Source organism: Gilliamella sp. B3482, from assembly GCF_026536805.1.
GTDB lineage: Bacteria > Pseudomonadota > Gammaproteobacteria > Enterobacterales > Orbaceae > Gilliamella > Gilliamella apicola_E.
Map to the genome: position 1 here is coordinate 1 of NZ_JAFNNL010000008.1, position 57,671 is coordinate 57,671.

Sequence of the window (57,671 nt, forward strand, 5' to 3'; positions counted from 1 at the left end):
CTTCACGTTTTGTACCACGTAGTAATACACCTACGTTCTCACCAGCACGACCTTCGTCTAGTAATTTACGGAACATTTCAACGCCAGTACAAGTTGTTTTTGTTGTTGGTTTGATACCAACGATTTCAACTTCTTCACCAACTTTGATCACACCACGTTCTACACGACCTGTTACCACTGTACCACGACCTGAAATTGAGAACACGTCTTCAATTGGAAGTAGGAATGGTTTATCGATATCACGCTCTGGTTCCGGAATATAGCTATCTAAAGCTTCAGCTAATTCAACAATTTTTTCTTCCCATGCTGCATCGCCTTCTAACGCTTTTAACGCTGAACCACGAATTACTGGAGTGTCATCACCTGGGAAATCGTATTGAGATAGAAGTTCACGTACTTCCATTTCAACTAATTCTAATAATTCTTCATCATCAACCATATCGCATTTATTTAAGAATACGATGATGTAAGGAACACCTACTTGACGTCCTAAAAGGATGTGCTCACGAGTTTGTGGCATAGGACCATCAGTTGCTGCTACTACTAAAATAGCACCGTCCATTTGAGCCGCACCAGTGATCATGTTTTTAACATAGTCAGCATGGCCAGGACAGTCTACGTGTGCGTAGTGACGAGTTGGTGTATCGTATTCAACGTGTGAAGTGTTGATGGTGATACCACGTGCTTTTTCTTCTGGTGCATTATCGATTTGATCGAATGCGCGAGCTTGACCGCCGTATTTTTTAGAAAGTACAGAAGTAATAGCTGCTGTTAAAGTTGTTTTACCATGGTCAACGTGGCCGATTGTACCAACGTTAACGTGGGGTTTTGTACGTTCAAATTTTTCTTTAGACATTTATAGTCCCTCAATGTAATACAAATCGGTGGTGAATCACCACATTAACCAAGTATCATATTTAGTTTTAACATAATACTAATTTAAAATTAGCTTTGCATAATAACAGATAAAGCCATCTAGTGACAAGCTTTAAAGCTATCAAATATAATTTTTTTAGAAGTTTAGGAAAGTAACAAGAATGGTGCTGATAGGCAGATTTGAACTGCCGACCTCACCCTTACCAAGGGTGCGCTCTACCAACTGAGCTATATCAGCAATTGGAGCGGGCAGCGGGAATCGAACCCGCATCATCAGCTTGGAAGGCTGAGGTAATAGCCATTATACGATGCCCGCATGTTCAAACTCGGCTACCTAAATGCTTCAATTAGCAATTGCTAATGTTAGATAATGGTGGTGGGGGAAGGATTCGAACCTTCGAAGTGTGACACGGCAGATTTACAGTCTGCTCCCTTTGGCCGCTCGGGAACCCCACCCCGAATCATTATAAACTATTTACTTAGGAAAATGGTGCCGGCTGCCGGAATCGAACTGGCGACCTACTGATTACAAGTCAGTTGCTCTACCTACTGAGCTAAGCCGGCCTAAGTGCTGCGCATTATGGACTAGAACATTTAACCTTGCAAGCAAAAAAAACATTTTTTTTATTGTTTGCTTAAAAAAAAATCAAAAATATAAAAAAAACCTGAAATATAGACTATTTCAGGTTTTTATTTAATCAAAAATAATGTGTTAAATTATTTCTTTTTTGTTGCTTTTTTAGTCGTTGCTTTTTTCTTAGTTGAAGCAACACCTTTAGCTGCTGTATGTACTGCTACGTCTTCACTGATATCACCTTTATCTTGATATGCACGACCGTAATAAGTATCAAGTAGAATTTGTTTCAATTCTGCAATTAAAGGATAACGAGGGTTAGCACCTGTACATTGATCATCAAATGCATCAACTGCAAGTTGGTCAACTTGAGCTAAGAAAGCTTTTTCATCAATACCAAACTCTTTAATAGAGAATGGAATTTCAAGATCTTTTCTTAATTGATCTAACCAACCAATTAATTTTTCAACTTTCTTCTCATCTTTATCTGATGCAGCAGTTAAGCCTAAGTGGTCAGCAATTTCAGCATAACGTCTAACGGCTTGAGGATAACCATATTGGCTAAACGTACCTTGTTTAGTTGGTTTATCTGTTGCATTGAAGCGAACAACATTACTAATCAGCATTGCATTTGCCACACCATGAGGGATATGGAATGCAGCACCAATTTTATGAGCCATAGAGTGACAAACACCTAAAAATGCTTGAGCAAATGCAACACCAGCTAACGTTGCAGCACTATGCACTTTTTCACGAGCAACTGGGTTTTTAGCCCCTTCTTTATAGCTTGTAGGTAGATATGCTTTCAATATGCTCAATGCTTGTAATGCTTGTCCATCAGAGAACTCGCTTGCCATAATTGACACATAAGCTTCTAAGGCATGAGTTACCGCATCATAACCACCTGCAGCACAAAGTGATTTAGGCATATTCATTACTAAGTTAGCATCAACAATTGCCATATTTGGTGTAATTGCATAATCAGCTAATGGATATTTTTGGCCAGTTGCATCATCTGTTACTACCGCAAACGGTGTAACTTCAGAACCAGTACCAGAAGTAGTTGTCACACAAATTAATTTGGCTTTTTTACCCATATTAGGGAAATGACAAGTACGTTTACGGATATCCATAAAGCGCAATGCTAATTCATCAAATTTTGTTTCTGGATGTTCATAAAGTACCCACATAATTTTTGCGGCATCCATTGGAGAACCACCACCTAAAGCAATAACAGTATCCGGTTGGAATGCTATCATTGAGTCAGTACCTTTACGAACAACACTTAATGTTGGGTCTGCTTCAACATCAAAGAAAGTTTCACAAATTACACCACGTTCTTCAAGTTGATCGGTAATTTGTTTTGAGTAACCATTGTTAAATAAGAATTTATCGGTTACTAAAAATACGCGTTTGGCACCTTGTTCAATTACTTCATTTAAAGCAACTGGAAGTGAGCCACGTTTAAAATAGATAGAACTTGGTAATTTGTGCCATAACATGTTTTCTGCTCTCTTAGCGATTGTTTTCTTGTTGATTAAGTGTTTCGGACCGACATTTTCTGAGACCGAGTTACCACCCCAAGAACCACATCCTAGTGTTAAAGATGGAGCTAAATCAAAGTTATATAAATCACCAATACCACCATGAGCAGCTGGTTGATTAATTAAAATACGACATGTTTTCATTTTACTACCAAAGTAAGCAATACGATCACGATTGCTATCTTGGTCAGTATAAAGCACAGAGGTATGACCCATACCGCCCATTTCAACTAATTTTTCAGCTTTATCTACTGCTTCATTGAAATCTTTTGCTTTAAACATAGCTAAAGTTGGAGAAAGTTTTTCATGAGCAAATGGTTCCGATAAGTCAACTTTACTCACTTCACCAACAAGCACTTTTGCACCTGCAGGCGCTTTAAATCCAGCTAATTCAGCAATTTTAGTTGCTGGTTGACCAACGATATTAGCATTTAAGGCTCCTTTATCATTTAAGATAATACCTTGTACTGCTTTGGTTTCCTTAGCATTTAAAATATAAGCGCCATATTGTTTTAATAAATTACGAACTTCGTCATAGACAGAATCAACAACAACAATAGCTTGTTCTGAAGCACAAATCATACCGTTATCAAATGTTTTAGACATCAACACTGATGCAACGGCACGTTTTAAGTCAGCTGTTTCATCAATTATTACAGGAGTATTACCTGCTCCAACACCTAATGCTGGTTTACCAGAACTGTAAGCTGCTTTAACCATACCTGGACCACCAGTAGCTAAGATAGCAGACACATTATCATGATGCATCAATGCATTAGATAATTCGATAGATGGTTCATCAATCCAACCAATAATATCTTTTGGAGCACCAGCTTTAATTGCAGCATTTAGCACAATTCGAGCTGCTTCAATGGTAGATTTTTTAGCGCGAGGATGAGGTGAAAATACGATAGCATTACGAGTTTTTAAACTAATTAGTGATTTAAAAATCGCTGTTGATGTTGGGTTTGTAGTTGGAACGATACCACAAATAATCCCTAATGGTTCAGCTACAGTGATAGTGCCATATGGCTCATTTTCAGCAACAACACCACAAGTCTTATCATTGCGATATTTATTAAGAATATACTCAGCAGCAAATAGGTTTTTGATAACTTTATCTTCAACAATTCCCATTCCTGATTCAGCAACAGCTTGCTGTGCAAGAGGAATTCGAGCTGCGGCTGCAGCTGTTGCTGCTGCTACGAAGATTTTATCAACTTGCTCTTGAGTATAAGTAGAATAAGTTTCTTGAGCTTTTTTCACTCGAGTCATTAACTCATTTAACTCATTCATATTGGTTACTGCCATAGATTTCTCCTTGAAAATTAAAAAATAAACTTGGATCGTTTGGCGTCTTCCTTGAACATATTTATAATAGCAAAACGAAATTGTGGAATATCGTAAATCAGTTTTTTACTTAATACAATAAGATATTTAACAAAAAATGAATGTTCTTTAAAAGAACAAAATTTATTATTACTTTAAGCGAATTAAATTTGAAGATTTTAAAAAAATATAATTAATTAGCTAAAGGAAGCAAAATTGTTTCTTTAGCTAAATTAAATTAAAAATCAAATATTAATTAACTTATCTAATACATAACTCACAGCCACAAAACCAAAAGTCGCTGTCACGGTAGTAATAGCGCCAAATCCGGACTGACAATCCATTTTCTTACTACCTTCAGCTTGGCTTTTAGTGGAACAAACCTGACCATTTTGAGATGGATAAGTCAACTGCTCAGTCGAAAAGACGCACGCAATGGCATACTTACCTTTGCTATCTTTATTGAGTTTATAATCATTTTTTAAGCGCTCACGCAATTTAGCCGCTAACGGGTCTTGAACGGTTTTGGCTAAATCAGCAATTTTAATTTTGGTCGGATCTTTTTGCCCGCCTGCACCACCAATGGTGATAACTTTTAATTTATTTCGCTTGCAGTGCACTAAAAGCGCAGCTTTATCACGCACGCTGTCAATGGCATCAATAATAAAGTTGAAGCGAGGGTTTTGTTTCGACCCTAAATAATTTGCAACATTATCCGGACTGATAAAATCATCAATGACATTAACGATGCATTGTGGATTGATCTGTAAAATTCGTTCAGCCATAACAGCAGTTTTAGCTTTACCAATATTGGTATTTAACGCATGAATTTGCCGATTAGTATTGGTGATACACACATCATCCATATCAATTAAGGTAATTTGCCCAATACCACTACGGGCAAGGGATTCGGCCACCCATGACCCAACACCACCAATACCAATGACACAAATATGAGCTTGTGAAAATTGCGTTAATGCCGCTTCACCATAAAGTCTTGCAATACCGCTAAAACGTTGAAAGTAGGATTCTGATTTCATAATTGATTATCGAAGGTGCTTATCGTTAAACACCCAACACTCCAAAAACTTGTTTACCAATAATAAAGATAATTTGCTTTGCTAACTAATTTATACATAAATAATGTCGATATATTCGTTTTCAAGGACTCAAGTTGCAATATATGCTTTGCAAGGCACTTTAAATTTACATCCCGATGATGCGCAACCAGTGGGATATTATTTGTCATTAATTGTATTCGTTTCAATTATTTGTTTTTCCTAAAATATCGCTGGTTAATTATGCTTAAAAAAGAGGAAAAGCAAATGCGCAAACCTAAAAAATTACTCAACGATCCTAACAATGTCAGGCAAGAAGTGATGCAAGGCTTAGTATATGGATATAATGGCAAACTCACTGCAATTCCAAACTACTTTGCAGTTTATGGCAATCACATCACAGATGATCAAGTTGTGGTTATTTCCGGGGGCGGTAGCGGTCACGAGCCAACTTTTGCCGGCTTTATCGGTGAAGGTAGCATTGACGGCTGTGCACTTGGCGAAGTGTTTACCTCGCCCTCACCTGATCAAATAATTGAAGTGACCAAAGCCACACATCAAGGTCATGGCGCACTATTTTTATATGGTAACTATTCCGGGGACGGGATGAATTTTGATATTGCCGCCGAAATTTTAGCCGAAGAAAATATTACCACCAAAACCATTCGCGCAACCGATGATATTGCTTCAGCTCCGCTTTCTAAAATCTCAGATCGTCGGGGCGTTGCCGGTATTATGTTTCTTTATAAAATAGCCGGCGCAGCAGCGCAATTGGAAAAATATGATCTTGACCAGCTTTATCAAGTCGTAGCAAAAGCCAATAATAACGTACGCACTATCGGTGTAGCGCTCAATGGTTGCGCTTTGCCTCAGTCGAATAACTTTAACTTTGAACTGGCAGATAACGAAATTGAAATTGGTATCGGTATTCATGGTGAAGCCGGTTTACGCCGTCAAACAATGACCACCACCGACGATGTGGTTAAAGAGATGATAGATAGATTGTGTGACGATCTGCCTTTTGTGCGTGATGATCGGGTGTGTGTAATGATTAATAACCTAGGTACGATGAGTAATACCGAACTTTTAATTATTGCCAGAAAAGTCGGTATTGAACTCGATTCACGAGGCATAATCAGCCATGATATTGCCATTGGCCATTTTTGCACTTCATTGGAAATGTCCGGCTTTTCGATCACCTTAATGAAATTAGATCAGCAGTTACAACACCTTTATGACCTACCTTGCCAAACCTTAGGATGGAGAAAATAGAATGAACTTGTCACAACTACGTAAAATGATGTTATTTGTCGCCGAAAAAATGGTGGAAAGTGAGCCAACATTAACCGCTTTAGATCAAATTGTTGGCGACGGCGATCATGGTATTGGTATGAAGCGAGGATTTGCGACATTAATAGTACTGTTACAAGACAATCAGTTTAAGCCAAATGATATTGGTGATTTTTTCAATCAAGTTGGTACAAAATTAATGACCAGTATGGGCGGGGCTTCCGGTGCAATATTTGGCACTTTATTTAGAGCTGGTGGTAAAAGTATTATTGGTGAGGCAGAATTTAATACCAGCACATTAGCAACACTACTTAATCAAGGTTGGCAAGCTGTCTATCAACGAGGCAATGCTAAACCGGGTGATAAGACCATGGTTGATGCTTTAGCAGCTGCGGCAACCAGCGCAAATGAATTATGCCAATTACCCTTGAAAGATGCGTTACCTAAAATTGCCCAATCAGCAATGGAAGGCGCAGAGCAAACCAAACAGATGATAGCGGTATTTGGTCGAGCTAAAAACTTAGGTGAACGTGCTATTGGTCATATGGATCCGGGCGCTGTTTCAATGGCTTATATTTTAAAATATATGAATGAATATATTCAGATGTCTTAAAAAAATAAATCCGCTAACAGTGTTGGCGGATTTATTAACTTGTTTGTTTCTGTCATTTAAGCGTGACTTTTCCTCTCTTTCATTATCCACCTACCCTATTGTTTAAATTTTATTTGGGAAGGATATGCCCAACTTTGTAACTCTTGCGGCGGGAATCCACCCGGATCTTTACCACCATTAATCAACAATGCGTGATAATAAATCTCTGCCATTTCTTCAATGTAGGCCGCTTTTAATACCGCTTCATAAGGATCTTTATCCACCGCAATGGCGCCATGTTTTTCCATTAAAATGGCATCGGCTCGCTTAATTGGCTCAATGACACTAGTTGACAGTTCCGGCGTACCAGGGCGACCATATGGCGCAACCGGAATCACGCCGTCTTTTAAATTCAAAATAGCACACTCATAAACAACTGCCGGAATGGGCTTTGCTAATACCGCAAATGCCGTTGCAAAAATTGAGTGGGTGTGTGAAACGGCAAACACATCCGGACGAGCCTTATAAATTTCCAAATGCATCAAACATTCACTAGTCGGCCTTAATCCGGATTGCGCTTCAATCACATTAGCATCTAGATCCATAACCACAATATCACGTGCGGTTAATAGTTGTTTATCAATGGTTGTTGGGGTAACTAGCACATAGCCGGTCTGTTTGTCCCGAACACTTGAATTACCTGCTTTATGTTTACAAAGTCCCCATTCACTGGATTTCTTAGCCATATCGACAACATATAGTTTTTGAATCTCTAACATTTTAACACTCCTTTTTAGGCAAAATATTCATTGATAGCGGGCAAATAATTCCCAAATTTCTTGATTATTTTTGGCTTGGCGTAAATGGGTTGAACCGTCATGAAGTTCTAATAGCTCATTTAATTGCGCCAATGCTTTAAGATGTTTTTGTGGATTGTTGGTCGCTAGCACTACAATTAAATCGGCTTGCATATAGCCACCAATATCGATTTTGTCGGGTAACCTAAGTAGCGACATGGCAACTTGATTGACACCATCATCAATACCGGCATGCGCAATAATTAACCCTTCAACCAGCATAATGTAGGGCTGTTCAAATTGGATTTTGTTGATCATTCGTTCCAGATAATAACGTTCAATAAATTGCCCGTTTAATAGTGGTTTAGCCGCTAATTCCAGCGCCTGTTGCCATGAGATATCGGCTGTTTGGGCAAGGTAGATATGCTCTTTTTGCATTAAATCCGCCAGCGAAGGGATCTCTTGTTGGTTGATTCGTAGCGGATTGTCATTGAGTTCATCATTATACAGGTAGGCGGTAAGCTCTTTTTGTAGCGCCTTTCTGTCTTTTATATGGGTGAACTTTTCAACAATTAGCATCAGTTCTTCAACTTGGATAATGCTTGGGTCAATCCCTTGTAATGTGCCAATAACTTGGTTACGTAATGCATTTTTATGCAAATTATTCAACGAAGGGTTAACAATAAAGAGCAGTTTATCGGTGGATAAATGTGAGGTTGAAAAAACAATGTCATAATAGTGTTTATACTTTTCAAACTCTCGTTTAGACATGGCATCAGAAAAGTGAAGTTCCGGAAGCAACACCTGTAAAGTCAAATATAAGTAAGTAGAGACTGTGGCGCTATTTTCACAAACAACTATGGCAATTTTCTTTGTTTTAATTTGGTTAATTAGCCCTTCTCGTGTTAACCAGCCGCCTAATAAAACGGTAATAAACGCCACTTCCTCATCCGGCATATTACAATGCAGTATCTTTTCAAACGGCGCTATGGCTTTACGTACCATTTCATGTAAATGACCGAACTCTTGCAAAACAATATCGTAAACACTGTTGATGTTGGTGATATGGTAACGGATGCGATAATAGGCCGGTTTCCAGTGTTGATAAATACGTTCAATTAATTCACTTTTGTCCTGAAAGGTAATACAGCTGATCTGTTCAAAATTATCGATAACTTCAACTGCACTCTCTAATAACACGGCATCGAGATGAAAATATTTGTCTGATAATGTTTGGATATTGGAACTTTGTACCAATACCGTTAAAAAAATCTGCTCATTCAGATCGGTAATGCCAAAGCGTTCAATTAATTTTTTCATTAATTGAAAATCACGACTGTTTGCTACATCGGTATAGTTTTCCGGCAATAACTCTATTTTTTTGTTGGTTTCAATTCGGTGTAGCATAAAACCAATAAAATAGGTTAATTCTTGCAGTTGTTCATCGGTAAAAACAATTTTTAATTTTCGTTCAATTTCACTAAACACTTGTCCGACTTGTTCTAATCGGCCTTGAGTAATAATCTTATTGTGCCGAAAAATTTTATCGGCTATTGGCATATTAATGATGCGATGAATTAGCTTTAATAATAAATAGCGCTTATTAATTTCTGTGCCAACAATGCGATAACCATTTTCACGATCATAAGTTACCTGCATATGATATTGATCGAGCAGGGTTTGCACTTTTTTAATGTCATTAATCACCGTATTTTGGCTAACGGTCAGTGCTGAGGAGAGATGAATTAATGACAAGCGCTCAGTTCTGGTTAATAAAAAAAATAGCAGTAGATGCACTCTTTCATCTTCTGAATAGATATATCGACCAATAGAAAGCGAGACGGGTTCGTCTCTAAAGGTTTCAATCACGACTTTAGGAATGCTAAATTTTCCGGTTTTAAATCGTTTAATTAATTCAAGATTTGATGACTCAAGAAAATCATTAATCTTTTTTAAGGTATAACTAAGCTGTTTACGGGTTAACCCAAATTTATTTTGCAGCTCTACGCCACTGACACTTGGATTTTGAATTAATGCATTTAAAACAGCATGAATTCTTTTATCAACAACCATATAATTATTAGCCTCTTGCTCGTTATCTGATGATAACGAGCATTACCATCAGTTTGTACTAATTACCTGTTTACAAATAGTCCAGTTTTACTCATCTATTTTCAGATCAACACTATCTTGTTGTGCCTCTTTTTTCAGCTCACGTGCATAAAAGAAATAGCCAGTGCACCAATAAATAGCCAATATCAATGGAACAAAATAGCCTTGTAAACATTGCCAAATAAATGAAAATGCATAAGTAAAGACAGGTGCATCAATAGAGCTGTTAGAAATAAGTTGGTTGTTTGGAATATCAATCGCCTTAGTGGCTAAGCCTAAATCGGTAATAATTGGCGCAAATTGCGTTCCGACAAACAGAAAAAATGGCACACCGATGATAGCTAAAATCACCATTCTTAATGTATTGCCTTTGGTTAAAATATAAGCTGGCACAACCAGTGCGATATTAATAATGCCGGCAAATGGTAAGATTTTATTGCCGGGTAAAATTACTGCCCAAATTAAGGTGATAGGAATGGCGACAATTAAAGTAAACCAGATTTCACTTGCTCCCCCCATAAACGGCCAATCAAGACCCACAAACAGTTTACGACCAGCAAAGCGTTTATTCATATAATCGCTGATCGCCTCAGAAATCGGGGATAGCGCCTGCATAAATAATTTTGAGATCATCGGGAACAGCATTAAAGCGGTCGCCGCTTGCACTCCTAGCATTAAAATGGCCGCCACATCATAACCAGCAATAATCCCAAAAATGACACCTAATAAAAATCCGATTACGTGATTTTCAGCAAATACCCCTAGTTTAGAACGCAAGGTTGCTGCATCCATTGGCTTATTCAAAGCGGGGATTTTGCGTAATAGAAGATCAAAAGGATAATAAATGGCACTGAAAAATAGCATTCGGTGCGTACAAGTTACGCCCGGAATACCGGTTAACTTTTCGATTCGATGCTGATTAATATCACCGGAATTGAGCTCTAAAATAATTTGCAACGTTGCAACAACAAAAGCCAATATCAGCGCAATTATTCCGCCCACAAGTGGCGTTGCTACGGCAACAACAATAAAGGCAGTAAAAATTTTACCCCATACATTCCATAAATCAGCATTAAACGTATCGGTCTTTTTCAATACCAACATTAAGATATTGACGCCAACTTGCAGGGGAAACATTAAAAAAGCATATGGCCAAGCCCACGAAACATTTGCCATTGTTGTCCAACCACCGTCAACAATACTGAGTTCAATACCGGTTCGCTCCATCATGGTTTGTGCAGCAGCGCCTATTGCGCCAACCATAAAACCAATCAGCATACTCATTCCAACAAACGCAACACCTAAAGTAATAGCGGCCGATGCCCCGTCTCGAAATTTCATACGTACAATTAAGCCCGCAATGAGCATTATGATAGGCACAAATACCGGTGCACCTAAATTCAAAATATAATTTATAACTGTTCCAAGAAAGTCCATAATTACACTCCTATTTGCAGGCATCGATAATTTTTTGCAGTTCTGCATCCATATTTATTCCGGTTAAAAAAGCAATGCCATTAATAACCGGGATAGGATATGTTTTCTCAATTTTGGTAATGGCAATATATGCCGCACTGTTTTTAATGTGAGAATCAACCGACTTAAGATCGACAACTTCCACTTTAATATCATTAAGATTTCTCTCTTTTAATAAGCGTGTCACTTTACTTGCAACCGTTTGTGATGTGGCCACTCCACTCCCACATGCAACAATAACCTTTTTCATAATGCCTCCTTATAAATGGATATTTGACGTCAATAAGTTAAAAACTTCATGTTCTGTTTTTGCCTGATATAGCGCCTCTAAAAAACATGAATTTACCAAGCAGGACATCAATTTTTGTAATAAATCAATATGTCCATCTTTTTGGTTAAATCCCAATAGAAAGATAAAATTAGCATCTAAAACATGATCATTATTTGCCATTTCACACCAAGGGATTGTTCCTTTCACTCGAGTAAAGAAAATGAATGGTCTAATAACATGTTCGATATCGGTATGTGGCATTGCCACCACATAAGGTTTGGTCGGTAAAGCGGTCGGAAATAAAGACTCTCGGTGTTTAATCGCTTCTAAGAATGTTGGATTAACATAACCACCACGTTGTAGAATTGAAAAAGTAAAATCAAAAAATTGATTTGAATTTTGGAAGTCTCTATCTAACACAATCAGATCGTTACAAAACAGCTGGTTATTAGATTCATTTTCCATTTCATCCTCCATCATTATGTCGTTAGTCATTTTTAAATCGGGCTGATTTTGATGACTAACTCATACAGTAATTATTTGATGTCATTGATTTTAGGAAATTAAAACAGCGCAGACTATTGGATTTGATACCAAAAAATATCCATAAAATTGCACATCATAGGGATAAAAGTTATCGCTAAAAAATGCGGGAAATATCTGAGAATAGTTATACCAAGTTAGATAGTTAGGCAATTGTGATTCTGCTATTAGCAATTTAATAGACAGAATCACAATAAGTATTGAAGGTTATTTAATTTTTGAAAGAGTGAATTGGTGCCGGAATTCGTCCGCCACGATGAATGAAATCAAATGAACTGAATTTACTCACCGGCATCACAGGAGCATGACCGAGTAATCCACCAAACTCAATATTATCACCCACCTTTAATCCCACAGCCGGAATAATCCGCACGGCTGTGGTTTTGTGGTTAATGACACCGATTGCCGCTTCGTCAGCAATAATAGCCGAAATCGTTTCAGCGGAGGTATCACCCGGTATGGCTATCATATCAAGACCAACTGAACACACACAGGTCATGGCTTCGAGTTTTTCCAAATTAAGTGCCCCGCAATTAACCGCATCAATCATGCCTGCATCTTCAGAAACAGGTATAAAGGCGCCACTTAAACCACCGACATGACCACACGCCATTACGCCACCTTTTTTAACGGCATCATTTAACATCGCTAAAGCTGCCGTTGTGCCATGTGTGCCGACCACTTCCAGTCCCATTTCTTCTAAAATATGCGCAACCGAATCACCAATTGCCGGCGTCGGTGCGAGCGATAAATCTACGATACCAAATTTCACACCTAAGCGCTCTGATGCTTCTTTTCCAACTAATTGCCCCATACGGGTAATTTTAAATGCAGTTTTTTTAATCGTTTCGGCAACCACATCAAAAGGTTGACCTTTTACTTTCTCAAGCGTACGTTTAACAACGCCAGGTCCACTCACGCCGACATTAATCACACAATCGGCTTCACCAACACCATGAAATGCGCCGGCCATAAAAGGGTTGTCTTCAACTGCATTGGCAAATACAACTAATTTTGCACATGCCATGCTACTATTATCAGCGGTTAACTCTGCCGCTTGTTTGATAATTTGCCCCATTTGCTTAACCGCATCCATATTGATACCGGTTTGGGTTGAGCCAACATTGACCGATGCACACACACGCTCAGTTTGCGCCAGTGCTTGCGGAATGGATTTAATTAAAATCTCATCACCTTTATGGTAGCCTTTTTGTACCAAGGCAGAAAATCCACCAATAAAATTAACGCCAACCGCTTTAGCTGCGCTATCAAGGGTTTTAGCAAAGGCAACATAATCTTTGTCATCGCTGGCACCGGCAATTAATGACATCGGCGTCACTGAGATACGTTTATTGATAATAGGAATACCAAATTCGGAAGTAATTTGATCCCCAACTTTGACAAGATCTTTAGCCAATGTGGTTATTTTGTCATAAATTTTTTGACGCGCTTTCTCACCATTACTATCGATACAATCAAGGAGAGAAATTCCCATGGTTATTGTGCGGATATCAAGTTTTTCTTCCTCAATCATTTTAATTGTTTCGAGGATCTGTTTTGTTTCCATTAGTCCTATCCTTAAATAAGAAATGTAGAATTAGAATTGAAATTACAAACGATGCATAGCATCGAAAATCTCTTCTCGTTGAATATTGACTTTAACCTTGAGTCTATCACCTGTTTGCGTTAATGAAGTTTTCACTTCATCAAACGAGGCTTTTATTTTGGATAAATCAAGCAACATAATCATGGTAAAATATTCATCCATAATCGTTTGGCTCACATCTAAGATATTAATATCTAATTCAAACAGCTTTTGACTAATTCCGGCAATTATTCCGGTTTGATCTTTTCCTATAACAGTTAAAATCGTTTTCATCACATACTCCGCACAAAATTCACACAATTAAAAGATATTTATTGAGTTGATTATAATAACATCTTCAAAAATTATCGAAATAGGAGTAGATTGTTTTTTTCAACAAAAATAAAAATATTATTAGCATAAATTGAAAGGGCGAAGTTATGATAAATTTCCAAAAATCCAATAAATTGGATCATGTCTGTTACGACATCCGTGGACCTATCTTAGATCATGCAAAACGACTTGAAGAAGAAGGTCAAACTATCCTTAAACTCAATATTGGAAACCCCGCCCCTTTTGGTTTTGCCGCCCCTGATGAACTATTGGTTGATGTCATTCGTAATCTACCTTCTTCGCAAGGCTATTGCGATTCAAAAGGGCTTTACTCAGCTCGTAAAGCCATTATGCAACACTATCAAGCAAGAGGGATCACCAATCTTGATGTTGAAGATATCTATATCGGTAATGGCGTGTCTGAACTGATTGTGCAATCCATGCAAGCACTGCTCAATAGCGGGGATGAAATTTTAGTACCAATGCCCGATTATCCATTATGGACAGCGGCAGTTAGTTTATCCGGTGGCAATGCCGTTCATTATGTATGTGACGAAGAGGCTAGCTGGTCACCGGATTTAGAGGATATAAAACGTAAAATCACGCCAAAAACCAAAGGGATTGTGATCATTAATCCTAATAACCCAACTGGCGCCGTGTATAGCAAAGAAGTGTTACTTGAGATTGCTGAAATTGCTCGCCAACATAATTTACTTATTTTCGCCGACGAAATTTACGATAAGATTTTATACGATGATGCTGTGCATCATTCGATTGCCTCCCTTGCTCCTGACTTATTTGTCGTTACTATGAGCGGACTATCAAAAACCTATCGAGTAGCGGGCTTTAGACAAGGTTGGATGGCGCTTTGTGGACCTAAGCAGCATGTAAAAGGCTACATTGAAGGACTAAATATGCTCGCTTCGATGCGTTTATGCGCCAATGTGCCATTACAACACGCTATTCAAGGTGCACTCGGTGGCTATCAAAGCATTAATGAATTTATTGTACCGGGCGGACGTTTATATGATCAGTGTATGTTAGCGTGGCGATTATTAAATGAGATCCCGGGCGTTTCATGTACTAAGCCACAAGGCGCTTTATACCTGTTTCCAAAACTGGATCAGCAAAAGTTTAATATTCACAATGACCAAAAGTTGGTATTAGACTTTTTATTACAAGAGAAAGTATTGTTAGTGCAAGGCAGTGGCTTTAATTGGCACAAACCCGATCATGTGAGAATTGTTGCACTGCCACATACCGGTGATCTGGAAGATGCTATTAACCGTTTTGGTAACTTTTTATCTAGTTATAAACAATAATTAGATACAAATAAAAAAAGCGCCAGAATTGGCGCTTTTTATTTAACCAGTAATATGAATTAATTATCTTTTTAATTCAGCTAATTTATTACGGATATTTTGTGCACGTTTAGATGAAGATGGATGGCTACTTAAAATTGATGATTCACCGCCACCTAATTTATCAAATGCTGTTGCAAGACCAGCTGGATTAATTTTTCTTTTGATTAAATAATCAAATGAGAAGTTATCCGCTTCTTGTTCTTGTGCTTGTGAGAATTGAGCATTGATAACTTTTTCTGCTAATTTACCAATACTTGATTTAGATAATTTAGCAACTGCTGCATTACCTGATGCTGCTGCTGCATCGCGAGCAATTTCTGTAGCATAAGCAACTTGAATTGCTTTTTTACTGTGACCTAAAGCTACGTGACCTAATTCATGACCTAAAACACCTTCGATTTCGTTGTCATTCATCATATCCATTAAACCGCTGTAAACACGTACACAGCCGTTAGCCATTGCCCATGCGTTAACATCTTTAGTAATATATACTTTATAGTTAACTGGTGTACCGTTTATATTATTACCAAGAGCTTTAGCAATTTTATTTAAACGTTTAGCGTAAGCACTTTTAGCTGGAGCAATTTTTGATTGAGCATCCATTTGTGCACATGATTTTTGGCTTAATGCTTTCACATCATTATCACTGAGTGTTGCCGCTTTCAAACCTTTCATGCCAAGACTAGTTAAATCGTTAGCACTCATGTTTTTACAACCAGCTAACGACATAGCTGCAACTAAAGGTAGTGCAACAAGCAAAGTTTTTTGATGTTTTTTCATACTCTTTTCCTTATATTAACAAAATTTACTTTTTTCTAACTTAAAGCTAGATTTTTTGAATTTTAACGCAAATTTAATAATAATCAACAAATAATTACTTGCTTAGTCATTATTAGCACTTTAGACTAGTGCCTCATTTTTTGAGGAACACAAATATGCAACTGTCAGATTTTGATTTTACACTCCCAAAAGAACTGATTGCAAAATACCCATCAGAAACAAGAAGTTCATGCCGATTATTATCACTTAACAGCCGTACAGGTCATATTGAAGATAAAGTATTTACTGATATCACTGATTACATCAATCAGGGGGATTTACTTATTTTCAATAACACAAAAGTGATTCCGGCTCGAATATATGGGAAAAAAGCATCGGGTGGAAAAATTGAAATATTGATTGAGCGTTTATTAGAAGATAATCGAGCTCTTGCACATATAAAAGCATCTAAATCACCTAAAGCAGGTGCTGAACTCATTTTAGGTGAGGAAAATAATATTAGCGTTACCATGCTTGCTCGCCATGATACTTTATTCGAATTACAATTTCCTGATGATGTACTTAAAATTTTGAATGAAATTGGACACATCCCTTTACCACCTTACATAGATAGACCTGATGAAGATCAAGATCGTGAGGTATACCAAACTGTTTATAGTAAAGTGCCTGGTGCAGTTGCTGCGCCAACAGCAGGTCTTCATTTCGATGAGCCTTTATTAGAAAAGCTTAAAAACAAAGGTGTCGAAATGGAATTTGTAACGTTGCATGTCGGTGCAGGTACATTTCAACCAGTAAGAGTTGAAAATATTGAAACGCATATCATGCACGCTGAATATGCAGAAGTACCAGAATCAGTTGTCAAAGCAGTTTTAGAATGCAAAGCCCGAGGAAATAAGGTCATTGCTGTCGGTACAACATCAGTCAGAGCGTTGGAAAGTGCAGCAAAACAATCTGGCAAAATTGCACCTTTTTTTGAAGATACTCAGATATTTATTTATCCAGGTTTTGATTTTAAAGTAATTGATGCACTTATTACTAATTTTCATTTACCTGAATCCACTTTAATAATGTTAGTTTCTGCATTTGCTGGCTATGAAAATACCATGCGAGCTTATCAACATGCAGTAAACGAAAAATATCACTTTTTTAGTTATGGTGATGCCATGCTAATTACTAAATAAGTTATAGCCAATTAAATTTTACCTAAATTTAATTGGCAAAATATAAAAATACTAATAATGCTTTAACTTGTTAGTGATGTTATTAATACGATTTATATTAGTTGGATGGGATGTTGGTTGATTTTTAGCGTGAATTGGCATTTTTGTTAGCATATTAACCAATCCTTTGGGATCTATTTTTTCCTTAACTAATAAATCAAAAGCATAATTATCTGCTTCAACCTCATATTGATGGGAAATTTCTTCTTTTACCATAATCACTATTTCATTGGATTTATCAGTAATCTCAATATAAGGCGCTTGTCTAAATAAACTTATTCCGTGTTTTAGTGCAATATGAGCCTGTTCATGAGCAATCACTGCTTGTAACTCATCATCTTCAAGTAATTTCATCAATCCACTATTTATTCGAATACAACCATTAGCTGTAGACCAAGCATTAGGTTCACTATCAAGATAAACTTTGTAACTTAATTCAATATTATTTATTTTTCTAGGTAACTTATTGTTAAGATTAGATAATCTCTTACTAAGAAAATGATAATCGGGTGCAATAATTGCCTTCTTATCATTTTCAATGCAAGCTTGTTGACTAATAGCTAATATATCAGAGTCAGATAATGTTTTAATTCGTTCAGATGAAATGATAGTTGGTTGTATTTGATTTTGACATCCAACTAACATTACTACAAATAAGAAAATAATATATTTCAAAAGCTCAAAGATCCTTATAGATATTGTCTATTTAGGTTTAGCACGATAAACTACGCACCGCAAAAATAATACGATAACGTATTATATCAATAATTAGCGCCAAACTGTTTATTTGGTCGCAAGAGGTTAACAAAAAAATGAAATTTGAACTAGATAATACTGACGGCTTAGCTCGTCGTGGACGAATGAAGTTCGATCGTCGTGGTGTTGAATATACAGTTGAAACACCCGCATTTATGCCAGTTGGCACTTATGGTACCGTCAAAGGTATGACCCCTGAAGAAGTCGCTGCTACAGGTGCACAAATTTTATTGGGTAATACTTTCCATTTATGGTTAAGACCTGGACAAGAAATTATGCGTAAACACGGTGATTTGCATGATTTTATGCAGTGGCCAGGCCCGATTTTAACCGACTCTGGGGGATTCCAAGTTTTTAGTCTTGGTGATATTCGAAAAATTAAAGAAGAAGGCGTCTATTTCCGTAATCCTATCAATGGTGATTCAATCTTTTTATCACCTGAAATTTCAATGGAAATCCAATATGATCTTGGTTCAGATATTGTAATGATTTTTGATGAATGTGCGCCGTTTCCTGCCGAGTGGGACTATGTCAAAAAATCAATGGAAATGTCTCTACGTTGGGCAAAACGTAGTCGCCAACGTTTTGACGAATTAGGCAATAAAAATGCCTTATTTGGTATAGTACAAGGCGGTATACATCAAGAATTACGTGATATCTCGATTAAAGGATTAACCGAAATTGGTTTTGACGGCTTTGCCGTTGGCGGATTAGCGGTGGGTGAGCCGAAAGCCGATATGCATCGTATCTTAGAAGGAACTTGCCCTCAATTACCAGCTGATAAACCACGTTATCTAATGGGTGTAGGTAAACCTGAAGATTTAGTTGAAGGTGTTCGTCGTGGTATTGATATGTTTGATTGCGTGATGCCAACACGTAACGCACGGAACGGGCATCTGTTTGTTACTAATGGGGTCATTAAAATACGTAATGCAAAATATAAAGATGACACGACCCCACTCGATCCTGAGTGTGATTGTTACACCTGTAAAAATTACACGAAATCGTATCTTCATCATTTAGATAAATGTGGAGAAATATTAGGGGCAAGACTCAATACCATCCATAATTTACGTTATTATCAACGCTTAATGGCTGAAATTCGTGATGCGGTTGCTAATCAACGTTACGAAGCATTTGTCGTCGAGTTTTACCAAAGAATTGGCAAAACCCCCGCTCCTTTCGCAAAATAAAAATTATCATTATAATTTTTAGGGGTAACTATTGACACATCGAGGTTAGCGCAGTATTATGCGCATCCTAACGGCGAGTAGCGCAGCTTGGTAGCGCAACTGGTTTGGGACCAGTGGGTCGGAGGTTCGAATCCTCTCTCGCCGACCAATTTAAATAAAAAAGCCTGCTCATTGAGTAGGCTTTTTTATTATCTCTTTTATTATTCTTTATTACAAACTGGCTCGTGATTTTATGATCGGTAAAAACTCCGTGCTTTCTGATTTAATTGGCTCCCCATTTTTTAATTTATTTAGCAATAACGTCGCTGTGTATTCGCCAATTTGTTTAGACGGTAATGCAACAGTGGTTAACGGCGGAAAGCAGACTTCACTAAACTCATTATCACCAAAACCGCTGACTGCCAATTGATAAGGAACTCGAATATGTCGCCGTTGACACTCATATAGCACACCGCAAGCTAATTCATCGGTGGTACAAATTAACGCATCAACCTCAGACCAGTTTAACAAAATATCGGCAAGCAATTGTGCGCCGGTACTAAAGTTCGCTGGTTTGGCGGCATGAATGATACGATTAGTCGGCAAGTGATAATTGAGCATCGCTTTATGCCAACCATGTAAACGCTGTTGAAATAGATGATATTGCTGATTTGCACAAAGTAAGGCAATATTTCGATACCCTTTATTAATCACATGCTCTGTTAATTTATGCATCGCTAAACTATCATCAAAGCCAACATCGACATCGATTGAACCATCATATTTTTTACCGATATTCATTACGGTGATTGTTTTATTTTGAACAATTTTTTTTATCAGATCATCATTTTCAACATAAAACAGCAAGACAGCTTCAAGATTATGGCTATAAAGCGTCCCTAATAATTGGGACTCTTGTTTATGATAATGATAAGATTCAATGATAAGCGTGGTATACCCCTCTTTAGCTAACTGTGTCTGTAGCGAATCAAGCAATATTCTTACCGAATAATCATAAATTCGAGTGGTAATAACGGCAATCACTCGATTGGCGCTGGCTGACGCTAATAAACTGGCGGCGACATTCGGCTTGTAGCCCAATGTCTCAACAGCTAATTGAATTTTATGTCGAAGCTTATCTGATACTCTTTCCGGCGTGCGTAAAGCCCGAGAGACAGTCATTGTTCCCACGCCAGCATATTTAGCAACATCAAATAAAGTAATCTGCCCTGTATTTCGACGTTTTTTAGTATCCTGCATCTTTCATCCCGATTGAATTTGATTTATATATTCATTTATGCATACAATTTTTCTGTAAAGATATAAAAAACAGAAGATTACTCAATAATCATCTACAATGCATCAAGCAATTTATAACTAAATTGTGACTTTTTTCTAATTCTAGTATGTCAAAGCAGAATAGTTTAGAATTAATACATTAAAAATGTTATCTATGTCACACAATCGAAAAAAAATTTTCTAACTTTGATAGCGCTATCACATTTCTGACAATTTTTGATTTCTATTATTACTTAATATGATAATTTTCTAACCGATTATCAAAATGATTAACGGTCTTAATGGAGGTAAAATGTTAGGTACATGGTTAACTAATGAAACAGTCAATGTTGTTGATTCAGTCGAAGATTGGCAAGAAGCAATAATACTTTGTGCTGAGCCATTATTAAAGAATAAAACAATTACATCAGATTATGTTAAGGCTATTTTTGAACTACACAAATCAATAGGACCTTATTATGTTTTGGCACCTGGAATTGCAATGCCTCATGCAAGGCCTGAACAAGGTGTAAACCAATTAAGCCTATCGATGCTATTGGTTAAACAAGGCGTTAAATTTAATTCAGAAGAAAACGATCCAGTCTATTTAATCACTCTATTAGCCGCTAACGATAGTACCAGCCATATCGAAATGTTAACTCAATTGGCGGCACTTTTTGGCGAATCTGACGATATCCAGAAAATTTTCAATGCACAAAATCGTGATGAAATTTTGGCGGTTATCAAACAATATTAATTTCCAACGTATAAGTAAAAGGATAAACAATATGAAAATTATGGCAGTTTGTGGCTCAGGCCTTGGTAGTAGTTTTATGGTTGAAATGAATATCAAAAAAGTCCTCAAAAAACTTAATATTGATGCAGAAGTGACCCATGCAGATCTTGCTTCGGCAACGCCAGATCAAGCAGACCTGTTTGTGATGACAAAAGATCTAGCTACCAGCTCAGGAATTCCAACCGAAAAATTAGTAGTATTAAATAATATTATTGATATCAACGATTTGGAAAAGAAACTCGTTGAACATTTTGCCAAAAACTAAGCAAATTTTGAGGTGTTACTATGATTCAGGAAATAGTAAAATTTATTGTTGATATCCTAAAAGTTCCAGCGGTACTTGTTGGTTTAATCGCAATGGTAGGATTATTGGCTCAACGTAAATCGTTTGCCGATACGGTTAAAGGAACCATTAAAACTATTTTAGGTTTCTTGGTATTAGGCGGTGGTGCAACAGTACTCATCAGTGCCATTACCCCATTAGGCTTAATGTTTGAACAAGCATTTGAACTACAAGGAATTGTTCCCAACAATGAAGCCATTGTTTCAATGGCATTAAATGAGTATGGCACAGCAACTGCTTTAATTATGGCGTTTGGTATGATTGCAAATATTATCGTTGCTCGATTTACTCGTTTAAAATACATCTTTCTAACTGGTCATCATACTTTTTATATGGCTTGTATGATTAGTATTATTTTAACTGTCTCAGGGTTTAAAGATTGGCAATTAGTCTTTACTGGCGCATTAGTTTTAGGGCTAATTATGGCGTTTTTCCCAGCTTTAGCTCAACCACAAATGCGCAAAATTACTGGTAATGACGATGTCGCGTTTGGTCACTTTGGTACACTAGGTTATGTCTTAGCTGGTTGGCTTGGAATGGCAGTTGGAAAAGGATCTCGTTCAACCGAAGAGATGAATTTGCCAAAAAACTTAAGCTTCTTACGTGACAGTTCAATTTCAATCTCGTTAACCATGATGATTATCTACCTCATTTTAGCTGTATTTGCCGGTTCAAATTATGTTGAAAGCAATCTTAGCAGTGGTGATAATTATTTAGTTTATGCCATCATTGAGGCGATTACTTTTGCAGCGGGTGTCTTTATCATACTGCAAGGCGTACGCCTAATTCTTGCCGAGATTGTCCCAGCATTTACAGGATTTTCAGAAAAATTAGTCCCGAATGCCAAACCAGCTTTAGATTGTCCTGTCGTATTTCCTTATGCCCCTAATGCCGTATTAATTGGCTTTTTATTCAGCTTTTTAGGTGGATTAGTCGGATTATTTGTTCTAGGTCAACTTAACGCTGTACTGATTTTACCGGGCGTGGTTCCACATTTCTTCTGTGGTGCAACTGCTGGCGTATTTGGTAATGCAATGGGTGGACGTCGAGGTGCAATGCTTGGCGCATTTGCCAATGGTTTATTAGTGACATTCTTACCTGTGGTATTATTACCTGTGTTAGGAGCACTTGGTTTTGCCAATACCACGTTTTCTGATGTCGATTTTTGTGGTGTAGGCATTTTACTTGGTAATATGGCAAAATGGTTTAATAAAGATGTTATCATGATGATTATTGTTGGTATCTTCGCTTTATTAGTTGTGTATAACTATGTAGCTAAACCGAAAAGCGATATCCATAATGATTAATAGATAATATTGTATCGATTAAAATCCATCTAATTTGCCAGACTAATCAGTCTGGCAATTTTATAAAAATAGTCATTGTATAGTTGTTTTTTAAAGGAATAAAAAATGGATGATAACCAACAAAATGGAATTTATGTCACTGAAGATATTTATCTAAAAACCGCAACGGCTCATTATGCCAATATCACATTATTGATTCAAATCGTATTTTGTTCAGTCAATTTATGGCATGGCCAAGCAAATGCGAGTCAGATACGGCTAACTTTTTAGCAGATTGTTTTAATAAACATCAACGAGATGAAACTAAAACCTATGTTATTTTAAATAATAACATACCAGTTGGATTACTTTCCTTTAACCATATTGATAAAAGCAATAAAACAGCTTATATAGGCTATTGGCTAGATAGCAAAGCACAAAGAAAAGGCTTTATTACGCAAGCCGTCCAAGCACTAACACATTATTATGCTGAAAAAAAATTTATTAAACGCTTTGTAATAAAATGCTCAGTAGCTAATTTAAAAAGCAACCAAGTTGCTCAGCGTTGTGGTTTTGATTATGAAGGAACACTTAAACAAGCAGAATATCTTAATGGCACCTATTATGATCAAAATATTTATAGCTTAATTTCAAGTTATATCTAAGTTTAAAAAAATAAACCGACAATAGTCGGTTTATTGAATGTATTTATTAAGGAATATATTTCAATTGATGATATAACCATACACAATTAATGCAGTTATAACGATTAAAGTTCCACAAGCAATAACGTATTGTGTTTTGACACGATATCTTTTCATTTCACCAAGTGAAAGCTCTTTATTATGATTTTTTCTGTGATAATAGTAGTACAAAGGTAAACCTATCAATGTCAAACAGATTGAAGCAATACCGTTTACAGTTTGATAAATCAACATACCATAAATAACATAAGCCGCTCCGCTTATAGCCACAATGGGAATAATAGGATAACCGATAACTTTATAAGGCCTAGCCACGTCAGCATATTTTTTTCTGGCAATAATCACGCCAACAAAAGTAAGTAGATAAAATACCCAAATCGCAAACATTGAAATCTCAGATAACCGATCAGCATCTAGTAATATTGAATACAAAAACGAAAAAATGACCAAAACAATAATGGCATTAACCGGAGAACGGCTATCTTCATCAATAGTACTTAAAAAACGTGCTCCAATAATCGTACCTCGTTCTGCCATACTAAACATAGTTCGCGATAACGTCATGATATAACCATTGATACCGCCTAAAATTGAAACCATAATGCCAACTGCAACTAAATTACCACCTAAATGTCCAAACATTCGTTGTGAAGCCACCGCAGATGCATCATGTCCAAGCGTAACCATTTCTTTTACAGGAAATATTTTGAATAATGCAATATTAATACATGCATAAACTATTACTAAAAATATAATGCCGAGAATAATGGCTTTGGGTAACACTCTTGATGGATTACGAATTTCACCAGCAACGGACGCTACTTGCGCCCAACCATCATAAGCAAACAAGGTTGCCAATATTGCTACTGCAAATGGCGCAGTAGTTTCAATTCCTTGACCGCTTGAACTAAATAATGCAACTTGACCATTACCTTTCCATAATCCAAATATTGCTAACAACAAAATTGGAATAAGTTTACAAAAAGTAGCGATGGTTTGCAGATATCCTGCTTGTTTAACCCCTATTGAATTGATACATGCAATGAACCCCAAAACCCCGGCACTAACTGCCAATCGATAAGAATCATTGATATCAAATAATAAACAACAAACTGAGCTAAAATATCCTACCAATGCGCCTACTAATGATGGTGCGAATAAAACGGTTATCATCCAACCATATAGATGTGAAACTTTCGCACCATAAATCTTTTCTAAATAAACCAACATGCCACCTGTTTTCGGGAACATAACGCCCAATTCACAGAGTGTTAAACCACCACAAATAGAAAAAGCACCACCGATTATCCAAGCTAACAATGCAAAATTATAATCCCCAGCTACTTCCAGTACCGCTGGCGGTTTCATAAAGGCACCAGCCCCTAAAACCATTCCAACAACTAGTGATAGTGCAGAAAGTAAACCCAAATCTTTCCGCAAATTATTCTCTAAATTGTGCTCAGACATAAACAACCCCTTAAATCTATCAATTAAGCAAGCAAAATTGGCTTATGATAGGGTTTTATTTATAAAACACAAGAAAGATTATTCTTAATCTAAAAAAAGTCATACAAGTTATAAAATAGTTAACATTCTGTTTAATAAAAAAGTCAGCATAAAGCTGACTTTTAACAATTCAATGATAATGATTATTTTTTCTTCATTTTCATATCGATAACCATACGACCACGAATTTTACCCGCTTTCATTTCATCAATCATATTATTGATATCTTCAAATGGGCGTTTTTCAACTATTGGCACAACTTTACCTTCAGCACTAAAACGAAATGCTTCGGCTAAATCTTCACGTGTACCAACTAGAGAACCTAAAACTTGAATACCATCTAAAACTGTCTTAGGAATACTTAAATCCATTGTTTCAGAAGGAAGACCTAATGCAACAACACGACCTAATGGACGAACAGAACCTATAGCCTGATTAAATGCAGTTTTAGTAACTGAAGTTACAACTGCACCATGAACACCACCACCTGTATGCTCTTTAATATAGGCACCAACATCTTCCACCTTTTTAGGATTAACAACTAAATCAGCACCAAGTTTTTTACACAATTCTAACTGGCTATCACTGTTACTAATAGCAACAACTTTGTTATTAAAAACATTCTTACCATATTCAATAGCCAACGTTCCAAGACCACCAATTCCAAATACTGCGAGCCATTGACCTGGTTTAGTATCAGCTACCTTAATTCCTTTATAAGTGGTAACCCCCGCACAAGTTACACTTGTTGCTTGAGCTGGATCTAATCCATCAGGGACTTTTACCGCATAATCAGCTTTAACAATACATTGCTCAGCCATACCGCCATCAACAGTATAACCAGAATTTAATGCACTACGACAAAATGTTTCGTTACCGGAAATACAATATTCACAAGTACCACAACCTGCATGGAACCATGCAATACTGACACGATCACCAACTTTCAAGCTTTTTACATCAGGCGCAATTTTAGTCACGATACCGACACCTTCATGACCAATTACACGACCAGGTTTTTTACCGAAATCTCCAGCTGCAACATGAAGATCGGTATGACAAAGTCCACAATATTCAACCTCAACTAAAGCTTCCCCCGCTTCTAAAGGACGTACAGGAATATCTTTAATTTCAACTTGACCATCGCACTCTTGTCTAATAACTGCAGCTTTCATTTGTTTCTCCTAGATAATTACAATTTAAAAACATAACTGCTTTTATTTTAGCCTATTTATTTAGAAAAAATATGCGCTATTTCACAATTATCAATAAAAATGAGAATTATTTTTAATTTATTGTGTATATGCGATATTTACCCTAAACATCTAAAAAAACTGGTGATCATAAAAATTCTACAAGTTAGCCTCGCGAGTAAATATATAACTAAAAGTAATATAAATATGCGATATCGGCATTTCTCAAATTTACTAAAAATTTTTATAGTTAAATCCTAAAAATTTTCATTGTTATAAATACCGAAAATATGGTGACAACAAGGAGCATACATGAAATTATTCAATATTAAACAAATATTTATTATAGGACTACTGTCAATTTTGTTGCCATTTTATTCGGTGGCGGATGAAAAAACACCACAACGAGGTGGAACACTAGTTGTCCATTATTCTGGAGAACAAAGGGTTCTCAACCCTGCTTTACGTGCATCAACGGGTGTATATGAAGTATCAGGAAAAGTAGTTGAATCATTAGTTGATCTCGATGCAGATAGCCAAATTGTTCCTGTTCTTGCTACATCATGGACTTCCTCACCAGATGGAAAAACAATAACATTCAAATTACGCGAAGGTGTCAAATGGCACGATGGTAAACCCTTTACATCACAAGATGTAAAATATAACGCATTAGAATTTTGGAAAAAAAGATTAAATTTCTCAACTGCATTACAACTTAATTTAACCTCTGTCGATACACCTGATGACCATACAGTGGTATTCAATTATTCTCGTCCAATGCCATTAGATTTACTATTAAGAGCTTTAGTTGATCTTGGCTATGTTGTTCCCAAACATTTGTACGAAGGTACCGATGTATTAAATAATCCTTATAACACCGCACCCGTAGGGACTGGGCCATTCAAGTTCGTTGAATATCAACGAGGACAACATATTATTGTTGAACGCAATCCTGATTATTGGCGAAAAGGATATCCTTATTTAGATAAAATAATCTGGCGCATTATTAACGATAACTCTTCAGCATCAGCTGCACTTGAAAGTGGACAAATTGATTTAAGTGCATACTCAAAATTAAGCCTTGCTGATATTAATCGATTCAAACAAAACTCAAAATTTGAGGTTTTAACAAAAGGTTCTCAAGCAAATATTTTCAATAATACTTTAGAATTTAACTTCCGCAATCCGATCATTGCTAACCTAAACGTTCGCAAAGCAATTGTTCAATCACTCGATATTCCTTTCTTCATCGATGACTTTTTATACGGATTTGGTAAGCCTGCAACCGGTATTATTCCATCATCAAACGTTTTTTACCCTAAAGACAGTAAAATTGTTTACCCTTTTGATAGAGAAAAAGCTGAACAATTATTAGATGAAGCGGGTTATCCACGAAAAGCTGACGGCACTCGTTTTACCTTAAAATTAGTCCATATTAATAATGGTGAAGATGTTCCACTTTTTGCAACATTTATCCAACAATCTTTAGCTGAAGTCGGCATTAATGTGGTTATCGTTAATCTCGACACTGCTGGCGCTTTAAATGCTGTTTATAAACTCCACGATTTTGATATTGCTACAGGGTGGCACCAATATAGAGGCGATCCAGCAGTTTCGACAACTGTTTGGTTACGTTCTGGCAGTCCTGAAGGAGCACCTTGGACAAATCAATATGGCTGGAAATCAGATGCTGTCGACCAATTAATCGATAGTGCCGCAACTGAAATAGATCCAGTCAAACGTAAAGCACTTTATGGTCAACTAGTTGATGTCGTGAATACTGAACTACCACTCTGGTTCGCAACAGAACGTGAATTCATCTCAGTGATTAATAACAAAGTACACAATCATCATAATACAGCACGTTGGCCATCAAGTAGTTGGTTTGATGTATGGATAGAACACTAAGTTAAGGTGAAATGATGACGCATATACTGACTTTAGCACTTAGACGATTATTAACCACGATTCCAGCACTGGTTATCATACTAATTGCGCTATTTTTATTATTACAATTGGCGCCTGGCGATACAGTGGATGCTTTACTTGCCCAAATTGGTGGTGCCGAGTCAAGCGTTATTGATGAAATGCGTCATCAATATGAACTTGACCAATCAACAAGTTCACGATTAATCAACTATTTATGGCGATTAGTTCATTTAGATTTGGGGCAATCTGCAATATATAATAAGCCAGTTAGCCATATGATCTTAGAACGTTTACCGGCTACATTACTATTGATGGTTTGCGCAATGTTCTTAGCGTTTACCTTCGGTACAATCCTTGGCATTTTATCCGCTCAAAAAGTGAACCGCTGGCAAGATACATTAATTTCAATATTGGGACTAATATTTTATTCAACACCTTCATTTTGGTTAGCTCTCATGGGAATTGTCTTCTTCTCAATTTATTTGAATTGGTTACCACCTAGTGGGTTTGGCAGTATCGGCGAATCATTAACGGGTATTTCAGCATTTTTTGATATTGCATGGTATTTAATCTTGCCTACTACCACCCTAGCTTTAGTTTATCTAGCAATCTATTTACGCATTATGCGCGCTTCATTACTTGAAGTATCGACCTTAGACTTTGTTAAAACTGCTAAAGCAAAAGGATTAAGTAGCCGCCAGATACTGGTTAATCACATACTACGTAACGCCATGTTACCAATGATAACACTAATCGGTCTACAAGCAGGCACCATGTTAGGCGGTTCGGTGGTTATTGAAACCATTTTTGCCATTCCTGGATTAGGACGACTTGCCTATGATTCTGTAGTACAAAGAGATCTAAACACTTTACTTGGCGTAGTATTTGTTTCAGCAATACTCGTTATCATTATTAATTTTATTGTCGATATGCTTTACGCAAAGCTCGATCCACGCATTACAGGACATTAATGATGGCGATATTAAAAGACTATTTCCGTAGCCCAATTGCTAGAATTGGTACAATTTTACTGTTATTAATTATCATTATTGCATTAAGCGCAGATTGGTTTTTTCCTGGAAATCCACTTCGCTTAGCTGGCCGCCCCTTACAATGGCCTTTTACAAATCCTAAATTTATCCTGGGAACAGATCAGGCAGGAAGAAATATCGCTGCCCAGCTTTTTCATGGTGCAAAAGTATCACTGATTATCGGACTCATCTCAACATTCATAGCAATTATTATTGGTGTGGTTATTGGTGCTATTTCAGGATTCTACGGAAGATGGGTTGACGACATACTGATGCGCCTTACAGAAGCATTCCAGATTTTACCTAACTTTTTACTATTACTCGTTGCTGTTGCGGTATTTGGTTCAACAATCAATATTGTGGTGATTGCAATTGGTGTTGTTTCTTGGCCACCCGTTGCAAGGTTAACTCGAGCAGAATTTTTATCATTACGCAATCGTGAATTTGTGCAGGCGGGAAAAACCATAGGCATGAGCTCAACTAGACTCATGTTTAAAGAGATTTTACCAAACGCATTACCGCCAGTAATTATGTATGCCAGTGTTATTTTATCAACCGCGATATTAATGGAAAGTGCGCTAGCCTTTTTAAGCCTTTCCGATCCCAATATCTCATCATGGGGAAATCTAGTCGGTAATGGACGACTAGTATTACGTCAACAATGGTATGTTTCAGCTATTCCTGGCATTGCAATATTGCTAACCGTTTTATCTGCATCATTAGTTGGACAAGGAATAAATGATGCACTCAATCCAAGGTTAAAAAAACGATGAATCAAAAAAGACTATCAATTAAAAATTTAACCCTAGATTTGCCTCATGGTTCGGATCGAAAATATGCGGTTAATGATGTGTCACTCGATCTTTATGCTAACGAAATCCTATGTATTGTTGGTGAAAGTGGTTCGGGTAAATCTTTATTATCCAATGCAATCATGGGATTATTACCTGACGGTATTATTGCTTCTCAAGGTGAGATTGATTACGACGGAAACAACTTACTCACTTACCATGATGAACAAATGCGTAAAATTCGTGGTGCGCATATTGGTATGGTTTTCCAAGACCCGATGACTGCGCTAAATCCATTAAAAACCATCGCTAATCAAATTAGTGAAATGTTCACTATCCACACTAAGTTAACTAAACAAGAGATTAATCAGAAAGTTATCCAATTATTAACGGATGTGCAAATGCCCAATCCGCAGTCTGTTGCTAAAGCTTATCCACATCAACTTTCTGGTGGCCAGCGTCAACGTGCCATGATTGCTATGGCATTAGCATTAGAACCCGCTATTTTGATTGCTGATGAACCAACAACAGCTTTAGATGTCACAACTCAAGCATGCATATTAGAATTAATTCGCGAACTACAATCACGCAAAGGTACCGCAGTATTATTCATTACTCATGATTTTGGTGTAGTTGCTGATATTGCAACTCGTATTGCGGTTATGCAGAAAGGACAACTCGTTGAGCAAGGCTTGGCAAGTGACGTGTTAAATTCGTCAACACATCCTTATACACAAGCGTTAATAGCTGCTGTCCCTCCCCTTACTCCTGGTGATGTTCGACGTATTAATAAAGAAATTATTCTTGAAGTGAACAACCTATCAAAAACGTATCACAATCATAGCTTTTTTAAGCAAAACCGACGTACAACCTATGCGGTTAATAATGTTAGCTTTAAGTTACATAAAGGTAGTACTTTAGGCGTTGTGGGAGAAAGCGGCTCAGGTAAATCAACGTTAGCCAGATGCATTATTAAATTATTAGAAATAGACAGCGGTCAAATCAACTTTGAAGATGTAGATATTGCCAATTTAAAAGGGAAAAAACTTAAACAATATTCACGCCATATTCAGATGGTCTTTCAAGATCCCTATGCGTCATTAAATCCACGTCGAAAAGTCGGCGATCAAGTTACGATTGGACCAATACTTCACGGAACAAACAAACACGAAGCAATCAAAAGAGCAAAAGCGTTATTCAACATGGTGGGATTGGAAAGCGAGGCATTAAACCGTTATCCTCATGAATTTTCGGGAGGACAACGACAACGAATAGGCCTTGCTCGAGCATTAGCATTAGAGCCGAAAATATTGATTGCTGATGAACCGGTATCGGCGCTTGATGTTTCAGTTCAGGCACAAGTTCTTGAACTATTAACACAATTACAAAAAAAGCTAGATTTAACGGTTCTATTTATCACCCATGACCTTCGAGTTGCTGCACAAATTTGTGATCATATTATTGTAATGAAATCAGGAAAAATCGTCGAGCAAGGTATCGCATCACAAGTCTTTCTAAATCCGACAGCATCTTATACCAAAGATCTACTTGATGCGGTTCCTGGTAAAGGATGGAATCCACATCGATTAATTGATATGTCTCCCGCTATTCATATTTAAGGAGTGAATATAATGACAATACTTAGTCCACAAATTGATCATGTTGTAATCACCGTATCAGATCAGCTCGATCAAGCAAATTCTCAATATCAAAAACTGGGATTCACAACAACCCCAAGGGGCCACCATTCACTAGGAACAAGTAACAATTTAGCGATATTTACGACCACATATCTTGAGCTTTTAGGTTTTGAACCTCAAAATGCGGGTAAAGTAGATAAAAGTTGGTGTTTTGCTGACGGGCTAACTGGGTTGGTTTTCAAAACCAAAGATGCCAACAAACTTTATCAACAACTAGTTAGCCAAGGTATAAAAGTTGAGGGTGACGGTCCTAAATCCTTTTTTAGACCTGTCGAATTAAATGATGGCACTAAACCTGAGGCGCGTTTTAAAACCGTCAGATTAGCCCCTTCCTATACACCAAATGGACAGATCTTTTTTTGCGACCAACTGACCCCGGAACTCGTTTGGCGTAAAGAGTGGCAAACGCACCCAAATGGTGTAATAAATATTAATCAAGTCATTATTGAAGCTCAAAAACCCCGTTCCTCAATTAACTTGCTTGAAAAAACTTTCCCTTCAGCAAACATTATCGAAATTGACGGAGGCGTACGTCTAAAAGCTGAAGATAAATTTATTGATTACCTTACACCAAGTGCAATACAGCATCTTTTTGGCTCGTCAGTAAGTAAAGCGAATAACGACCAAGATCGTAAAGTTGCTTTAGGCTTCACAACAAAATCATTAGCGCAAACCCAACAAGCACTAGAAAAAGGAAAAATTAAATACAATTTACAAAATGATACGATTATCGTACCTGCCAGTGAAACATATGGTGTAGTTATGATTTTTAGCCAATTATAAATAGGAACTATGAGTATGAGTAAAATTTTATTTATAGGTAGTGGCCATATGTCTGAAGCGATTATTAGCGCTTTGATAAAAAATAAAACATATGAACCCCAAAATATATTAGTGAACGATATTGTTAAATCTCGCTTAGACTATTTACATTCAACTTATGGCGTTACCCCAACTGGCAAAATCGTCAATGCAGATATTATTGTATTGGGTGTTAGACCTCAAGATGCATGGAGTAAGATAGTTCAACAATTGGATGTTAAAGAGACTGTTATCATTTCAATCATTGCTGGAGTAACAATTGCCCAAATAAAACAATCCTTAAAAGTTGATCTTCCTGTTATTAGAACGATTCCAAATACACTTACCGATACAGGTTTTGGTTATTCAGGTATTGCTACCGACGAGAATGATCAGGCTGTTGCGAAACAAAAATCCGTCACCCAATTCTTCAAAAGTTTTGGTAAACTTGAATATATTGACGAATCACTGCTTGATATTTTTACTGGCTATGCTGTTGCAGGACCGAATTATATTTATTATTTTTATGAATCGTTAGTTGATGCTGGAGTTTTAGTTGGATTGCCCCGAGATATGGCCAAACGTATTGCGATCGAAAATTTACACGGCGCAGCCTCAATGCTTCAATTAAGTCAAAAACATCCAAGGCAATTACTTGATATTAATAACTCGCCAGCCGGAGTTGGAATACATAGTTTGTATGAACTAAATAATAGTGATTTTGCAGCAGGGTTACAACGAAGCGTGAAAGCTGGAGTCATTCGAACTATTGAGCTGGGAAAAAGCAGTAAAATAAGCTAAATATAATTGTTGAGGAACTTAAAAAACCCCGCTCCTCAACTTTTTTTATTATCTATTAAATGTTAAGAGATATCTTTTGCTATATATTTTTGGCTATTATTATTGATTAATAAAAATAGCCCGATCAATGCACCTAACACAAATAATCCAACAACATAAATAGCGGGCGCCATTTTACTCACAAAATCACTGAAAAATGAGATTAGTAATGGCGTTAAGCCACCAGCTATGGCATAAGCCATATTAAATGAGAACGACACACCGCTATAACGCACCTGAGTTGGAAACACTTTAACCATAAAATAAGCAAAAGAACCGACAATTCCAACACTAAAACCTGCTAATGAATAAGTGATAAATAGAAGATTCGGATTATCTAGTGATAGATAAAATATAGCAATCATGATAGCAGCCACGATACAACCAACAACAAGTACTTTGCCCATCGAAAACTTATCCATCATCATACCGTAAAACGTACAACTGATAATCAGTCCGATGATAGCCAATATATTCCCTTGCAAAGCTTCAATTGCTGAATAACCAAATTGCTTTTGTAACAAAATTGGCGTCATTAACATTATCACCATAATACCCGCTGACAACACCCAAGTAAGTAGCATCGATAAAATTGTTTGGGGTAAATATTGGGTAATCACAGTAATTACTGGCAACTTTCTTGATAATTCTTGATTTTTACGCTTTTGAATTTCAAGAAAAATCGGCGTTTCTTTTAGCCAACGACGTAGATACATAGCGATTAAACCGAAAATACCGCCGATAATAAATGGAATTCGCCATCCCCACTCATTCATTTGTTCTACCGAGATACTTTTACTCATTATTGTCGATACCAGCGAACCAAGCAGGATACCTAAACTTAATCCACTAGTTAAAATACCACACGCTAGACCTATTTTATTTTTAGGAACATGTTCGGCAACAAATGTCCATGCTCCAGGAACTTCACCACCAACGGCAAGTCCTTGGCATAATCGCATGATTAACAGTAATAATGGCGCAAAAATACCAATATTGGCATAAGTTGGTAGGCAGCCAATAAATAATGTTGGTAAAGCCATTAATAGGATGCTAAGTGTAAACATTCTTTTGCGGCCAAATATATCACCAAAATGAGCCATCACAATACCACCAAAAGGACGAATCAAATAGCCGGCAGCAAAAATGCCAAAAGTCTGAACTTGACTTAACCATGTAGGCATATTAGTCGGAAAAAATAAATGGCTAATCGTTATTGAAAAAAAGACAAAAATAATAAAATCATAAAACTCTAATGCGCCACCTAACGCGGAAAGCGCTAAGGTTTTATAATCCTGATTATTTAATGTTCTCACATTTTGGGAAATTGCAGAATTTGGCATAATCATCCTTGTAAATAATTGTTTACAATCAGTCTATTAAATTGTACTACTATACAAGAACTAACTGTTATTTAAAAGAAAATATCTAAAAGCAAACAAAAATCAAAACTAGCACTAAATGATTAATAGTTAGCCATACAAATACCTACAATAACAAAATCTTAACAAATGGAGAGTTCTAAAATGGCAACAAAACGCATTTCTCGTGGAAAATTCAACCGTATGCAACAATTATCTAACCAAGATGGCGTAATTGCAGCATTAGCAATCGATCAGCGTGGTTCAATGGTAAAAATGATGCAAAATGCCGTTGGTCAAGAGCGTTATCACATTGACATGGTTTATGAATTTAAAGAGCTTGTTTCTCAGGAATTAACCAAATATGTTAGTGCCATTTTGCTTGATGAAGAACTTGGTTTCAAAGGTATGGCTGCTAAAAATAAAAATGCTGGCTTAATCATGTCTTATGAAAAAACTGGTTATGATGCCAATACTCCCGGTCGTTTACCCGATATTTTGCCTGAAGATTCACTGCAACGTTTATTGAAAAAAGGTGCTGATGCAGCAAAAGTCCTTGTTTATTATAATCCGGATGATCCTCAAGATATCTTAGATAAAAAACATGCCTTTTTAGAACGTTTAGGCAATGAAGCGAGAGCCGCTGATATTCCGGTATTTGTCGAACCAATTGTCTATGATAATGTGGTGACTGATGATAAAAGCCCTGAATTTGCCAAAATCAAACCTCAAAAAGTGATCAAAACTATTGAGGAATTTACTAAAGATCACTATTACATCGATATCTTAAAAGTAGAAGTGCCAGTTCTATTTAAAAATGTTGAAGGATTTAACGACAATAATCCAGTTGTATATTCCCAAAAACAAGCGGCTGAATATTTTAAACAAGCAAGTGACGCCGCCACACGCCCATTTATCTACTTAAGTGCTGGTGTACCAACCAAAACTTTCCATGAAGAGCTTATTTTTGCTGGCGAACATGGCGCTAAATACAGTGGTATTTTAGGCGGTCGTGCAACTTGGTTTGAAGGCGTGGCAGCATATGCTAACGGCGGTAAAGATGGCTTAAAACGTTGGCTAGATACAACTGGTCGTGAAAATGTTGAGCACCTTAACAAAATCTTAAAACAATACGCAACACCTTGGTATGATGTGTATGGTGGCAAAGATAAGATTGAAATTATTGATCCTGTATTAAGCAATTAATTGATTATTTTTAAAATTTATAACGAAGATTTAATACAAAAAAGAGTACAAGTTTTCTTCCTACTTGTACTCTTATAATTAGCAATTAATTAGCTGATTACTTTTTGATACTCCTGCAAATATCTCCAATTAGATAGCTTTATCAAAAAATAAATTTACTTTACTTTTTTCAGACATGGATTCTAAATATTCTCTGATTTTAGTTGGAAATTTAAGTCCTTTAACACATGTCAAATTGCGTAATATTGGGAACAAACAAATATCATCCCAAGATAATAAGCCATTACATGCATTAGGTGAAGTAATTAAAGATTCAAGTTGAGTAAATAAATCAGCTACCTTAGCGATTAACGAATCAGTCTGAGCAAGACATTCATCAAACGATCCCATCTTTTTACTCTTATTTGTGACAAAATTATCAATAGCATCTTGAGTAGCAAATTCAGCTAAACCAAGTTTGATATAACGCGGACACTCTAACTTATAGTCATATTGTTGAAGTTGTTTTATCAAAGCTTCAATTTTTGGATTTTTAGGTCCTGTTAAAATAGGGCTTCCGCCATAATTGCTATCGATATAAGCAACAATATCCAAACTTTCTGGCATATAGCTACCATCTTCTTTTTGTAAGATGGGTACCATTTTTTCGCCAATCATGCTTTCTGGTGATTTAGCATCATTACTTAGAAAAACATGCTGCTCAACCGGAATATTTTTCAAGCCAAAAATCATTCTTGCACGTACACAAAAAGGACAGTGTTCATAAATAAATAATTTCATATTCGTCTCCTAAAACAATCAATGCCCCATAATAAAAAAGCCAAGACTAAAAACAGCACAAAAACCAATCCAGAGGAATAAAGCGCTTTAGCGTAACCAACCTTCACTACATTAATAAAAGGATAGGGATATTGATTAGTAAAATAACCTCTTGTGAAGATATAAATACCATAAATTAGCATTGACAAAAACGAGCCAACGATAATCTTGAAATGAATGCGTCGAAATGGCCCCCATATTAACCAACTTAATACGCCAGCAATAGGTAAAACGACATGTAAACTCTCATTAGTAAATTGTAATAATGTACTCGGTGGTTTATGAATACTTCTTAATATTAGATTATAGACAATAGCCGTTATAATTACTCCAACTAAACCATTTAATCGAATCACTTTAAATAAATATCGATTACAGTTTGGATTAAAGGCTAACCACAAACAGCTAAATGCCAACATGAGATTAGACAACACGGTAAAAAAACTGTAATAAAAAACCATTCTCCCGATAGGTGTTCCTGGTTGCCAAGGCCGAAGTCGTGTATGCCAATAAATATAAGTTTCAAGACCTATTACCAAAAAAGCATATAGCACAATAAAAAGATTAATATTTCGTTTCAGCATAACTTATTATAAAAAATAACTGATAGTGCAGTATATCGTAGGCTAAAGAAAAGATACAAAAGATTCTTCCAACATAAACTAAAGTGAATAGTTATTAGCAGTTAGTATATAATAGGAAAAATCGTCGAAAAAAGAGTTGGCTTTTAATGTCTGATAAAGAGATATCATCACAAAATAAAATATTAATTGAACAATTTTTAGACTCAATTTGGTTGGAACGAAATCTTTCTGAAAATACTATCGAATCTTATAAACTCGACCTGTTTGCTTTAAGCCAATCACTGCAATCACAGCAAGTTAATTTCATCACTGCGCAATCAATTAATTTGCAGGAATTTTTATTGCAACGCGTTAAAGATGGTTATAAAGCAAGTAGTTCAGCTCGTTTACTTAGTGCGACTAAACGTTTTTTTCAATATTTATATCAAGAAAATTATCGTACGGATGATCCATCAGCTATATTATCATCGCCCAAATTACCCAAAAAGTTACCCAAAGATCTAACAGAATTACAGGTTGATGCTCTTCTTGAATCACCAAGTATTGATGATCCAATAGAATTGCGAGATAAAGCCATGTTAGAAGTGCTTTATGCAACAGGGATACGCGTTTCGGAGTTAGTGAATCTAGAGATTAGCGATGTAAGTCTTAGACAAGGAGTAGTTAGAGTCGTTGGTAAAGGAAATAAAGAGCGTTTAGTTCCTTTGGGAGAAGAGGCTATTTATTGGCTTGAATACTATTTCAAATATGCGCGCAACGATCTTTTAAAAAATGGCCCTGTTGATGTTCTTTTTCCAAGTCGATTGGGTAAAAAAATGACACGACAGACTTTCTGGCATAGGATAAAATATTATGCCATACTAACGGGCATTAATATAGAAGCCCTTTCGCCTCATGTACTTAGACACGCTTTTGCAACGCATTTACTTAATCATGGTGCCGATTTGCGTGTTGTACAAATGTTACTTGGGCATAGTAGTTTATCAACTACACAGATTTATACACATGTTGCAACAGAAAGATTAAAACAGTTGCACAGCAAACATCATCCTCGCGCATAGCGGTTCAATAAACTAAGGATAATTGAATGAAAAAATTAGTAATCAGTTTAGGTTTAGCATTGATCTCAACTTCAGTATTAGCCTCTAACGCCGATATTACAAAAACAATGGAAAAGTTAGGTTTTTCTAGCAAAGAGATTACAATCGAAAATAACCCAATACAAGGGCTAAAAAGTGTTACCACACCTGATGGTATCTTTTATGTCACTGATGATGGTAAATTCTTAACTCAGGGGCCAATCTATAATCTTGAAGGCAGTGAACCAGTAAATATTGCCAACAGCAATAACTTAAAATTAATGAAATCAATTGAAAAAGACGCCATTGTTTATCAAGCTCCAAATGAACAATATGTTATCTCAGTTTTTACCGATTACACATGCCACTACTGTAAATTATTACACGAAAATATTGAGCAATATTTAAATGCAGGCATCTCAGTTCACTATTTTGCTTTTCCACGAGCAGGAGCAGATAGTGAAGTAGGTAAAAATATGCAATCCATTTGGAGTGTAGTTGATCGCAAAGCCGCTTTTGAAAATGCATATAAAGGTAATAAAATTTCACCTGCTAATAGCATGATCCCTTATGTAACACAGCAATTTAACGTTGGTAAAAAACTAGGTATTAGTGGAACACCAGCAATAGTATTACCTGATGGACAACTTGTCTCTGGTTACGTTCCGGCTGATAAATTAATCGAAATTTTAAAAAAGAAATCTAATAACTAGTACTGTATAATTTATAACCTTTAAATTATAGAATACAAAAAATTGTTAGCGCATACGCGCTAACATTCATCATATGAAAGCAGATAAATTAATACATCGTAAGTTACCCGAAACGCTACCAGAATTATCAAATGACATTCCGTTATTGTTGCAGCGAGTATATGCATTGCGCGGAATAACGTCTATGCAAGAACTAGACTATACCACTCGTAATCTATGTAACTACGACAATCTAGATGGGACCAATAAAGCTGTTGACATTCTTTATTCTGCAATGAAGAACAATGAGCGAATAATGATTGTTGGAGACTTTGATACCGATGGCGCAACCAGTACCGCATTAACGGTAAAAGCGTTAAAAAAAATGGGGTGTCAATTTGTCGATTATATTATTCCAAATCGTTTTGATGATGGATATGGTTTAAGTATTAACGTCGTAAAGAAAGCAATTTTACAAAAAGCGGATCTTATTATTACTGTTGATAACGGTGTTTCTGCTGTTGAGGCGGTCGAATTTGCAAAACAGTCGAATTTAACCGTCATTATTACCGATCACCACTTATGTCCAGAAAAACTACCTCCTGCGGATGCAATTATCAATCCTAATTTACCAAATTGCACTTTTCCTTCAAAACATTTAGCAGGTGTTGGTGTAGCTTTTTATTTTATGCTGGCATTACGGTCAAAATTACGCAAGGAAAACTGGTTCACCACACATAATTTAGAAGAATTTAATATTGCTAGCTTATTAGACTTAGTTGCCCTTGGCACTATTGCCGATGTGGTAAAACTCGACCTAAATAACCGAATACTAGTCCATCAAGGTGTTAGCCGTATCCGAGCAGGCTATTGTTGTGAAGGAATTAAAGCATTATTAAATATTTCCAGACGAGATCCCCTCACGTTCACCTCAACAGATCTTGCTTATTATATAGCCCCAAGACTAAATGCTGCTGGACGAATGGATAATATGTCTCTGAGCGTAGAATTATTGTTATGTGAAGACTATGATAGTGCAGTCAATCAAGCAGCCGACCTTGATACGCTTAATAGTGATCGAAAATTAATTGAGCAAACGATGTATCAAGAAGCTTTATCCCACGTTGAACAGATACATAAACCTTCTTTACCTAATTCAATAGTGGTACATCATCCTGAGTGGCATCAAGGTGTTATTGGTATAGTCTCAGCACGATTGAAAGACAAATATTATCGTCCTGTGATATGTTTCGCTTCGACAGAAGATGGATTATTGAAAGGTTCTGGAAGATCAATAGATGGTATTCACTTACAAAATGTACTCTATGAATTGAATCAAAGATATCCAGATATTTTGGTTAGCTTTGGTGGTCATGCCATGGCTGCTGGATTAAGTATTCAAGAAAAAGATTTAGATAAATTTAGGGATCTTTTAGAAACAGTGATAACTGAGCAACTTGATTTGAAGGTACTTGAACAAACGATTGAAACCGATGGCGAGATAAATAACGAAGATTTTAATTATTCAATTGCAAAACTACTAAAAGACTCTGGTCCATGGGGTGAAGGATTTATCGAACCTACATTTGATGGCGAATTTATTATTCATCAGCAACGCATATTTGCTGAAAAACACCTTAAATTAGTATTAGAACCCAAAAATGGGGGACCAATAATTGAAGGGATCTGTTTTAATGTTAATTTAACAAAGTGGCCAGACCAAACGATAAAAGAAGCAAAAATTGTTTATCACTTAGATGTAAATGAGTTTCGAGGAAATCAAACCCTAAAATTAATGATAAGACATATCTGGCCTATCGCATAAGCGATTAAGATCGACTATAATTACTAGATTCTGTAAAATCAGAACAGTTAATCACAAAAATAAAATTAGCAATACAATAGTTTTATCATTAGTACATTTTATACAACATTAAGGACAAAAAATGCATATTCATATTCTTGGGATTTGTGGCACATTTATGGGCGGTATTGCATTAATAGCTCGTTCATTAGGTCACAAAGTAACAGGATCAGATAAAAATGTTTACCCACCAATGAGTACGCTGTTACAAAAAGAGCATATTGATATTATTGAAGGAGACGATCCATCACAATTAATACCAACTCCTGATCTAGTTATCATTGGCAATGCCCTATCAAGAGGAAATCCTTGTGTTGAATACATTTTGGACAATAACATTCCTTACGTCTCTGCACCACAATGGTTACATGATAATGTACTAAAAGACCGTTGGGTTATTGCTGTAGCAGGTACACACGGTAAAACAACAACGGCTGGAATGGTTAACTGGATTTTAGAAAAACAAGGCTACAAACAAGGTTTTGTTATTGGTGGTGTTCCGGGTAATTTTGAAGTATCAGCAAGATTAGGTGAAGGCAACTTTTTTGTTATTGAAGCGGATGAGTATGACTGTTCATTCTTTGATAAGCGCTCTAAATTCATGCATTATTGTCCAAAAACACTGATTATGAATAATTTAGAGTTCGATCATGCAGATATTTTTGATGATCTTAGTTCTATCCAGAAACAGTTCCATCATCTAGTTCGTTTAGTACCAAGTAAAGGATTGATTATTTCTCCTCAAGAAGATGTCAATTTAAAACAAGTATTAGCAAAAGGTTGTTGGAGTAAACAATCTTTTACCGAATCTGAAGACGGTTGGTTAGCGAAAAAGATTGCTAATGATGCCAGCCAGTTTGATGTTTATTACAACAACAAAAAGATGGGTACAGTTAACTATTCTTTAGTTGGTGAACACAATATGCATAATGCCTTAATGGCAATTGCCGCTGCACACAATGTTGGTATAGATCCAGCAGATGCTTGTTTAGCGTTAGGATCATTTTTAAATGCTAAAAGACGCTTGGAGCTATATGGTGAGGTCAATAACTTTGAAATTTATGATGATTTTGCTCATCATCCAACGGCAATTTTAGCAACATTAGAAGCATTACGCAGCAAAATTGGTGCAAATCGACGAATTTTAGCAGTATTAGAGCCTCGTTCTAACACAATGAAGTTAGGGATTTCAAAAGATGAACTTGCTCCATCATTAGGTCGCGCTGATGAAATATATATGTTCCAACCAGAACAACTACCTTGGTTAGTTGCTGATGTAGTCGATGCCTGTATCCAACCGGCTTATTGGACAGCTGATATTGACTTATTAGTTGAAATGATAACAAAATCAGCCAAACCAACCGATGCCATTTTGATTATGAGTAATGGTGGTTTTAGTGGAATTCATAACAAGATTTTAGAAAGCTTAAAAAAACAACAATTAAGAAAACAATTAGATGCATAACGATTAATCGCACTAAATAATTAATTTTCCTAAATGCATCTGCATATTAAAAGATGCAAAAAAGATTGTTGTAATACTTAGATATGCCACTCTTATTTATAATCACATAATAGTGGCATCGAGCAATAGTGGTAATGTTTTAACAGTGACTCGTTAAGACTTATAACTTAACATTTATCACTCACTAAATTAACGCCGGTGAGTGATTACTTACATTGTACAGCTGAAGTCTCAAATAATTAGCTTTTCATCATTAACTACAGTGAACAGTAATTGCTAACCCACCGCGCGAAGTCTCTCGGTATTTTGCATTCATATCCTTTCCGGTTTCGTACATAGTTTCAATCACCTTATCAAGCGAAACGATAGCTGCAGTAGTGCGCCTTAATGCCATGCGTGTCGCATTAATTGCTTTAACTGCAGCAATCGCATTACGTTCAATACAAGGAACTTGTACTTGACCATCAACAGGATCACAGGTTAAACCTAAATTATGTTCCATACCAATTTCGGCTGCCATACAAACTTGCTGAGGATTACCCCCCAACAATTCAGCCAGACCAGCAGCCGCCATTGAACAAGCAACACCGACCTCACCCTGACAACCAACTTCAGCACCTGAAATAGATGCATTTTTTTGATAAAGTAAACCAATGGCTCCACAAGTTAAAAAATAGCGAATAAAAATATCGGGCGAGACCGGATCGATAAACTTATCATAATAGGCAAGAACGGCTGGTATTATGCCGCAAGCGCCATTGGTAGGAGCCGTCACTACCCTTCCCCCTGCGGCATTTTCTTCACTGACTGCTAACGCAAACATATTTATCCAATCAATAATAATCATTGGATCATTATTATTTTTGCTAGTCAATAATTGGCGATAAAGTGCATTTGCTCGACGAGGAACCTTAAGCGCACCAGGTAATAATCCTTCAGTATTCATGCCGCGTTTAATACAATCAAGCATTGTTTGTCCAACTAAAGAAAAATAATTTACAACATCTTCATAACTATGCAGTTGTAACTCATTTTTTAACACAATACTCGATACCGACAACGAATTATCATCACAATGCTTCAATAATTGCGCTGCTGTTGAAAAAGGATAAGGCACATCAACAGAATTCTGTTCTTGTTGTCCAAACTGCTCCTCTTCAACAATTTTTCCTCCACCCACTGAATAATAGGTTTTCTGGACGATGAGTTCATTATCATGATAAGCGCTTAACGTCATACCATTTTCATGTAATGGTAAAAAAGTTGAATGAAAAATAATGCTTTCGTTAGAAAAATCGATTTGGTATTTACCATTATATATCGGTAATTTACCACATTGGTTCATGGTTTGAATAAAATGGGGAATTTGGTCAATATTAACGGTATCAGGCTTTTCGCCAGATAATCCAAGAATAATTGCAACATCAGTATGATGCCCCTTGCCGGTCAGTGATAAAGAACCATAAACATCTGCCACAATTTTTGTCACTAATGGCATTTGCCCATTATCAATCAGTTGATCAATAAACGCCTTACCCGCTCGCATTGGACCAACTGTATGTGAACTAGAAGGACCTATACCAATTTTAAATATCTCAAAAACTGAACCCATTTTATCCCTTTTATAATCTTTGACATGCACGTAGTTATGAATAAAAAATGACTTATATAGTGCTATATTATGGTGATAAGTATTAGCTAATCAAGCTAATAATTGAGATTAAATTTTTATCCTTAAATAAATTAAAAAAAATTGAGGAGCGGGGTTTTTGACACCTAATTTTGGTTTAAAAACATGTCAAAATGATTATATAGAATCATAGTAACAATTTTATAATACCCGTTATTTTAATCCATAACAGAGTCGTAGTAACAAATGAACCCTGTATCTATATGTTCAATTTTTAATGTTCCCCCTGTATAAAGCTCCGTTTGAAAATAGCTTGGTTTTTCTATCAAAGTCACCTTACCATAGAGTTCATTATCCAAGAACATGTATCCTTCGTTGTTAATGTAAAAACCATCATCCGGTTCGATTAATCCACCACACGGGCAATCATCACTGCTTACTAAAGCATCATCTTTAGTTTTGCAAGTATCAAAGTGCCAACCGACATTTGAAATTTCATCATAACTCATATCCATTAAATGGTATTTGGCGATTTTGAATGGATAGTAAAGTAGAATCATGCAGAACAAAATAAGAGCAATACGAGATAAAAATTTCAAAAATATTCAACCTTATTATTTTTCTAATCTTATAATTATCTAAATTTACTTTATATTTTTACTCATAACAACAATAACCAATAAAATTACTTTAGTGTTACGTTAGGTACTGCTAAACTAGCTCACATTTTAGTATATTATTAGTACATTATTTTTTTCAGGATAAATTTATGCGAACCAGTAAATATCTTCTATCTACATTAAAAGAGACACCCGCTGATGCTGAAGTGATAAGCCATCAATTAATGTTACGTGCTGGCATGATCCGTAAAGTTGCCGCAGGATTATATACTTGGCTACCTACTGGCTATCGTGTACTTAAAAAAGTTGAAAATATTGTTCGGGAAGAGATGAACAAAGCAGGGGCAATTGAAGTGTTAATGCCAGTTGTGCAACCTGCTGATATTTGGCAAGAGAGTGGTCGTTGGGAACAATATGGTCCAGAGCTATTACGTATCAAAGACCGTGGTGACCGTGATTTTGTATTAGGCCCAACCCATGAGGAAGTGATCACTGACTTACTTCGTAATGAAGTCAGTTCCTATAAACAATTACCGCTTAATGTTTATCAAATTCAAACCAAATTCCGCGACGAAGTCCGTCCACGATTTGGGGTAATGCGTTCGCGTGAATTCATTATGAAGGATGCTTATTCGTTTCATACTTCACAAGAATCTTTACAAGAAACCTATGATGATATGTATAAGGCTTACAGTGCGGTATTTACTCGTGCTGGCTTAAATTTTAGAGCTGTGCGTGCTGATACGGGTTCTATTGGTGGCAACTGGTCGCATGAGTTCCAAGTATTAGCCGATAGTGGTGAAGATGATATTGTCTTTTCAACTGAATCTGATTACGCTGCTAATATTGAGATGGCACAAGCATTAGCACCAACGCAAAGCCGATCAGCACCAACTAAGGCAATGGAACTGGTTGATACTCCTGATGCCAAAACAATTGATGAATTAGTTGCACAATTCAATTTACCGATTGAAAAAACAGTTAAAACACTCATGGTCAAGGCGACTAAAGAGAGTAGGCACCAACTTGTAGCTTTATTAGTTCGTGGTGATCACACGTTGAATGAAATTAAAGCGGAAAAAATTGATATTGTGGCATCACCGCTTGAATTTGCAACTGAAGAAGAAATTCGCGCGGTAGTGAATGCAGGACCTGGCTCTTTAGGACCAGTAAACCTTAATATGCCAATCATCATTGACCGTGATGTGGCAGTAATGAGTGATTTTAGTGCTGGCGCCAACATTGATCATAAACATTATTTCAATATCAATTGGGAAAGAGATGTCGCTTTACCTCGCATTGAAGATATTCGTAATGTGGTTGAAGGCGATATTAGCCCAGATGGTAAAGGGACATTACAAATTAAACGTGGTATTGAAGTTGGGCATATTTTCCAACTTGGTACTAAGTATTCAGAAGCAATGAAAGCAACTGTCCAAGGTGAAGATGGACAAAACCATGTGATGATCATGGGCTGTTATGGCATTGGGGTTAGCCGAATTGTTGCAGCTGCAATTGAACAATGCCATGACGATCGAGGGATTATTTGGCCAGAAGCGATTGCACCATTTAGTGTTGTCATTATTCCAATGAATATGCATAAATCAGAAAAAGTACAAGCCACTGCTGAAAAACTTTATGCCGATCTCCAAGCTCTGGGTATTGAAGTATTATTTGATGATCGTAAAGAGCGTCCTGGTGTTATGTTTGCAGATGCCGAACTTATTGGTATTCCTCATACTATCGTTATTGGTGAACGTAACCTTGATAATGGTGAAGTGGAATACAAACATCGTGCGGGTGGCAATAAAGAATTAATTAAAGTTGATGATATCGTTGAATTTATTAAAAAACGTCAACAATAAACTTAAGAATTAGATTTTAATATTGGAGCACAAATGGCCTGTAATAAAATATCCAAAATAACTAATATTTTCTTATTGTGTTACTTGTGCTTTATCATTAGTGGTTGCCAATCTAATATCAATTCTTTACATCTCCCCGATAATTTTTATCAAGTTTCTAATGATGTCTATCGCTCTGAGCAACCAAGTGTAGTGCAGATAGCGCAGCTTGATAAACTTGGCTTTAAAACCATTATAAATTTACGGCTATTTCACAGCGATCGAGAGTTAGTCGAAAATGCACAGATATCAGAAGTTTGGATTCGAATGCGGGCAGGTGATATTACTGATGAGAAAATGATCCAAGTAATGAAAGCGATTCATACCTCTCCTAAACCGATATTAATCCATTGTTGGCAAGGCAGTGATCGTACCGGCGTCACTATTGCTATGTACCGTTTGGTTTTTGAGAATTGGACTAAATCTCAAGCAATTAATGAGTTAATGCAAACTGAATTTGGTCATCACTACAATGTTTATCCTAACATACGAAAATACATTGAAAACGTTGATGTAGAATATATTCGCCATGCTGTATTTGAATAATTTCATTATTTAATTTAATAAACTAAATAGTCTTTATCAAATAAATAGCTCAATTTGATAAAAAATTCAAAGTGATATTGTCTTTTTTTTAAGCTAAAATGTTTCATAATCAAATTTTTTTATGAGTCATAAATATGTTAAAAAAAGCAATCGCATTGGTACTATCAACATCACTATTCTTACAAAATACACCTATTGTTTATGCAGCAGATAATATAACACTACCTGAGATGGGAACCGCAGCTGCAACCACATTAAGCATCGGGCAAGAAAAAGAGATGGGTGATTATTATGTGCGATTGTTACGAGGCAGTGCTCCTATAGCCAATGACCCTGTCTTAAATCAATATATTAATAATTTAGGGAAAAAATTAGTTTCTAAATCTGAATCAGTTCAAACCCCTTTCCATTTTTATATAATGAAAAGTAATGTGCTAAATGCCTTTGCTTTTTTTGGCGGTAATGTTGTCATTCATTCAAGAATAATTATGGATACTGATAATGAAAGCCAATTAGCTTCGGTTATGGCTCACGAAATTGGGCATGTTACTCAACGCCATTTAGCTCGCGCTATGGAGGCTCAAAATAAAAATAGTCCTTATGTTTGGGGAGGAGCCTTAGGTTCATTACTATTAACATTAGCTAATCCAGAAGCGGGTATGGCGGCAATGACAACCACCATGGCAAGTTCGACACAGAGTATGATTAGTTTTACTCAATCAAATGAACAAGAAGCCGATAGAGTTGGGCTTAGAACCATAGCGAAAGCCGGATTTGATCCTCATGCATCTTCTGAATTTTTACAAAAACTGGCTGATCAAAGTCGCTTCAGTAGTAAACCGCCTGAAATTTTAATGACTCACCCATTACCGAATAGCCGTTTATCGGATATGCGCAATCGCTCTTTGCAATATTCTAAAAAAAATGTACCTTCCTCATTAAGTTATTATTTAGCTAAGGCCCGAATAGCAATACTTATGGGAAATAATAATACCGCTAAACTATTACTTGATAATTATCGCAAATTGAATACCGATCAGGGTAAAAAGGCGCTAACCTATGCCGTCGCACTAAGTAATTACAAAAGTAAAAATCTTGTTCAAGCAAAAATTCAATTGCAACCGTTATTAGATAATGATCCAGATAATATTTGGTATATTGATTTAATGACAGATATCAATTTAGAAAGTAATAATAATAAAGAAGCCATAGCTCGTTTACAATCTGCCTTAAAACGATCACCGGATAATGCTGTATTACAATTAAATCTTGCTAATGCTTATATAAAAGACGGCCAATATCAGCAAGCGGTGAGTTTATTACATCGTTATACATTTGATCACAATGATGATACTAATGGTTGGGATTTACTGGTTACCGCTTATGGGGGAATAAAATCGAGAGCTCAAGAAATGAGTGCAAGGGCAGAATCAATCGCGCTTGAAGGACGTTTCCCTGAAGCAATTCAATTATTAACCAATGCTAGAGCTCAAGCTAAAGGTAATCAAACATTAATTTCAAAAATTGACGCAAGAATTAATCAATTGAAACAATTACAAAAACGTTACGCTGCTTATAGCAGAAGGTAGTCTGAATATTACTCGGCTAATAACTTAATTAGCCGAGTATACATGACAGAATTAACGGTAATTAATTATTTAAATGATCGACATTATTATAAAACTTAACTGAAAATTCCCCCTCAGGCTTATCATCAGTTTGCTTATAGTTAACTACACTTATACTGGTATTTAACACTCGTGGGAAATAATCTTCATCACGATGTCTACGCCAATCTCCACCATTTAAAACACAAAGTAATATTCTTAAAACCGTACCATGTGATACAACTAAAATATTACCTTGATCTTGCGGTGCATTTTTTACGATAACATTTAAAGCTTCTTTCATACGAGAAAGTATATCAAGGTAGTTTTCACCTTGGTTAATAGATGAGTCAAAGTTTTCAGGATCGGTTAAATAAGTCGTGAATTCAGGTATTTCTTTTTTTAATGAAGGAACATGTTTGCCTTCCCAAAGACCAAAATCCATTTCTCTTAGATTATCAAGTTCAAAAGTCGGAATGACATTGTCATTTTCATGAATGATATAATCTCGAGTCTCTTTAGCCCGTTGTTGTGGGCTTGAGTAGGCTTGTATAAAAGGTATATTTTTCAGATGCTTTCCAGTGATTTGAGCGCCTAAAACACCATTTTCTGTCAAAGGCGAATTTTTCGATCCTTGCATTTGATCTTTAATATTCCATTCGGTTTGACCATGTCTAATTAAATATAAATTAAGATCTTTCATTATTGTTGATTACCTTCTCATTTAAATCATTGTTGATATTTATCATTTCTAATCTGGATTAAACAGTTTTGCAATATATTATCCATCGGGGCATGTAATTGCATTTCTAGTAAAGTTTTCGGATGAATAAATTTCACATTGGCTGCATGTAAAAATAATCGGTTAAGTTTGCTTTTAGCTAATAATTCATCAAATTGGCTATCTCCGTAACGATCATCAAATGCTATTGGATGATTAACATATTGAGTGTGTACACGAATTTGATGCGTTCGTCCAGTTACTGGGCTAGCTTTAATTAAGGTTGCAAAACCAAAGCGTTCTTCCACTTTGAATCGTGTTTCAGATGGCTTACCTTCTGCATTTACTTTAACCACGCGTTCACCACTTTTGAGTACATTTTTTAATAGTGGTGCTTGTACAACTTTACATTCAGAAGGCCAGTTACCTTTCACTAAAGCTAAATAATTTTTTTGCATCTGTTTTAAACGAAGTTGTTCATGTAATGCTTTTAGTGCAGAACGTTTCTTAGCAATAAGTAAAACACCAGATGTTTCACGATCGATACGATGTACTAATTCTAAAAATTTGGCTTCAGGTCTTAATGCTCTTAATCCTTCAATAACGCCAAAACTTAAGCCACTTCCACCATGTACGGCAATGCCAGATGGTTTATTAATCGCAAGAATCACATCATCTTCATAAATAATTGATTTTTCTAAATCAGCAACTTTATTCAGTTTTTTTGAAATTTCAGGAACTGTTTTTTCTGAAAAACGAATAGGTGGAATTCGAACTTCATCACCAACAGCTAATTTATATTCTGGCTTAATCCGCTTTTTGTTGACACGCACTTCCCCTTTTCTAAGTATGCGATAAATCATACTTTTAGGCACACCCTTAAGGTATGTTATTAAAAAGTTGTCAATTCGTTGTGTCACATTTTCTTCAGTGATTGTGACAAATGAGACTTGTAATTTTGTTTGTTGAACGTTTGAGTCCATAAGAAAAGATTAATCCACCCTTAATAAATAAAAGTCGTTTTACATTACTTAAAAATAAACTACACTAATGGTAATAAGAATAAGATTGGTTAATTTTAATAACCTTAATATAAAATGATTATAGCGGAATATGGAGGAATAAAATAGTATGTTGTATTTACTCAACCAATACTCTCGAGGAAGATTTGCTTGGTTTTTATTGTTTCTTTCCACCGCTATTTTTGAATTGACCGCTCTCTATTTTCAACATGGTTTAGGCCTAGCTCCTTGTACTTTATGTATTTATCAGCGATGTGCAATTTACGGTATTATGTTTGGCAGCATCGTTGGACTTATCAACCCCAAAAAATTAATATTTAGACTAGCTGGCATATTAATCTGGCTATTTAGCGCTTTTAAGGGGTTTGAATTAGCAACTTTTCATGCCCATTTGCAGTTCGAACCGGATTTAAGTGATACCTGTGCAATTAATGTCCAATTCCCTTCTTGGTTACCATTAAATGAATGGTTACCAGGCATGTTTAATGCTTATGGTTCTTGTTCAGAAAAAATCTGGTCGTTATTAACTATTGAAATGTCGCAATGGATGATAATCATTTTTGCTTGCTATCTTTTTGTTAGTTTAATCATACTATTTTGCCAATTGTTTTCAGCTAATAAAAAGTCAATCTGGAGTAAATAAGTTTATTTCAACTGGCACTTTTTACCGAGTTTGTTAGAATGTGTGACAATTTAATTTGACAATTATCACACTAAATGCTTTTGGAATATCATCCCCCCATTGATCCTTGGTTAACTATTTTATATCAAGATGATCATATTGTTGTGGTTAACAAACAACCTGGTATTTTGTCGGTTTCAGGAAATAAACCACAATTTATAGATAGTATTATTCATCGTTTACAACAAAAATATAGTTATGTTGAATCAGTCCATCGTCTAGATATGGCTACGAGTGGCATTATGGTTGCTGCTTTATCTAAATTAGCAGATAGAGAAATTAAAAAGCAGTTTAGAGAGCGTATACCTAAAAAAACATATATTGCTGTGGTCCACGGTCACCTTAAGGATGATGCAGGCCAAGTCGAACTCCCATTAATTTGTGATTGGCCTAATCGCCCAAGACAGATGGTAGATCATGAAAATGGCAAATATGCATTAACACATTATCAAGTTATTTCACGCAATAATGATAATACAACTCGGGTGGCATTGTTTCCATTTACAGGGCGCTCTCATCAATTAAGAGTGCATATGCAAGCTATAGGGCATCCTATTTTAGGCGATAAATTTTATGCTCATCCTGAAGCATTTTCAATGTCAAAAAGGTTATTGTTACATGCTCAACATCTAACAATAAATCATCCTAAAACCGGTGAAACTCTGACATTCCGTTGTGAACCTGATTTTTAAAATTTAAGCGTACATCTACTTGCTATACTTGATTAACTAATTACGATATAAAACTAATATCATGGAGTCATTAAATGCAGAAAATTGTTTTAGCCACTAATAACCAAGGAAAGGTCAATGAATTACAAACGCTTTTAGCCGATGCTGGATTTGATGTTATAGCCCAAAATACCTTCAATGTTCCTGATATAGAAGAAACCGGTCTAACATTTATTGAAAATGCCATCTTAAAAGCAAGACATACCGCAAAAGTGACTCAACTACCGGCGATAGCAGATGATTCAGGTTTAGTTGTTCAAGCACTAAACGGGCAACCTGGTATCTATTCTGCTCGTTATGCGGGAGAACATGGTAATGACAAAAGCAATAATGAAAAGCTATTACTTGAATTAAAAGATGTGCCTAAAGAAAAAAGGACAGCATACTTTTATTGTGCACTCGCTTTTATGCGACACGAAAATGATCCTACACCAATCATCTGTTTAGGGAAATGGAATGGATTAATTATGAATGAACCTCATGGAAGTGGTGGTTTCGGTTATGATCCATTATTCTATATTCCTGAGCTTAATTGCAGTGCAGCAGAGTTAACTAAAGAACATAAAAGTCAGATTTCTCATCGTGGACAGGCTTTAAAACAGTTAATAGCTAAAATAAAAACAGATTATTAGAGAGTTTATTTAGCTTATTGTTTCTTTTCATGAATTGCACATGTTGAACTAAACAGTATATACTAGTGCACCAATTATTTTGGAGTCGATATTGTGATATTGTTGATAGTAAGTGGCCGTTCTGGTTCAGGAAAATCAATTGCATTACGCGCATTAGAAGATATGGGTTTTTATTGTGTTGATAATATTCCCGTCGCATTATTACCGCAACTTGCAGAATCATTAAAAGATAACAATACACCTGTTGCGGTTAGTATCGATATTCGCAATTTACCAGCTAACTTTAATTTTGATCATGATATTTTTCAGCGATTACCATCCTCCGTTACTCCTGAAATAATCTTTTTTGATTGTAGTCGTAATACTCTGATCCGACGTTATAGCGAAACAAGACGAATACATCCACTAACCAATCAAAAATACTCTTTAGAAGAAGCCATTGATCTTGAAGAGAAGTATTTAGAGCCTTTAAAATCACACGCAAGTTTAGTTATTAATACTGATAATCTTTCAGTTCATGAGTTATCTAATATTCTTCGTTCACGGATTTTAGGAAAAAAAGAGCGGGAATTAACCATGATTTTTGAATCATTTGGCTTTAAACATGGTTTACCTGTCGATGCTGATTTCGTGTTTGATGTAAGATTTTTACCTAACCCGCATTGGGATATATCATTACGTCCATTAACTGGCTTAGATGAGCCTGTTAAAAATTTCTTACTAAAACATGATGAAGTTACTAATTTCATTTATCAAACAGCCAATTATTTACAACAGTGGTTACCAATGTTAGAAAAAAATAATCGTAGCTATTTAACGATAGCCATCGGTTGTACAGGCGGGCAACACCGTTCTGTTTTTATTGCAGAACAATTAGCCGAGTTTTTTAAAGCGCAAAATAAACAAGTGCAAATTCGTCATCGAACACTTGAAAAAAAATAATTACTACTACTCTGAAAGTTCAAAATTTGGTAACTCCTCAAATCGTTTTTTATATTTTTCAAAAATATCTTTCAGAGTTAGCTTAGGTTTAGCCGGTTTAATTAATTCACTGACTTTAACTAATTCGATATTGTCAGGCAAATTAGCTAATTTTGCTCTTAAAACATTAACGGTTCGAGGATGTGGATGGCCAATGGCGATAGCATAACCATTTTTTTGCGCAATTTTAACTGCCAGATCAAACTGCTGACTAATAGCACTTTCTATCTGCTGATCATCTAAAAATACATCACGCCCAATTACAGTTATATTATAATCAGTTGCGGCATTTTTTACTTGAGTTTTACCTATCGTTTTACTATCCAAAAAAAACATTGAGTGATGACTTAACGCTTTCATAACATTGTGCATACCATTGAAATTTGATGTCATCAAACTGCCCATATGATTATTTACACCAATTGCATATGGAACTAGGGATACTGCATCATCAACAATTCTTTTTACTTCTGCTTCATCCATATAAGGAAATAGAGTATCTTTTTCTAGAGGTTGTTTCCCCATAGGAGCCATAGGTAAGTGAATAATCACATCATTACCATGTTGATGAGCAAAGGTTGCGATATGTTTGGCATTTGGTGAATGTGGTAAAACAGCAATTGTAATGTTGGGTGAAAATAAAATAATCTGTTCTTCATTATGTTGACGATAACCAAAATCATCAATCACTAACGCTAGTTTCGCAGCATATGCACTATTTACATTTAATAATAATATCCCTATATGTAATATACGTTTAATCATTTTAACCAACCACTAGGATCTAATGCTTTACCATCTCGGCGAATTTCAAAATAAAGCCCAGGAGTATTTTGACCTCCGCTTGAACCAACAATTGCAATCGGCTGATCTGTCCTAACATTATCACCGACTTCTACTAAAACACGTTGGTTATAGCCATATAAACTCATATCGCCTTTACCGTGCTCAAGCGCAACCACAAAACCATAACCTTGCAGCCAGCTGGCTAGGATAACTCGACCATCAGTAATTGCTTTGACTTGTGTGCCATCTTTGGCATTTATCACCATTCCCTTCCAACGAAGTTCACCTTGCAAAGCCTCACCAAATCGATGAGCAATACTACCATTTACAGGCCAAAGAAATTGATTCTGTGGTTTACCAATACCACTAACTCGAGCCATTAATGCACGTTCATCCGCGTTAGGTGTATAATTTGTGTTCTTTTGTTTTTCTTGGATATTTTTGGCTTGTCTTGCTTCTTCTTCCGCAATTCGACGGTTTTCTCTTTCTGCTTGAGCAATCTTAGCCTGTAATTTCGCTTCATTATCTTTAAGTTGAGCTAATTTTTGTTGATTTTTTTGCATTGATGATTCAAGAGAATTGATAGTTTTTTGGCGTTTTTGGTGATTTTTTTCTAAGGCTATTTGCTCTTGTTTTTGCTTGTTATGTAGTGTTTTTTGAGTGGCTTGCTTTTTTTGCAAAGCATTTTTCTTTTCATTGAGTTGTAATTGCGTTTCACGAAGCTTATTTATTTGTTGTTGTCTTGCTTCATTAATATAACGAAAATAAGTAATAAGGCGTTCATTACGCTCACTTTGTTCGCTAGCAAAGATCAACTTAAAATTGCTATTTTTTCCTAATTTAAATGCGCTTTCTAGCTGTTTGGATAACTCATCTCGTTGTTGATTTTGTTTAATGGTTAATTCATCAATTTGCTTGATTAAATAAGTAATTTCCCCATCTAATTTTTTTAGCGTAAGACCATTTTTTTCAATCGATGTAAGTAAATTAGCAATTTCAGTTTCTTGGTTTTTAAGATCATTGACCAATTGAGTCCGTTCTTTTGTTTGTTCTGCTAGGCGCTTTTCATGCTCTTTAATTGAACGACGCAATGATTCTAATTGTTGATTATCATCAGCATACACAAAATGTGTATTCATTAATCCAATAAATAAAATAATCAATAGATTACGATAAATAGACATGGCCTTTTTATTTATGATTTATTACCAAGCAATAAAGATAACTTTACTATACCTACAAATGTGTAAAGATGCAAAATGAAAACTATATTATGTAACTTAATTAATAAAAGTAATTAGGCATTTCACAAGCACTAATAAAAAGTATAAAATGTAGCACTATTTAATTTGTAGTAAAAATTAATTTAACCACAAAGATAACATCATGCAAAAGTTTAATGTCAAAACCTTTCAGGGTTTAATACTTACGTTACAAGATTATTGGGCTAATCAAGGTTGTACAGTGATTCAGCCATTAGATATGGAAGTCGGCGCAGGGACTTCTCATCCAATGACCTGTTTAAGAGCACTTGGTCCTGAACCGATTAATGCTGCTTACGTTCAACCTTCTCGTCGCCCTACTGATGGTCGTTATGGTGAAAATCCTAATAGGTTACAACATTATTACCAATTCCAAGTTATCTTAAAACCATCACCAGATAATATCCAGGAACTTTACTTAGGATCACTAAAAGAGCTTGGTCTTGATCCAACTGTTAACGATATCCGTTTTGTAGAAGACAATTGGGAAAATCCAACATTAGGTGCATGGGGATTAGGTTGGGAAGTTTGGTTAAACGGTATGGAAGTGACCCAATTTACCTATTTCCAACAAGTTGGTGGTCTTGAGTGTAAACCGGTGACTGGCGAGATTACTTATGGTTTAGAACGCCTTGCTATGTATATTCAAGGCGTAGATAGCGTTTATGATTTAATCTGGAGTGATGGCGCATTTGGTAAAACCACTTATGGTGATGTTTTTCACCAAAACGAAGTTGAACAATCCACTTATAATTTCGAGTACGCTAATATTGATTTCTTATTTTATTGTTTTGAACAACATGAAAAAGAAGCAAAAATGTTACTTGAATTAGAAAAACCTCTACCGCTACCCGCTTATGAACGTATTTTAAAAGCAGCTCACTGCTTCAATTTACTTGATGCCCGCAAAGCTATTTCAGTAACTGAGCGACAACGTTACATATTGCGTATCAGAACATTAACAAAAATGGTTGCTGAAGCATATTACGCTTCTCGTGAAGCACTTGGATTTCCAATGTGCCAAAATAAACGTTCTAACCAAAATGCATCAAAGTAGGAATTGATATATTATGCAAAAAACATTTCTAGTAGAAATCGGTACTGAAGAGTTACCACCGAAATCACTCCGCACTTTGGCTGAAAGCTTTGCAGCTAATTTTATTGAACAACTTGATAATGCTAACTTAGAACATGGTGAGGTACTTTGGTTTGCATCGCCGCGCCGTTTAGCTTTAAAAGTATTGAATTTAAATGACACTCAACCAGATAGCCAAGTTGTTAAACGCGGTCCTGCGGTAAGTGCCGCATTTGATGCAAATGGTAAACCAACAAAAGCAGCAGAAGGCTGGGCTAGAGGATGTGGCATCGATATCTCTCAAGCAGAGCGCATTCAAACAGATAAAGGCGAATGGTTATCTTATACTCATAATCAAAAAGGACAGCCTGTTGTTAATTTATTATGTGATATGGTTAAAAATGCATTAAATAAATTACCTATTCCTAAACCTATGCGCTGGGCAGCTCGCCAAGTTGAATTTATCAGACCAAGCCATACTGTAACTATGCTATATGGTGATCAACTCGTACCGGGCGTCATTTTAGACATT

54 protein-coding genes and 5 tRNA genes (1 of these 59 running past the window's edge) are annotated in these 57,671 nt (G+C 36.1%); 31 read left to right on the plus strand and 28 right to left on the minus strand.

Features of this window, described 5'->3' with window-relative positions:
- The 7 genes from tuf to tcdA all read right to left on the minus strand — a co-directional run.
- Positions 1-856, minus strand: an 856-nt coding sequence (gene tuf, locus J3U18_RS10930; protein WP_267354069.1) for an elongation factor Tu, incomplete at its 3' end; no start/stop codon positions are given.
- Positions 857-1,038: 182 nt separating this feature from the next.
- Positions 1,039-1,114 (minus strand) — tRNA-Thr (locus J3U18_RS10935).
- A 3-nt stretch (positions 1,115-1,117) separates the two neighbouring features.
- Positions 1,118-1,192 (minus strand) — tRNA-Gly (locus J3U18_RS10940).
- A gap of 55 nt (positions 1,193-1,247) precedes the next feature.
- Positions 1,248-1,332, minus strand: a tRNA-Tyr gene (locus J3U18_RS10945).
- Positions 1,333-1,364: 32 nt separating this feature from the next.
- Positions 1,365-1,440: transfer RNA gene (locus J3U18_RS10950), tRNA-Thr, on the minus strand.
- A 153-nt stretch (positions 1,441-1,593) separates the two neighbouring features.
- On the minus strand, positions 1,594-4,305 hold the full coding sequence (gene adhE / locus J3U18_RS10955; protein WP_065562060.1) for a bifunctional acetaldehyde-CoA/alcohol dehydrogenase: 2,712 nt from the start codon (positions 4,303-4,305) through the stop codon (positions 1,594-1,596).
- 263 nt (positions 4,306-4,568) lie between these two features.
- Positions 4,569-5,363: a tRNA cyclic N6-threonylcarbamoyladenosine(37) synthase TcdA gene (tcdA, locus tag J3U18_RS10960; RefSeq protein ID WP_267354072.1), complete on the minus strand. Its 795-nt coding sequence runs from the start codon at positions 5,361-5,363 to the stop codon at positions 4,569-4,571.
- Positions 5,364-5,648: 285 nt separating this feature from the next.
- On the opposite strand from tcdA, the gene J3U18_RS10965 reads away from it, so the two are divergent.
- Both J3U18_RS10965 and dhaL read left to right on the plus strand, forming a co-directional pair.
- Positions 5,649-6,653, plus strand: a complete 1,005-nt coding sequence (locus tag J3U18_RS10965; protein ID WP_267354074.1) for a dihydroxyacetone kinase subunit DhaK — start codon at positions 5,649-5,651, stop codon at positions 6,651-6,653.
- Position 6,654: 1 nt separating this feature from the next.
- On the plus strand, positions 6,655-7,284 hold the full coding sequence (dhaL, locus tag J3U18_RS10970) for a dihydroxyacetone kinase subunit DhaL (RefSeq protein WP_267354076.1): 630 nt from the start codon (positions 6,655-6,657) through the stop codon (positions 7,282-7,284).
- Positions 7,285-7,379: 95 nt separating this feature from the next.
- Here the strand turns inward: dhaL and J3U18_RS10975 are convergent, their stop codons facing one another.
- The 7 genes from J3U18_RS10975 to J3U18_RS11005 all read right to left on the minus strand — a co-directional run bounded on the left by J3U18_RS10975 (position 7,380) and on the right by J3U18_RS11005 (position 14,341).
- Complete coding sequence (locus J3U18_RS10975) at positions 7,380-8,042, minus strand: class II aldolase/adducin family protein (protein ID WP_267354078.1); 663 nt, start codon at positions 8,040-8,042, stop codon at positions 7,380-7,382.
- Between the two features lie 27 nt (positions 8,043-8,069).
- Complete coding sequence (locus J3U18_RS10980; protein ID WP_065562055.1) at positions 8,070-10,133, minus strand: BglG family transcription antiterminator; 2,064 nt, start codon at positions 10,131-10,133, stop codon at positions 8,070-8,072.
- Positions 10,134-10,220: 87 nt separating this feature from the next.
- A complete protein-coding gene (locus J3U18_RS10985) occupies positions 10,221-11,609 on the minus strand; it encodes a PTS galactitol transporter subunit IIC (RefSeq protein WP_220218835.1) in 1,389 nt (462 codons plus the stop codon).
- A gap of 10 nt (positions 11,610-11,619) precedes the next feature.
- Complete coding sequence (locus J3U18_RS10990) at positions 11,620-11,898, minus strand: PTS sugar transporter subunit IIB (RefSeq protein ID WP_220218834.1); 279 nt, start codon at positions 11,896-11,898, stop codon at positions 11,620-11,622.
- 9 nt (positions 11,899-11,907) lie between these two features.
- Complete coding sequence (locus J3U18_RS10995) at positions 11,908-12,384, minus strand: PTS sugar transporter subunit IIA (RefSeq protein WP_267328982.1); 477 nt, start codon at positions 12,382-12,384, stop codon at positions 11,908-11,910.
- A gap of 289 nt (positions 12,385-12,673) precedes the next feature.
- On the minus strand, positions 12,674-14,029 hold the full coding sequence (locus tag J3U18_RS11000; RefSeq protein WP_267354080.1) for a PFL family protein: 1,356 nt from the start codon (positions 14,027-14,029) through the stop codon (positions 12,674-12,676).
- 42 nt (positions 14,030-14,071) lie between these two features.
- The gene (locus J3U18_RS11005) at positions 14,072-14,341 is read right to left on the minus strand and encodes an ACT domain-containing protein (protein ID WP_267354082.1); all 270 of its coding nucleotides are present in this window, start codon (positions 14,339-14,341) and stop codon (positions 14,072-14,074) included.
- Positions 14,342-14,487: 146 nt separating this feature from the next.
- On the opposite strand from J3U18_RS11005, the gene J3U18_RS11010 reads away from it, so the two are divergent.
- Entirely contained in the window at positions 14,488-15,702 is a 1,215-nt protein-coding gene (locus J3U18_RS11010) for a pyridoxal phosphate-dependent aminotransferase (RefSeq protein ID WP_267354084.1), read from the plus strand.
- A gap of 63 nt (positions 15,703-15,765) precedes the next feature.
- Here the strand turns inward: J3U18_RS11010 and J3U18_RS11015 are convergent, their stop codons facing one another.
- Positions 15,766-16,524 carry a M48 family metalloprotease gene (locus J3U18_RS11015; protein ID WP_065735063.1) on the minus strand — a complete coding sequence of 253 codons (759 nt, stop codon included), beginning with the start codon at positions 16,522-16,524 and terminating at the stop codon, positions 15,766-15,768.
- 155 nt (positions 16,525-16,679) lie between these two features.
- Between J3U18_RS11015 and queA the strand changes: the two genes are divergently transcribed.
- Complete coding sequence (gene queA, locus J3U18_RS11020) at positions 16,680-17,705, plus strand: tRNA preQ1(34) S-adenosylmethionine ribosyltransferase-isomerase QueA (RefSeq protein WP_267330976.1); 1,026 nt, start codon at positions 16,680-16,682, stop codon at positions 17,703-17,705.
- 51 nt (positions 17,706-17,756) lie between these two features.
- On the opposite strand, the gene J3U18_RS11025 is transcribed toward queA, so the two are convergent.
- Positions 17,757-18,419, minus strand: coding sequence for a M48 family metalloprotease (locus J3U18_RS11025; RefSeq protein ID WP_267354087.1), 663 nt, complete (start codon positions 18,417-18,419; stop codon positions 17,757-17,759).
- 137 nt (positions 18,420-18,556) lie between these two features.
- Here J3U18_RS11025 and tgt point away from each other — a divergent pair, with 137 nt between their 5' ends.
- Both tgt and J3U18_RS11035 read left to right on the plus strand, forming a co-directional pair.
- Positions 18,557-19,693, plus strand: a complete 1,137-nt coding sequence (gene tgt, locus J3U18_RS11030; protein ID WP_267354089.1) for a tRNA guanosine(34) transglycosylase Tgt — start codon at positions 18,557-18,559, stop codon at positions 19,691-19,693.
- Between the two features lie 71 nt (positions 19,694-19,764).
- Positions 19,765-19,841: transfer RNA gene (locus J3U18_RS11035), tRNA-Pro, on the plus strand.
- A gap of 62 nt (positions 19,842-19,903) precedes the next feature.
- Here J3U18_RS11035 and J3U18_RS11040 read toward each other — a convergent pair.
- Positions 19,904-20,932 (minus strand): LacI family DNA-binding transcriptional regulator, encoded by a 1,029-nt coding sequence (locus J3U18_RS11040; protein WP_267354091.1) that lies wholly within the window; start codon positions 20,930-20,932, stop codon positions 19,904-19,906.
- A gap of 331 nt (positions 20,933-21,263) precedes the next feature.
- On the opposite strand from J3U18_RS11040, the gene J3U18_RS11045 reads away from it, so the two are divergent.
- From J3U18_RS11045 to J3U18_RS11065, 5 genes are all read left to right on the plus strand, one after another.
- Complete coding sequence (locus J3U18_RS11045; protein ID WP_267354093.1) at positions 21,264-21,707, plus strand: PTS sugar transporter subunit IIA; 444 nt, start codon at positions 21,264-21,266, stop codon at positions 21,705-21,707.
- Between the two features lie 31 nt (positions 21,708-21,738).
- The gene (locus tag J3U18_RS11050) at positions 21,739-22,011 is read left to right on the plus strand and encodes a PTS sugar transporter subunit IIB (protein WP_065562042.1); all 273 of its coding nucleotides are present in this window, start codon (positions 21,739-21,741) and stop codon (positions 22,009-22,011) included.
- Between the two features lie 20 nt (positions 22,012-22,031).
- The gene (locus J3U18_RS11055) at positions 22,032-23,396 is read left to right on the plus strand and encodes a PTS ascorbate transporter subunit IIC (RefSeq protein ID WP_267354095.1); all 1,365 of its coding nucleotides are present in this window, start codon (positions 22,032-22,034) and stop codon (positions 23,394-23,396) included.
- Positions 23,397-23,501: 105 nt separating this feature from the next.
- Entirely contained in the window at positions 23,502-23,666 is a 165-nt protein-coding gene (locus tag J3U18_RS11060; RefSeq protein ID WP_267354097.1) for a hypothetical protein, read from the plus strand.
- Entirely contained in the window at positions 23,621-24,040 is a 420-nt protein-coding gene (locus J3U18_RS11065; protein WP_267354099.1) for a GNAT family N-acetyltransferase, read from the plus strand. The genes J3U18_RS11060 and J3U18_RS11065 overlap by 46 nt, the downstream gene beginning before the upstream one ends.
- Before the next feature lie 60 nt (positions 24,041-24,100).
- Here J3U18_RS11065 and J3U18_RS11070 read toward each other — a convergent pair whose 3' ends face one another.
- Both J3U18_RS11070 and adhP read right to left on the minus strand, forming a co-directional pair.
- Positions 24,101-25,546 (minus strand): APC family permease, encoded by a 1,446-nt coding sequence (locus J3U18_RS11070; protein ID WP_065562039.1) that lies wholly within the window; start codon positions 25,544-25,546, stop codon positions 24,101-24,103.
- A 182-nt stretch (positions 25,547-25,728) separates the two neighbouring features.
- Positions 25,729-26,760: an alcohol dehydrogenase AdhP gene (adhP, locus tag J3U18_RS11075; protein WP_065735054.1), complete on the minus strand. Its 1,032-nt coding sequence runs from the start codon at positions 26,758-26,760 to the stop codon at positions 25,729-25,731.
- A 330-nt stretch (positions 26,761-27,090) separates the two neighbouring features.
- Here adhP and J3U18_RS11080 point away from each other — a divergent pair, with 330 nt between their 5' ends.
- From J3U18_RS11080 to J3U18_RS11105, 6 genes are read left to right on the plus strand one after another with little or no spacing between them, the layout of a single operon-like run.
- Entirely contained in the window at positions 27,091-28,686 is a 1,596-nt protein-coding gene (locus tag J3U18_RS11080; RefSeq protein WP_267354101.1) for an ABC transporter substrate-binding protein, read from the plus strand.
- 11 nt (positions 28,687-28,697) lie between these two features.
- Positions 28,698-29,678, plus strand: a complete 981-nt coding sequence (locus tag J3U18_RS11085; RefSeq protein WP_267354103.1) for an ABC transporter permease — start codon at positions 28,698-28,700, stop codon at positions 29,676-29,678.
- A 2-nt stretch (positions 29,679-29,680) separates the two neighbouring features.
- Complete coding sequence (locus J3U18_RS11090) at positions 29,681-30,511, plus strand: ABC transporter permease (protein ID WP_220225593.1); 831 nt, start codon at positions 29,681-29,683, stop codon at positions 30,509-30,511.
- Positions 30,508-32,148, plus strand: coding sequence for an ABC transporter ATP-binding protein (locus tag J3U18_RS11095; protein ID WP_267354105.1), 1,641 nt, complete (start codon positions 30,508-30,510; stop codon positions 32,146-32,148). The genes J3U18_RS11090 and J3U18_RS11095 overlap by 4 nt, the downstream gene beginning before the upstream one ends.
- Positions 32,149-32,160: 12 nt before the next feature.
- A complete protein-coding gene (locus J3U18_RS11100; RefSeq protein WP_267354107.1) occupies positions 32,161-33,012 on the plus strand; it encodes a VOC family protein in 852 nt (283 codons plus the stop codon).
- 15 nt (positions 33,013-33,027) lie between these two features.
- Positions 33,028-33,831: a pyrroline-5-carboxylate reductase family protein gene (locus J3U18_RS11105; protein ID WP_267330965.1), complete on the plus strand. Its 804-nt coding sequence runs from the start codon at positions 33,028-33,030 to the stop codon at positions 33,829-33,831.
- A gap of 62 nt (positions 33,832-33,893) precedes the next feature.
- Here the strand turns inward: J3U18_RS11105 and J3U18_RS11110 are convergent, their stop codons facing one another.
- Positions 33,894-35,213 (minus strand): MFS transporter, encoded by a 1,320-nt coding sequence (locus tag J3U18_RS11110; protein ID WP_267354109.1) that lies wholly within the window; start codon positions 35,211-35,213, stop codon positions 33,894-33,896.
- Positions 35,214-35,396: 183 nt separating this feature from the next.
- On the opposite strand from J3U18_RS11110, the gene J3U18_RS11115 reads away from it, so the two are divergent.
- Positions 35,397-36,437, plus strand: coding sequence for a tagatose 1,6-diphosphate aldolase (locus tag J3U18_RS11115; RefSeq protein WP_065735046.1), 1,041 nt, complete (start codon positions 35,397-35,399; stop codon positions 36,435-36,437).
- Between the two features lie 129 nt (positions 36,438-36,566).
- On the opposite strand, the gene grxB is transcribed toward J3U18_RS11115, so the two are convergent.
- Positions 36,567-37,217, minus strand: coding sequence for a glutaredoxin 2 (grxB, locus tag J3U18_RS11120; RefSeq protein WP_065562029.1), 651 nt, complete (start codon positions 37,215-37,217; stop codon positions 36,567-36,569).
- Positions 37,214-37,840: a Pr6Pr family membrane protein gene (locus J3U18_RS11125; protein ID WP_267332345.1), complete on the minus strand. Its 627-nt coding sequence runs from the start codon at positions 37,838-37,840 to the stop codon at positions 37,214-37,216. The genes grxB and J3U18_RS11125 overlap by 4 nt, the downstream gene beginning before the upstream one ends.
- Positions 37,841-37,986: 146 nt before the next feature.
- Between J3U18_RS11125 and xerD the strand changes: the two genes are divergently transcribed.
- The 4 genes from xerD to mpl all read left to right on the plus strand — a co-directional run bounded on the left by xerD (position 37,987) and on the right by mpl (position 42,940).
- Complete coding sequence (gene xerD, locus J3U18_RS11130; protein ID WP_267354111.1) at positions 37,987-38,901, plus strand: site-specific tyrosine recombinase XerD; 915 nt, start codon at positions 37,987-37,989, stop codon at positions 38,899-38,901.
- A gap of 26 nt (positions 38,902-38,927) precedes the next feature.
- Positions 38,928-39,632, plus strand: coding sequence for a bifunctional protein-disulfide isomerase/oxidoreductase DsbC (gene dsbC, locus J3U18_RS11135; protein WP_065735043.1), 705 nt, complete (start codon positions 38,928-38,930; stop codon positions 39,630-39,632).
- A gap of 73 nt (positions 39,633-39,705) precedes the next feature.
- Complete coding sequence (gene recJ, locus J3U18_RS11140; RefSeq protein WP_065735042.1) at positions 39,706-41,436, plus strand: single-stranded-DNA-specific exonuclease RecJ; 1,731 nt, start codon at positions 39,706-39,708, stop codon at positions 41,434-41,436.
- Positions 41,437-41,557: 121 nt separating this feature from the next.
- Entirely contained in the window at positions 41,558-42,940 is a 1,383-nt protein-coding gene (gene mpl / locus J3U18_RS11145; RefSeq protein WP_267354114.1) for a UDP-N-acetylmuramate:L-alanyl-gamma-D-glutamyl-meso-diaminopimelate ligase, read from the plus strand.
- Between the two features lie 253 nt (positions 42,941-43,193).
- Here the strand turns inward: mpl and J3U18_RS11150 are convergent, their stop codons facing one another.
- Both J3U18_RS11150 and J3U18_RS11155 read right to left on the minus strand, forming a co-directional pair.
- A complete protein-coding gene (locus tag J3U18_RS11150) occupies positions 43,194-44,552 on the minus strand; it encodes an L-serine ammonia-lyase (RefSeq protein ID WP_267354116.1) in 1,359 nt (452 codons plus the stop codon).
- A 236-nt stretch (positions 44,553-44,788) separates the two neighbouring features.
- Positions 44,789-45,169: a hypothetical protein gene (locus tag J3U18_RS11155; RefSeq protein WP_267354118.1), complete on the minus strand. Its 381-nt coding sequence runs from the start codon at positions 45,167-45,169 to the stop codon at positions 44,789-44,791.
- Between the two features lie 170 nt (positions 45,170-45,339).
- On the opposite strand from J3U18_RS11155, the gene proS reads away from it, so the two are divergent.
- From proS to J3U18_RS11170, 3 genes are all read left to right on the plus strand, one after another.
- Positions 45,340-47,055: a proline--tRNA ligase gene (gene proS / locus J3U18_RS11160; protein WP_267354120.1), complete on the plus strand. Its 1,716-nt coding sequence runs from the start codon at positions 45,340-45,342 to the stop codon at positions 47,053-47,055.
- A gap of 33 nt (positions 47,056-47,088) precedes the next feature.
- Positions 47,089-47,640 carry a tyrosine-protein phosphatase gene (locus tag J3U18_RS11165; RefSeq protein ID WP_267354122.1) on the plus strand — a complete coding sequence of 184 codons (552 nt, stop codon included), beginning with the start codon at positions 47,089-47,091 and terminating at the stop codon, positions 47,638-47,640.
- A 134-nt stretch (positions 47,641-47,774) separates the two neighbouring features.
- Positions 47,775-49,229, plus strand: a complete 1,455-nt coding sequence (locus tag J3U18_RS11170) for a M48 family metalloprotease (protein WP_065562019.1) — start codon at positions 47,775-47,777, stop codon at positions 49,227-49,229.
- A 61-nt stretch (positions 49,230-49,290) separates the two neighbouring features.
- On the opposite strand, the gene J3U18_RS11175 is transcribed toward J3U18_RS11170, so the two are convergent.
- Both J3U18_RS11175 and rluC read right to left on the minus strand, forming a co-directional pair.
- On the minus strand, positions 49,291-49,950 hold the full coding sequence (locus J3U18_RS11175; RefSeq protein WP_267330950.1) for a histidine phosphatase family protein: 660 nt from the start codon (positions 49,948-49,950) through the stop codon (positions 49,291-49,293).
- Positions 49,951-49,976: 26 nt separating this feature from the next.
- The gene (rluC, locus tag J3U18_RS11180) at positions 49,977-50,951 is read right to left on the minus strand and encodes a 23S rRNA pseudouridine(955/2504/2580) synthase RluC (RefSeq protein WP_267354124.1); all 975 of its coding nucleotides are present in this window, start codon (positions 50,949-50,951) and stop codon (positions 49,977-49,979) included.
- A gap of 148 nt (positions 50,952-51,099) precedes the next feature.
- Between rluC and dsbB the strand changes: the two genes are divergently transcribed.
- The 4 genes from dsbB to rapZ all read left to right on the plus strand — a co-directional run bounded on the left by dsbB (position 51,100) and on the right by rapZ (position 53,977).
- The gene (gene dsbB / locus J3U18_RS11185) at positions 51,100-51,633 is read left to right on the plus strand and encodes a disulfide bond formation protein DsbB (protein WP_267354126.1); all 534 of its coding nucleotides are present in this window, start codon (positions 51,100-51,102) and stop codon (positions 51,631-51,633) included.
- Positions 51,634-51,707: 74 nt separating this feature from the next.
- Positions 51,708-52,364, plus strand: coding sequence for a bifunctional tRNA pseudouridine(32) synthase/23S rRNA pseudouridine(746) synthase RluA (rluA, locus tag J3U18_RS11190; RefSeq protein WP_065562015.1), 657 nt, complete (start codon positions 51,708-51,710; stop codon positions 52,362-52,364).
- Positions 52,365-52,438: 74 nt separating this feature from the next.
- Positions 52,439-53,035, plus strand: a complete 597-nt coding sequence (locus J3U18_RS11195; RefSeq protein ID WP_267330948.1) for an XTP/dITP diphosphatase — start codon at positions 52,439-52,441, stop codon at positions 53,033-53,035.
- Positions 53,036-53,128: 93 nt separating this feature from the next.
- Positions 53,129-53,977, plus strand: coding sequence for an RNase adapter RapZ (gene rapZ, locus J3U18_RS11200; RefSeq protein ID WP_065562013.1), 849 nt, complete (start codon positions 53,129-53,131; stop codon positions 53,975-53,977).
- Positions 53,978-53,983: 6 nt separating this feature from the next.
- Here rapZ and J3U18_RS11205 read toward each other — a convergent pair whose 3' ends face one another.
- The gene (locus J3U18_RS11205) at positions 53,984-54,781 is read right to left on the minus strand and encodes a divergent polysaccharide deacetylase family protein (protein ID WP_267354128.1); all 798 of its coding nucleotides are present in this window, start codon (positions 54,779-54,781) and stop codon (positions 53,984-53,986) included.
- On the minus strand, positions 54,778-55,986 hold the full coding sequence (gene envC, locus J3U18_RS11210; RefSeq protein ID WP_267354130.1) for a murein hydrolase activator EnvC: 1,209 nt from the start codon (positions 55,984-55,986) through the stop codon (positions 54,778-54,780). The genes J3U18_RS11205 and envC overlap by 4 nt, the downstream gene beginning before the upstream one ends.
- A gap of 202 nt (positions 55,987-56,188) precedes the next feature.
- Here envC and glyQ point away from each other — a divergent pair, with 202 nt between their 5' ends.
- Complete coding sequence (gene glyQ / locus J3U18_RS11215) at positions 56,189-57,121, plus strand: glycine--tRNA ligase subunit alpha (protein ID WP_065562010.1); 933 nt, start codon at positions 56,189-56,191, stop codon at positions 57,119-57,121.
- A gap of 10 nt (positions 57,122-57,131) precedes the next feature.
- Positions 57,132-57,671: the beginning of a glycine--tRNA ligase subunit beta gene (gene glyS / locus J3U18_RS11220; protein ID WP_416380418.1), read on the plus strand. The gene runs 1,533 nt beyond the window's last position; only the first 540 of its 2,073 coding nucleotides appear in the window; its start codon is at positions 57,132-57,134; the stop codon falls past the right edge of the window.

Coding starts and splice junctions, on each gene's coding strand:
- adhE (WP_065562060.1), bottom strand. CDS start 4,305: ATGGCAGTAACCAATATGAATGAGTTAAATGAGTTAATGACTCGAGTG.
- tcdA (WP_267354072.1), bottom strand. CDS start 5,363: ATGAAATCAGAATCCTACTTTCAACGTTTTAGCGGTATTGCAAGACTT.
- J3U18_RS10965 (WP_267354074.1), top strand. CDS start 5,649: ATGCGCAAACCTAAAAAATTACTCAACGATCCTAACAATGTCAGGCAA.
- dhaL (WP_267354076.1), top strand. CDS start 6,655: ATGAACTTGTCACAACTACGTAAAATGATGTTATTTGTCGCCGAAAAA.
- J3U18_RS10975 (WP_267354078.1), bottom strand. CDS start 8,042: ATGTTAGAGATTCAAAAACTATATGTTGTCGATATGGCTAAGAAATCC.
- J3U18_RS10980 (WP_065562055.1), bottom strand. CDS start 10,133: ATGGTTGTTGATAAAAGAATTCATGCTGTTTTAAATGCATTAATTCAA.
- J3U18_RS10985 (WP_220218835.1), bottom strand. CDS start 11,609: ATGGACTTTCTTGGAACAGTTATAAATTATATTTTGAATTTAGGTGCA.
- J3U18_RS10990 (WP_220218834.1), bottom strand. CDS start 11,898: ATGAAAAAGGTTATTGTTGCATGTGGGAGTGGAGTGGCCACATCACAA.
- J3U18_RS10995 (WP_267328982.1), bottom strand. CDS start 12,384: ATGGAAAATGAATCTAATAACCAGCTGTTTTGTAACGATCTGATTGTG.
- J3U18_RS11000 (WP_267354080.1), bottom strand. CDS start 14,029: ATGGAAACAAAACAGATCCTCGAAACAATTAAAATGATTGAGGAAGAA.
- J3U18_RS11005 (WP_267354082.1), bottom strand. CDS start 14,341: ATGAAAACGATTTTAACTGTTATAGGAAAAGATCAAACCGGAATAATT.
- J3U18_RS11010 (WP_267354084.1), top strand. CDS start 14,488: ATGATAAATTTCCAAAAATCCAATAAATTGGATCATGTCTGTTACGAC.
- J3U18_RS11015 (WP_065735063.1), bottom strand. CDS start 16,524: ATGAAAAAACATCAAAAAACTTTGCTTGTTGCACTACCTTTAGTTGCA.
- queA (WP_267330976.1), top strand. CDS start 16,680: ATGCAACTGTCAGATTTTGATTTTACACTCCCAAAAGAACTGATTGCA.
- tgt (WP_267354089.1), top strand. CDS start 18,557: ATGAAATTTGAACTAGATAATACTGACGGCTTAGCTCGTCGTGGACGA.
- J3U18_RS11040 (WP_267354091.1), bottom strand. CDS start 20,932: ATGCAGGATACTAAAAAACGTCGAAATACAGGGCAGATTACTTTATTT.
- J3U18_RS11045 (WP_267354093.1), top strand. CDS start 21,264: ATGTTAGGTACATGGTTAACTAATGAAACAGTCAATGTTGTTGATTCA.
- J3U18_RS11050 (WP_065562042.1), top strand. CDS start 21,739: ATGAAAATTATGGCAGTTTGTGGCTCAGGCCTTGGTAGTAGTTTTATG.
- J3U18_RS11055 (WP_267354095.1), top strand. CDS start 22,032: ATGATTCAGGAAATAGTAAAATTTATTGTTGATATCCTAAAAGTTCCA.
- J3U18_RS11060 (WP_267354097.1), top strand. CDS start 23,502: ATGGATGATAACCAACAAAATGGAATTTATGTCACTGAAGATATTTAT.
- J3U18_RS11065 (WP_267354099.1), top strand. CDS start 23,621: ATGGCATGGCCAAGCAAATGCGAGTCAGATACGGCTAACTTTTTAGCA.
- J3U18_RS11070 (WP_065562039.1), bottom strand. CDS start 25,546: ATGTCTGAGCACAATTTAGAGAATAATTTGCGGAAAGATTTGGGTTTA.
- adhP (WP_065735054.1), bottom strand. CDS start 26,760: ATGAAAGCTGCAGTTATTAGACAAGAGTGCGATGGTCAAGTTGAAATT.
- J3U18_RS11080 (WP_267354101.1), top strand. CDS start 27,091: ATGAAATTATTCAATATTAAACAAATATTTATTATAGGACTACTGTCA.
- J3U18_RS11085 (WP_267354103.1), top strand. CDS start 28,698: ATGATGACGCATATACTGACTTTAGCACTTAGACGATTATTAACCACG.
- J3U18_RS11090 (WP_220225593.1), top strand. CDS start 29,681: ATGGCGATATTAAAAGACTATTTCCGTAGCCCAATTGCTAGAATTGGT.
- J3U18_RS11095 (WP_267354105.1), top strand. CDS start 30,508: ATGAATCAAAAAAGACTATCAATTAAAAATTTAACCCTAGATTTGCCT.
- J3U18_RS11100 (WP_267354107.1), top strand. CDS start 32,161: ATGACAATACTTAGTCCACAAATTGATCATGTTGTAATCACCGTATCA.
- J3U18_RS11105 (WP_267330965.1), top strand. CDS start 33,028: ATGAGTAAAATTTTATTTATAGGTAGTGGCCATATGTCTGAAGCGATT.
- J3U18_RS11110 (WP_267354109.1), bottom strand. CDS start 35,213: ATGCCAAATTCTGCAATTTCCCAAAATGTGAGAACATTAAATAATCAG.
- J3U18_RS11115 (WP_065735046.1), top strand. CDS start 35,397: ATGGCAACAAAACGCATTTCTCGTGGAAAATTCAACCGTATGCAACAA.
- grxB (WP_065562029.1), bottom strand. CDS start 37,217: ATGAAATTATTTATTTATGAACACTGTCCTTTTTGTGTACGTGCAAGA.
- J3U18_RS11125 (WP_267332345.1), bottom strand. CDS start 37,840: ATGCTGAAACGAAATATTAATCTTTTTATTGTGCTATATGCTTTTTTG.
- xerD (WP_267354111.1), top strand. CDS start 37,987: ATGTCTGATAAAGAGATATCATCACAAAATAAAATATTAATTGAACAA.
- dsbC (WP_065735043.1), top strand. CDS start 38,928: ATGAAAAAATTAGTAATCAGTTTAGGTTTAGCATTGATCTCAACTTCA.
- recJ (WP_065735042.1), top strand. CDS start 39,706: ATGAAAGCAGATAAATTAATACATCGTAAGTTACCCGAAACGCTACCA.
- mpl (WP_267354114.1), top strand. CDS start 41,558: ATGCATATTCATATTCTTGGGATTTGTGGCACATTTATGGGCGGTATT.
- J3U18_RS11150 (WP_267354116.1), bottom strand. CDS start 44,552: ATGGGTTCAGTTTTTGAGATATTTAAAATTGGTATAGGTCCTTCTAGT.
- proS (WP_267354120.1), top strand. CDS start 45,340: ATGCGAACCAGTAAATATCTTCTATCTACATTAAAAGAGACACCCGCT.
- J3U18_RS11165 (WP_267354122.1), top strand. CDS start 47,089: ATGGCCTGTAATAAAATATCCAAAATAACTAATATTTTCTTATTGTGT.
- J3U18_RS11170 (WP_065562019.1), top strand. CDS start 47,775: ATGTTAAAAAAAGCAATCGCATTGGTACTATCAACATCACTATTCTTA.
- J3U18_RS11175 (WP_267330950.1), bottom strand. CDS start 49,950: ATGAAAGATCTTAATTTATATTTAATTAGACATGGTCAAACCGAATGG.
- rluC (WP_267354124.1), bottom strand. CDS start 50,951: ATGGACTCAAACGTTCAACAAACAAAATTACAAGTCTCATTTGTCACA.
- dsbB (WP_267354126.1), top strand. CDS start 51,100: ATGTTGTATTTACTCAACCAATACTCTCGAGGAAGATTTGCTTGGTTT.
- rluA (WP_065562015.1), top strand. CDS start 51,708: ATGCTTTTGGAATATCATCCCCCCATTGATCCTTGGTTAACTATTTTA.
- J3U18_RS11195 (WP_267330948.1), top strand. CDS start 52,439: ATGCAGAAAATTGTTTTAGCCACTAATAACCAAGGAAAGGTCAATGAA.
- J3U18_RS11205 (WP_267354128.1), bottom strand. CDS start 54,781: ATGATTAAACGTATATTACATATAGGGATATTATTATTAAATGTAAAT.
- envC (WP_267354130.1), bottom strand. CDS start 55,986: ATGTCTATTTATCGTAATCTATTGATTATTTTATTTATTGGATTAATG.
- glyQ (WP_065562010.1), top strand. CDS start 56,189: ATGCAAAAGTTTAATGTCAAAACCTTTCAGGGTTTAATACTTACGTTA.